The 44,736-nt window shown below is 35.7% G+C and carries 37 protein-coding genes; 7 read left to right on the top strand and 30 right to left on the bottom strand.

Annotation, left to right across the window (positions count from 1 at the left end; all coding sequences use genetic code 11):
• Positions 1–250: 250 nt before the first annotated feature.
• The 7 genes from QQZ16_RS12485 to gltB form a co-directional block, all read right to left on the bottom strand.
• Positions 251–994 (bottom strand): SDR family NAD(P)-dependent oxidoreductase, encoded by a 744-nt coding sequence (locus tag QQZ16_RS12485; RefSeq protein ID WP_235251595.1) that lies wholly within the window; start codon positions 992–994, stop codon positions 251–253.
• A 96-nt stretch (positions 995–1,090) separates the two neighbouring features.
• Positions 1,091–1,528 carry a peptidylprolyl isomerase gene (locus QQZ16_RS12480; RefSeq protein ID WP_031536519.1) on the bottom strand — a complete coding sequence of 146 codons (438 nt, stop codon included), beginning with the start codon at positions 1,526–1,528 and terminating at the stop codon, positions 1,091–1,093.
• A gap of 83 nt (positions 1,529–1,611) precedes the next feature.
• Entirely contained in the window at positions 1,612–2,274 is a 663-nt protein-coding gene (locus QQZ16_RS12475; RefSeq protein WP_419181465.1) for a peptidylprolyl isomerase, read from the bottom strand.
• 440 nt (positions 2,275–2,714) lie between these two features.
• Positions 2,715–4,898 (bottom strand): AAA domain-containing protein, encoded by a 2,184-nt coding sequence (locus QQZ16_RS12470; RefSeq protein WP_235251594.1) that lies wholly within the window; start codon positions 4,896–4,898, stop codon positions 2,715–2,717.
• A 95-nt stretch (positions 4,899–4,993) separates the two neighbouring features.
• A complete protein-coding gene (locus QQZ16_RS12465; protein WP_031536522.1) occupies positions 4,994–5,524 on the bottom strand; it encodes an HD domain-containing protein in 531 nt (176 codons plus the stop codon).
• Between the two features lie 584 nt (positions 5,525–6,108).
• Positions 6,109–7,602, bottom strand: coding sequence for a glutamate synthase small subunit (gltD, locus tag QQZ16_RS12460; RefSeq protein ID WP_031536523.1), 1,494 nt, complete (start codon positions 7,600–7,602; stop codon positions 6,109–6,111).
• Positions 7,603–7,617: 15 nt separating this feature from the next.
• A complete protein-coding gene (gene gltB / locus QQZ16_RS12455; protein ID WP_031536524.1) occupies positions 7,618–12,171 on the bottom strand; it encodes a glutamate synthase large subunit in 4,554 nt (1,517 codons plus the stop codon).
• A gap of 139 nt (positions 12,172–12,310) precedes the next feature.
• Here gltB and QQZ16_RS12450 point away from each other — a divergent pair, with 139 nt between their 5' ends.
• Positions 12,311–13,213: a LysR family transcriptional regulator gene (locus QQZ16_RS12450; RefSeq protein WP_031536525.1), complete on the top strand. Its 903-nt coding sequence runs from the start codon at positions 12,311–12,313 to the stop codon at positions 13,211–13,213.
• A gap of 63 nt (positions 13,214–13,276) precedes the next feature.
• Here the strand turns inward: QQZ16_RS12450 and pepF are convergent, their stop codons facing one another.
• On the bottom strand, positions 13,277–15,067 hold the full coding sequence (gene pepF / locus QQZ16_RS12445) for an oligoendopeptidase F (protein ID WP_235251593.1): 1,791 nt from the start codon (positions 15,065–15,067) through the stop codon (positions 13,277–13,279).
• Between the two features lie 561 nt (positions 15,068–15,628).
• Positions 15,629–15,829 carry an IDEAL domain-containing protein gene (locus tag QQZ16_RS12440; protein WP_031536527.1) on the bottom strand — a complete coding sequence of 67 codons (201 nt, stop codon included), beginning with the start codon at positions 15,827–15,829 and terminating at the stop codon, positions 15,629–15,631.
• A 174-nt stretch (positions 15,830–16,003) separates the two neighbouring features.
• Here QQZ16_RS12440 and QQZ16_RS12435 point away from each other — a divergent pair, with 174 nt between their 5' ends.
• On the top strand, positions 16,004–16,831 hold the full coding sequence (locus QQZ16_RS12435) for a Cof-type HAD-IIB family hydrolase (RefSeq protein WP_235251592.1): 828 nt from the start codon (positions 16,004–16,006) through the stop codon (positions 16,829–16,831).
• A gap of 115 nt (positions 16,832–16,946) precedes the next feature.
• Here QQZ16_RS12435 and QQZ16_RS12430 read toward each other — a convergent pair whose 3' ends face one another.
• From QQZ16_RS12430 to QQZ16_RS12420, 3 genes are all read right to left on the bottom strand, one after another.
• Entirely contained in the window at positions 16,947–17,186 is a 240-nt protein-coding gene (locus QQZ16_RS12430) for a hypothetical protein (protein ID WP_031536529.1), read from the bottom strand.
• Positions 17,187–17,218: 32 nt separating this feature from the next.
• Positions 17,219–18,292, bottom strand: a complete 1,074-nt coding sequence (locus QQZ16_RS12425) for a branched-chain amino acid aminotransferase (protein ID WP_235251591.1) — start codon at positions 18,290–18,292, stop codon at positions 17,219–17,221.
• A gap of 217 nt (positions 18,293–18,509) precedes the next feature.
• Positions 18,510–18,641 (bottom strand): hypothetical protein, encoded by a 132-nt coding sequence (locus QQZ16_RS12420; protein ID WP_268817856.1) that lies wholly within the window; start codon positions 18,639–18,641, stop codon positions 18,510–18,512.
• Between the two features lie 380 nt (positions 18,642–19,021).
• Between QQZ16_RS12420 and QQZ16_RS12415 the strand changes: the two genes are divergently transcribed.
• On the top strand, positions 19,022–20,152 hold the full coding sequence (locus tag QQZ16_RS12415; RefSeq protein ID WP_235251590.1) for a CAP domain-containing protein: 1,131 nt from the start codon (positions 19,022–19,024) through the stop codon (positions 20,150–20,152).
• A 402-nt stretch (positions 20,153–20,554) separates the two neighbouring features.
• Here QQZ16_RS12415 and QQZ16_RS12410 read toward each other — a convergent pair whose 3' ends face one another.
• The 11 genes from QQZ16_RS12410 to QQZ16_RS12360 form a co-directional block, all read right to left on the bottom strand.
• On the bottom strand, positions 20,555–21,466 hold the full coding sequence (locus QQZ16_RS12410) for an AEC family transporter (RefSeq protein WP_031536532.1): 912 nt from the start codon (positions 21,464–21,466) through the stop codon (positions 20,555–20,557).
• 159 nt (positions 21,467–21,625) lie between these two features.
• The gene (locus QQZ16_RS12405) at positions 21,626–22,888 is read right to left on the bottom strand and encodes an L-lactate MFS transporter (protein WP_031536534.1); all 1,263 of its coding nucleotides are present in this window, start codon (positions 22,886–22,888) and stop codon (positions 21,626–21,628) included.
• Between the two features lie 280 nt (positions 22,889–23,168).
• Entirely contained in the window at positions 23,169–24,350 is a 1,182-nt protein-coding gene (gene purT, locus QQZ16_RS12400) for a formate-dependent phosphoribosylglycinamide formyltransferase (protein WP_031536535.1), read from the bottom strand.
• A gap of 301 nt (positions 24,351–24,651) precedes the next feature.
• Entirely contained in the window at positions 24,652–25,986 is a 1,335-nt protein-coding gene (locus tag QQZ16_RS12395; protein WP_235251589.1) for an allantoinase, read from the bottom strand.
• Positions 25,987–25,992: 6 nt separating this feature from the next.
• Positions 25,993–26,334: a hydroxyisourate hydrolase gene (gene uraH / locus QQZ16_RS12390; RefSeq protein ID WP_031536537.1), complete on the bottom strand. Its 342-nt coding sequence runs from the start codon at positions 26,332–26,334 to the stop codon at positions 25,993–25,995.
• Positions 26,335–26,336: 2 nt separating this feature from the next.
• Complete coding sequence (uraD, locus tag QQZ16_RS12385; RefSeq protein ID WP_235251588.1) at positions 26,337–26,855, bottom strand: 2-oxo-4-hydroxy-4-carboxy-5-ureidoimidazoline decarboxylase; 519 nt, start codon at positions 26,853–26,855, stop codon at positions 26,337–26,339.
• Between the two features lie 27 nt (positions 26,856–26,882).
• On the bottom strand, positions 26,883–27,362 hold the full coding sequence (locus tag QQZ16_RS12380) for a (2Fe-2S)-binding protein (protein WP_235251587.1): 480 nt from the start codon (positions 27,360–27,362) through the stop codon (positions 26,883–26,885).
• 18 nt (positions 27,363–27,380) lie between these two features.
• Positions 27,381–29,651: a xanthine dehydrogenase subunit D gene (gene pucD, locus QQZ16_RS12375; RefSeq protein WP_235251586.1), complete on the bottom strand. Its 2,271-nt coding sequence runs from the start codon at positions 29,649–29,651 to the stop codon at positions 27,381–27,383.
• 4 nt (positions 29,652–29,655) lie between these two features.
• The gene (locus tag QQZ16_RS12370) at positions 29,656–30,525 is read right to left on the bottom strand and encodes an FAD binding domain-containing protein (RefSeq protein ID WP_235251585.1); all 870 of its coding nucleotides are present in this window, start codon (positions 30,523–30,525) and stop codon (positions 29,656–29,658) included.
• Entirely contained in the window at positions 30,479–31,138 is a 660-nt protein-coding gene (locus QQZ16_RS12365) for an NTP transferase domain-containing protein (protein WP_235251584.1), read from the bottom strand. Before QQZ16_RS12365 ends, QQZ16_RS12370 begins: the two co-directional genes overlap by 47 nt.
• Positions 31,135–32,133 carry an XdhC family protein gene (locus QQZ16_RS12360; protein ID WP_235251583.1) on the bottom strand — a complete coding sequence of 333 codons (999 nt, stop codon included), beginning with the start codon at positions 32,131–32,133 and terminating at the stop codon, positions 31,135–31,137. Before QQZ16_RS12360 ends, QQZ16_RS12365 begins: the two co-directional genes overlap by 4 nt.
• A 401-nt stretch (positions 32,134–32,534) precedes the next feature.
• Between QQZ16_RS12360 and QQZ16_RS12355 the strand changes: the two genes are divergently transcribed.
• The 3 genes from QQZ16_RS12355 (at position 32,535) to QQZ16_RS12345 (ending at position 35,244) form a co-directional block, all read left to right on the top strand.
• Positions 32,535–33,872, top strand: coding sequence for an ISLre2 family transposase (locus QQZ16_RS12355; protein ID WP_284561375.1), 1,338 nt, complete (start codon positions 32,535–32,537; stop codon positions 33,870–33,872).
• 239 nt (positions 33,873–34,111) lie between these two features.
• Positions 34,112–34,348, top strand: coding sequence for a helix-turn-helix transcriptional regulator (locus QQZ16_RS12350; RefSeq protein WP_031536547.1), 237 nt, complete (start codon positions 34,112–34,114; stop codon positions 34,346–34,348).
• Positions 34,349–34,500: 152 nt separating this feature from the next.
• A complete protein-coding gene (locus QQZ16_RS12345) occupies positions 34,501–35,244 on the top strand; it encodes a hypothetical protein (protein ID WP_031536548.1) in 744 nt (247 codons plus the stop codon).
• 282 nt (positions 35,245–35,526) lie between these two features.
• Here QQZ16_RS12345 and QQZ16_RS12340 read toward each other — a convergent pair whose 3' ends face one another.
• The 3 genes from QQZ16_RS12340 to QQZ16_RS12330 form a co-directional block, all read right to left on the bottom strand.
• Positions 35,527–36,291 (bottom strand): 3D domain-containing protein, encoded by a 765-nt coding sequence (locus QQZ16_RS12340; protein ID WP_235251582.1) that lies wholly within the window; start codon positions 36,289–36,291, stop codon positions 35,527–35,529.
• Positions 36,292–36,666: 375 nt separating this feature from the next.
• The gene (locus QQZ16_RS12335) at positions 36,667–38,799 is read right to left on the bottom strand and encodes a PAS domain S-box protein (RefSeq protein WP_231512527.1); all 2,133 of its coding nucleotides are present in this window, start codon (positions 38,797–38,799) and stop codon (positions 36,667–36,669) included.
• Positions 38,800–39,144: 345 nt separating this feature from the next.
• A complete protein-coding gene (locus tag QQZ16_RS12330; RefSeq protein ID WP_031536551.1) occupies positions 39,145–39,330 on the bottom strand; it encodes a cold-inducible protein YdjO-related protein in 186 nt (61 codons plus the stop codon).
• A 333-nt stretch (positions 39,331–39,663) separates the two neighbouring features.
• Here QQZ16_RS12330 and QQZ16_RS12325 point away from each other — a divergent pair, with 333 nt between their 5' ends.
• The gene (locus QQZ16_RS12325) at positions 39,664–40,842 is read left to right on the top strand and encodes an alanyl-tRNA editing protein (RefSeq protein ID WP_048717118.1); all 1,179 of its coding nucleotides are present in this window, start codon (positions 39,664–39,666) and stop codon (positions 40,840–40,842) included.
• Positions 40,843–40,890: 48 nt separating this feature from the next.
• Here QQZ16_RS12325 and recQ read toward each other — a convergent pair whose 3' ends face one another.
• The 4 genes from recQ to QQZ16_RS12305 all read right to left on the bottom strand — a co-directional run bounded on the left by recQ (position 40,891) and on the right by QQZ16_RS12305 (position 44,353).
• Positions 40,891–43,044, bottom strand: a complete 2,154-nt coding sequence (recQ, locus tag QQZ16_RS12320; protein ID WP_284561374.1) for a DNA helicase RecQ — start codon at positions 43,042–43,044, stop codon at positions 40,891–40,893.
• Positions 43,045–43,290: 246 nt separating this feature from the next.
• Positions 43,291–43,392, bottom strand: coding sequence for a YjcZ family sporulation protein (locus QQZ16_RS12315; protein WP_192840926.1), 102 nt, complete (start codon positions 43,390–43,392; stop codon positions 43,291–43,293).
• An 88-nt stretch (positions 43,393–43,480) separates the two neighbouring features.
• Entirely contained in the window at positions 43,481–43,588 is a 108-nt protein-coding gene (locus QQZ16_RS12310) for a YjcZ family sporulation protein (RefSeq protein WP_081836584.1), read from the bottom strand.
• A 480-nt stretch (positions 43,589–44,068) separates the two neighbouring features.
• Positions 44,069–44,353 carry a hypothetical protein gene (locus QQZ16_RS12305; RefSeq protein ID WP_031536554.1) on the bottom strand — a complete coding sequence of 95 codons (285 nt, stop codon included), beginning with the start codon at positions 44,351–44,353 and terminating at the stop codon, positions 44,069–44,071.
• Positions 44,354–44,736 lie beyond the last annotated feature (383 nt).

Here is a 44,736-nt window from a genome sequence, read left to right as displayed (position 1 = left end):
AAATCACTTTCTATTTCTTTTAATGTAGGTAGTTTTATGGTATTTTGTTTCATAGGGACTTTCTCCTTTTGTATGTTTTGTCCGCAAACACTACTATACAAAAAGAAAGTCCCTTTTTCTTTATTTTTGCTCATACTACCGCGCTTGCGTTTGGTTGGCGGTCTAACGACCACCAACCAAACCAGAGGGTAAATTATTTTCTACCCACAAACATTTTACTCATACTAGAAAAGCACTAAAAGAGAAATGTTTATTCTTCATAAATCATTTTTACTGTCATACCGCCATCTACCATTAAATTCGTACCAGTGATAAAGTCGTTTTGTGGGTTTGTTAAAAAGAGACAGGCTCTTGATATATCCTCTGGTTTCCCTACTCTTTTTGATAAATGTTGTTCATGATCGATTTCACCGAGATTATTATAGTCTTTTGTTTCAATCCAGCCTGGTGAAATGCTATTTACGGTTATATGTGCCTCTGCAAGACTATTCGCTAATGCATGAGTAATGGCCATAATGCCACCTTTGCTTGCACTATAGCTTTCTGTATTTGGCTCAGACATATAAGCTCTACTAGAAGACATATTAATAATGGAGCCACCGTTCTTTTGGTCACGCATGATTTTGGCCACTTCTCTTGAACAGAGAAATACGCTTCTAAGATTCGTATTTAGGACATCATCCCATTCCTCGATTGATAACTCGTAGAAGGATTTAAAAATCCCTTTTCCTACATTATTAATCAGAATATCAATTTTTCCAAATGTATTTTTAGTCATGTGAACCAAATGAATAATCTCCGCTTCGTTTCGGACATCTGTTTTAATAAATAATGCTTTCTCTTTTGCATCAAGCTGTTCAAGAAGTTGATTTCCTTGAGATTCATCTATATCTGCTAGAACAACATATGCCCCTTCTTGTATATAGGCTGTTGCAATCGCACTTCCGATTCCATTGCTAGCACCTGTAACAATCACAACTTTATCTTTAAACAAAAGTATCTACCTCCCTATATATAAATGAAAAGTATCTATATTAATAAAAAAACGATAAAAAAAGCAAGCTAATTTCTCAGCCTGCCTTTTTTGCTTTTATTGTTCAGTGATTTCTACTTTTTCCATTACATCGCCATTTTTCATCGCTTTAACTGTAGACATACCAGAAGTAACTTGTCCAAATACAGTGTGAACACCATTTAAATGTGGCTGAGGCTCGTGAACGATAAAGAATTGGCTGCCGCCTGTGTCACGACCTGCATGTGCCATAGAAAGTGAGCCTTCTACGTGTTTATGAGGATTTCCAACAGTTTCACATTTAATTGTGTAACCAGGACCACCTGTTCCATTACCGTTTGGATCTCCACCTTGGCTCACGAAACCAGGAATGACGCGGTGGAATGTTAGACCGTTATAGAACCCTTTATTAATAAGTTCTACAAAGTTAGCTACTGTTCCAGGAGCTTCATTTGGATATAATTCAAATTCGATGTTTTCGCCATTTTGCATTAATATGTATCCTTTTGTTGCCATGTTTACCATCTCCTTAATTCAAAATCAGCTTTTATCATATCATCTTTTGCTTAAGAAAGAAAATAAAACGTTTATTTCCTGATTCATTCTTTTACTTTTTCAGGTTCCTCGTAATCAATTCCTTTTGTATCAACTGTAACTTTTTTCATTTTTATCTCTTTTAGAGGTTTGTCCAGCTCATCTCTATCTGCTGCTACAATCTTATCAACTACATCCATTCCTTCTATTACCTTACCAAATGGTGCATATTGGCCATCCAAATGGGGGGCATCTGCTACCATAATAAAGAATTGGGAGCCTGCTGAGTCTGGCAGTTGTGATCTCGCCATACTAATGACGCCTCTTTCATGCTTTAAATCGTTCTCAAAGCCATTTTCTGAAAACTCTCCTTTAATGGAATAGCCAGGACCACCTGTTCCATTACCATTTGGGTCACCACCCTGAATCATAAAATCTGGAATTACGCGATGAAAAATTAGGCCATCATAAAAGCCTTTATTAATTAATGAAATAAAGTTATTCACTGTATTAGGTGCTTTATCTGGATACAGCTCCACTTCAATTTTAGAATCATCCTCCATCGTAATGGTTATAATTGGATAATCATCTGAAGATATAGTTTTACTTTTTGCTTTATTCTCTTCATTTTTTGGTGCGGTATCCTCCTGTGTTGCACATCCTGTCAGCAATAATAGCAAGGAAGCACAAAATACAATCATTATCGATCCAGTCCGTTTTGTTAGCACTATGAGACTCCTCCTTTACTCCGTTACTTTCCCATTTTAGCGAACTCTTTCTTTCTATACAATAAATAACCTATTTAGGAAAAAAAGGGGCTGGGACAAAACTAAATAACTAACTTTTAAAGACGAACAATCTCTAATTCTGCTCTTAAATAAAGCTACTTTCTCATGGATCTAAGTTTTTAAATATAGTCAAGTGTAAAACTAAGTCGTTCCATTGCGCTACGGACGCTCGCTTTCCGCGGGGAGGAAGCTGAGTCTCCTCGCATACGCTGCGGGGTCTCAGCCTTTCCTCTATTTCCCGCAGGAGTCGAGCGTCCTCCGCTCCATTACACTTCGTTTTTAAACCTTTTTCCAAAATAATAAACACAAATATTCATGCGATTAGCCGCGTAAAAATTCGTGTTTATTATTGGTTGAAATGCTTATGTCCCAGCCTCTTTTTACGCAAAATAATTTAAAAGATAAGATGCTAGATAGGGTGAATGGATGCGAATTGCTAAAGATGGTGGTTTACTGCCATTGACCAATTCTATCGGAAAGCCAAACCAAACAACTTTATGATCGATAATTACCACAGGAAAGGGAATTTCAGGTGTAGTAACGATTTTCGCTTTAGAAAAAATATGTTTCCATTCTTGATTTAAAGTTTCCTTCGAATGGGGAATAGATACGAATATCTCTTTTTGTGAACGAGTCAAATCTTTTGTTAATAAATCAATTCTTTGCCCATGTGTCCAATAAAGTTTGGGATTCTTTTGCTTAATCCATTCGCCAATATGTTGGTTAGTAACAACTTTATTAATTTGTTCTTGGTGATTGATAAGCTGACGAATCGTTTTGCGGTGATCAATCATTGTTTTGATAAAGCTTCTATTGGCAATATGAATAAATTTCCCTTTTGCTCTACTAATTGCCACATTGATAAGCCGTTCACTCTCTTTTCCAGTTAAAAGCATTCCAGGACGAGAAAAAGAAGGAGCTTCTACACTGTCAAATACAATAACATCTCTTTCACTCCCTTGAAAACGATGAACGGTAGCTACTATTAAACGCTTATCGGCCATTGCCTCTGGGAAAAATTCGAGTGCCATTGCTTCCATTATTTCAGCTTGTGCCCTGTAAGGTGTAACATAGCCAATACTTGCTTCTTTTTCCTTTAAAGACTCTTGGATTACTTGTAAGGCAAGTAAAAGATGTATATAATTTATTCGTGATTTAGAGGCTTTTTCAAAAGTTGCATAGGACCCAAAATGACTAGAGTCCAATAACACACTGGCATTATCCTTAAAGGGCGATTGAGCAGCAATTGGTTTTCTCTTTTTTTCGACGTTCTTATAATCTCCTACTAATGAATGATAGATATATTTATTTGTAAATTCAGAGATGGATGGATGCATTCTTCTTTGTTCATTTAACAATAGAAGCTGTGGATGCATGGAGGAAGTATGTACTGTATCAGCTACTCCCGTTGCATGGAAGATATCTTCCTTTAACCATCTGTTTACAATAGCATGGCGGCTTGAGGCAATGGGCGGTAATTGCTTGAAGTCACCGCATATAATGATTCTCTTTGCAAGAGATGCGGAAAATGCCACCTGTGGGATATATGCCATGCTTGCTTCATCCACGATAACTAAATCATACTCATCTTCATAAATAGCTGGGTCTGTCGCAGCCTTTGCTAAGGTGGTCCCGACTATTTTCGCTTTTTGTACAAACTGTACTTCTCTTTTGCGGATTTTTTCCATTACACTTGCCAGTTTCTCTTCCATTTCTAAGAGCTGGGAAGAATCTCTAATTGTAAATGCATTGGCAAGATCTGATTTAAGCTTTTGCTTTTCTTCGATAAACTGTTGCCTTTGTTTTGCTAGATCCATATCTTTTTTATCTAGCAAAGAGCTAGAAGTAATTTGCTCTTGTTCCAGATTGCCATTACTGCTATTTCCCCCGTATCGTAGGATATCTCCCAGTTTAAAACGGTCTTTTTCTTTAATGGTTGTGGTTATTTCTGTTAGTAGTACATCCACTGCTTGATTACTTTGCGCTAGAACAAGAATTCTTTTTCCTTTCCAATAACGTTGTAATGCTACTCTTGCTAGCGTATAGGTTTTCCCAGTTCCCGGTGGTCCCCATACAAAGGAGACAGGATTATATTTACACCTTAATGAAAGCTCATGGACATGATTTTTCAGCTCTTCTGTAGGATGCTTTGTTGCATCATTTGGACGCATCAATTTTACAATTCTGCTAAGCTTTCGTTTATTCTTTTTAATCGAATCAAAGCGAATTTGTAGCTGTTCTAGAAGCTCCCAAGGATCATGGGACAAATAGGCTTCAGCTATATACTCGCCAATCATCTTTTCCAAAATGACAAGAAGGCTCTTTCCATCTGCCGATAATACTCGCCCTTTTACTGCAAGAGATCCCCAGTGAAGGATTACATTTGAGCCAATAGGAACTTTTAAATTGCCGATACTTTCAAAATAATAAGTAAAATCATTCTCTGTATTTAATCGTATTCCATTATATAAAGCCACTTTAGATTGGCCGAATTTTTTTAAATGATTTATTTCTATTTGAAGTGCTTGCTGCCATTCTTTAATCGTCTTAATAATATTTGTCATTCCACTAATTCCTTTATAAAAAATCGATTGTATAATTATAACACTTATAAAAAAAGAAGGATAGAAAATGGAGTACTCCATTTCTATCCTTCTTTTTAGCAGTTATCCTTCTGTTTTTCTATATATGCATCTATTTTTGTATCTAATCGTTCTAAGCTTTTCAATGCTCTTTCCTTTGTTATCGTGCGATAGTGATGATGTCCTCCAGGCTCTTCATCCTTTTCATCTGCCAATTTTACGATTTTTTGTAAAGGAGAGAGTATGACGGAGCCTCCTGGAATAAAACTATCGGTATGAAAAAGGACAGCTAATGCGATTTCTTTCGCTTTTACAGGATTTTCACCTAAACGAATTAATAATTTATGCGCTCTTTCTGCTCCTTTAATTGGATGAATGTCATTTTGTCTATATAATTTATAATCCCATTTCCCATCTTTATACCAAGTGTAATGACCCATGTCATGTAAAAATCCGGCTTTAGCTGCATTATCGACATCGACATTTGATTCTTTTGCCATTTCAAAAGCATGATAAGCAACTGCCAGAGCATGAGCTAAACCTGAACGTGTAATATATTTTTGAGCAATATGGTGGTTATAAATATCGATAAGTTTAACATCTCTCATCTCCGACACTTCCTTTCTTTATTTGAACCCATAACTTAATATGTTTGTGCAGGTCTGTTGCTATTAATTAAACCTATTCTCCTTTTTCGCTACGATGACACATGGGCTAAAGCTATTACTTTTCCATCTAGCGTCCATTGTTTTGCATTTATAAAAAAACACCCAAAATGGGTTAATGTTTCATTCCTTCCTCGCACCTTTAAAAAAGTATTTTTCCTATTATATTATATTTTTAATAAAATGATAATAAAAAACACCTAAATAAGGATGAAAACTTGAAACCAAGTTTTAGTTATATTTGTTTTAATGATATTTTGTTTTTAAATTTTTATAATATTTTGAATGCGTAAAATTTAATGGGATATTCTCGTAAATTTACTAGCTGGGAAAGTTTTTTATAAAGGCTATTTTCCACTCAATTTATATATTTTGCTCAAAATAGTTCCATTTTAACAAGACTATAATTCAATCATTAAAAATTGCACGCCTAGCTAAGAAGAGAGATTATATGTATATTATTATCTTTTATTTCATTCATAGGATAAAAAAAAGATGTGATAGAGCTTTCTATCACATCTTTTTTCTTAAGCATTAACAGTTGGTAGAATCGAAGCACCCATCAAGTATTCATCTACTTTTCTAGCTGCTTCTCTTCCTTCATTAATCGCCCAAACAATTAAGCTTTGTCCTCTGCGGGCATCACCTGCTGCGAAAACACCTTCAAGATTTGTTTCAAAATCACCGTATGCTGCAGCAACTTTTCGATTCATTGTTTCAATACCAAAGTGCTTTAATACTGGCTGTTCAGGACCTTCAAAGCCAATTGCGATAAAAACTAACTGTGCTGGCCATACTTTTTCTGTTCCGGGAATTTCTTTGAAAATAAATGTCCCATCTTCTTGCTTTATTTTTTCCATTGATACAGTGTGTAATTCTTTTAATTTACCATTATCGTCTTTTACCATCTTCTTCGTCTGAATTCCATACTGTCTAGGATCTTCCCCAAACTTCTGTTCCGCTTCTTCGTATGCATATTCTAATGTAAAGACATTTGGTGCTGCTGGCCACATATTATCACTTGTGCGCATTAGCCCAAGCTTAGGATGTTTACCAAATTGGACGACGCTTTTACAGTTTTGGCGAAGAGCTGTTGCGACACAATCAGCTCCTGTATCTCCCCCACCAATAACAATGACATCCTTGCCTTCTGCATCAATAAAGTTTCTATCTCTCAAATTAGAATCTAGCAAACTTTTGGTTACACCTGATAAATAGTCCATTGCAAAGTGCACACCTTGTGCATCTCTACCTTCCATTACTAAATCTCTTTGCTTTTGAGCACCAGTACAAAGAATCACAGCATCATAGTTTTCTCTTAATTCTTTTGCAGTTATATCTTTTCCTACTTCTGTATTGGTAATAAAATCAATACCTTCTTGGGTAAGAAGCTTAATTCTACGCTCTACGTCTTTTTTCTCTATTTTCATATTTGGAATACCATACATTAATAACCCACCTGGTCTATCTGCTCTTTCATAAACGGTTACAGAATGGCCAGCTTGATTTAATTGATCTGCACTAGCAAGTCCTGCTGGACCAGACCCAATGATGGCTATCTTTTTTCCTGTTCTCTTTTGAGGAATTCGTGGTTGGATCCACCCGTTTGCAAACCCCTTATCGATAATAGTACGTTCGATATTCTTAATCGCAACAGCTGGATCAGAGATTGCAACTGTACAAGAACCTTCACATGGAGCTGGACATGCACTACCAGTGAATTCTGGAAAGTTATTTGTCTTTAATAATCTGTCTAATGCTTCTTTCCATCTCCCTTTATATACAAGGTCATTCCACTCAGGGATTAAGTTATGGATCGGGCAGCCAGATGTGCTTCCGGCAATTTCCATTCCAATATGGCAGAATGGTGTAGCACAATCCATACATCTTGCTCCTTGTCTTTCTAGTACCTCATCAGCGAAAGGAGCAGAATATTTTTTATAATCTTTTAGGCGGGAAAGCGGATTTCTCTCTTCCGCTTCCTCCCGTTTAAATTCCATGAAACCAGTTGCTTTACCCATTCTGTTCTCTCCTTTCTACTGCACTAATACGGTTATTTTATCTGATTGTTTTTTTTTGTCTTGTTTGGAATTATTCTCAAATGCTTCCATGGAAGCTGCTTCTTCTGATAATCCACTTTCTAGTCCTTTTTGGATGTTTGCAATCATTCGTTTATAGTCTTTCGGAATTACTTTAACAAACTGTTGTACATAATTTTCCCAATTAGCAAGTACTTGTTGACCTACTAAGCTATCTGTTTCTACCACATGTTTTTCAATTAGTCCTTGTATTCTCTCTATTTCTGCTCGATCTTCTAGTGCTTCAAAAATAATCATTTCTTTATTGCATAATGTTTTGAATTGGTCTGCGTCTTTCGATAATACATAGGCTATGCCACCAGACATACCAGCTGCAAAGTTTTTACCCACATCTCCTAAAATAACAACTTCTCCACCAGTCATATATTCTAAGCCATGGTCGCCAATGCCTTCTACGACAATATTTGCACCACTGTTACGTACGGCAAATCGCTCTCCTGCTTTTCCATTTATAAATGCTTCTCCACCTGTCGCACCGTAAAATGCTACATTGCCAATAATAACATTATCTTTTGCTGTATAAGAATTTATCGCTGATGCTTTAGCAACAATTCTCCCACCGGATAGCCCTTTTCCGATGTAGTCATTCGCATCTCCTGTTAAATAAAGACTCATACCTTTAGGGATAAACGCGCCGAAGCTTTGACCTGCTGATCCGGTGAAATGAAGATTAATTGTATTTTCTGGTAATCCAGATTCTCCGTAATGCCTTGAAATTTCGCTACCTACAATGGTACCTGTAACTCGATTTGTGTTTCGGATTGTATAATGTAAATCTAATGTTTCCTTGTTTTTTATCGCATTTTGAACTGCTGGTAGAATCTTCTGTATGTCTAAGCTTTCATCAATCTTGTGATTTTGCGGTGTTTGGAATGTTCTTGGACCATCCACTTTATATAATAGCTTAGATAAATCTAAGTCCTTCGCTTTCCAATGCGTTTTCGCTTCTTTGCTAACAGTTAGCACATCTGTTCTTCCGACCATTTCTTCTACTGTGCGGAATCCTAACTGTGCCATTAGCTCACGTACCTCTTCTGCAACAAAGCGCATAAAGTTTACGATATGATTAGGATCTCCAGCAAATTTATATCGCAATTCTGGATTTTGTGTTGCAATTCCAACTGGACAAGTATCTAAATGACATGCACGCATCATCACACAACCCATTACAATTAACGGAGCTGTTGCAAAACCAAATTCTTCTGCTCCCATCAAGGCTGCAAGAACAACATCTTTTCCTGTCATTAACTTCCCATCTGTTTCAAGGACGACTCGACTTCGTAAACCGTTCAACATTAATGTCTGATGGGCTTCTGCTAAACCAAGCTCCCATGGAAGACCAGTATGTTTAATACTTGTTTTAGGCGATGCTCCTGTTCCCCCATCATAACCACTCACTACTATAACATCGGCAGCACCTTTGGCAACACCTGCTGCAATAGTTCCAATTCCACCTTTTGAAACTAATTTAACGGAAATGCGTGCATCTCTATTCGCGTTTTTAAGATCATGGATAAGCTGTGCTAAATCTTCAATGGAATAGATATCATGGTGTGGTGGAGGAGAAATTAATCCTACACCTGGCGTTGAGCCACGTACTTCTGCAACCCATGGATATACTTTATTTCCAGGCAACTGTCCGCCTTCACCAGGCTTTGCACCTTGGGCCATTTTAATCTGCAATTCTTTCGCATTGATTAAATAATGACTTTTAACTCCGAATCGACCAGAGGCGATTTGTTTAATATTGCTTCTCCGATTATCGCCATTTTCATCCATTGTATAACGGGATGGATCTTCTCCACCTTCTCCACTATTGCTGCTTGCACCTAATCGGTTCATCGCGATTGCCAATGTTTCATGGGCTTCTTTACTTAGAGAACCAAATGACATAGCTCCTGTTTTAAATCTTTTAACAATGGAATCAACAGATTCCACTTCATTAATATCAATCGGCCGTCTTGATGGATCAAAAGCAAATAAATTACGCAAGAAACTCATGCTTTCCTCGTTAGCCGCTTCAGAAAATTGTTTAAATAATCCGTAGTCACCTTGTCGACATGCCCACTGTAACGTATGGATTGTTTTTGGATTAAAAGCATGGTGTTCCCCGCCTTTTCTCCATTGGAAATCACTTCCAGAATCTAATGTTTCATCGATTGATTCTTGATAGCCTAATAAATGCCTTTTTGTTGCTTCTTCCGCAATAATATCTAATCCGATACCACCTAGCTGAGAAACAGTGCCAGTAAAGTATTGATCAATTACTTCTTTGCCAATCCCGACTGCTTCAAAAATTTGTGCACCACGATAGCTTTGTACAGTAGAAATACCCATTTTAGACATTACTTTTACTACGCCTTCTGTAACTACTGTATTGTATCGCGCTACAATTTCTTCATAGGAAAGGGATAAGATGCCATCCTCTACTGCTTGATTATATGTCGCATATACCAAATATGGATTAATAGCATCCGCACCGAATCCAATTAGACTCGCAAAATGGTGTACTTCTCGAACTTCGCCAGACTCTACAATAATACTTGCCTTCGTACGAAGTCCTTTTTTAATTAAATCTTGATGCAAAGCACTAACAGCAAGTAGAACAGGAATAGCTTTTTCTTCTCTATTCATTGCACGATCAGATAAAATAAGCAATGATACACCTTGTGTGATAGCTTCTTCTGCCTTTTGCATAAGGTTGTTTAAACTTTCCTCTAAATTATCTGTAAATAAAGCATCTATTGTTCTAGCTGTAAACTCAAGTTTAGCATTGGTGCGTAATTGTTCAACATCGCCATTAGATAGAATCGGTGTTTTCAGTTGTATTCTATGACAATTGCTTTCATCTGGATGTAATAAATCACCTTCTGCACCTATCCAAGAAAGAGTCGAGGTTACTAGTTGTTCGCGAATTGCATCAATCGGCGGATTGGTTACTTGTGCAAATAATTGTTTAAAATAATTAAATAATGACTGTGGCTTATTAGATAATACAGCAAGCGGCGTGTCATTTCCCATTGATCCAATCGGGTCTTTACCTTCTAATACAACTGGAATCAGATTTTTTTGCACATCTTCATACGTGTAACCGAAAGCTTTTTGCCTTGCAAGTAAATCAGCAAATGTCTCCGCCTTTTCTTCTATGTTTTCCTCTAAGCGCACAACTTCCTCTAGCCACTCTGTATATGGATGCTCAGAAGCAATCGAGTTTTTAAGCTCTTCATCGGAAACAATGCGTCCTTCTTCTAAATCAATCAACAGCATTTTTCCAGGACTTAAGCGCTCTTTATAAAGAATATTTTCTTCTTCAACTGGAATAACGCCAACCTCTGAAGAGAAAATGATGTAATCATCTTTCGTGACATAATATCTTGCTGGGCGTAAGCCGTTACGATCAAGAATCGCGCCAATTTGTTTACCGTCTGTAAAAGTAATCGCCATTGGACCATCCCATGGTTCCATTAAGCTACTATGATATTCGTAAAAATCTCTTTTTTGTTTTGATAAATGCGGATTCTCGGTCCAAGGCTCTGGAATCATCATCATTGCCGCATGAGCCGGCGTGCGACCAGATAGAATAAAGAATTCTAATGCATTATCAAATACGGACGAGTCACTACCATTGGAATCTAAGATTGGTAACACTTTTTCTAAATCAGCTCCAAAAACCTCTGATGCAAATTGCTGCTCCCTTGCTTTCATCCAGTTAAAGTTGCCTCGTAATGTATTTATTTCTCCATTATGGATTAAATATCGATTTGGATGAGCTCTTTCCCAGCTAGGAAATGTATTTGTGCTGAAACGAGAATGTACAATTGCGAAAGCTGAAACAAATGCTGGGTCTTGCACATCTAAATAAAAGCTCTTCACTTGATCGGAAGTTAATAATCCTTTATAGACGATTGTGCTTGATGAGAGACTCGCAAAGTAAAATTCTTTTTCTTCCTCGCTTCCCCACTTTTCTGCTAGTTTTCTAATTATATATAATTTTCGTTCAAACGTTAACTTATCTTTATTTGATTGATTGGATTGAATGAATACTTGACGAATCACCGGACAACTTTCTTGTGCAACTTTTCCGATTTTTCTGAATTCGGTTGGGACAGTTCTCCAACCAAGAAGTACTTCTCCTATCTCTTCAATATATTCGTTAATCTTTGTTTCAATTTGATTTCGATTTGGGTCATCCTTTGAAAAAAAGACCATTCCAACTGCATATTTTCCACTCTCTGGTAGATTAATATCTGTTAATTCTTTTCGAAAGAAGGCATCTGGAATTTGTACCATTAATCCAGCACCGTCTCCTGTTAATGGATCACTACCTTGCCCACCACGGTGATCTAATTTACAAAGCATGCTTAATCCTTTTGTGACAATGTCGTGCGTCGCTTCCCCTTTTATATGAGCGTACAGTCCGATTCCACATGCATCATGTTCAAATTCCGGTCTATATAAGCCCTGCGCTTTTTCCATTTGGTTGTACGTCATTTCAACCACCCCTGTCAGATTTTCTAACAAATTTTTTTATTCAGATAATTCAATTATACTATACAAATTCATATGTACAATATATCATTTAGATAGAAACAATCTAAAAATGAGATAATTAAAAAGAAGGTCGATAAAAATGGAACTGAGACAACTAAAATATTTTATTGAAGTAGCGGAAAGGGAACATGTATCAGCCGCTGCGGAACATCTGCATGTTGCCCAATCTGCTGTTAGTCGTCAAATTGCTAACTTAGAAGATGAGTTAGGTGTGCAATTATTTGAGCGGGAGGGTAGAAACGTGAAACTGACTTCCATTGGAAAGATATTTCTAACCCATTCTCTTGCCATAGTCAAATCGGTTGACCGTGCCATTGAACAAGTAAATGCCTACTTGGATCCAGAAAGAGGCTCTATAAAAATTGGCTTTCCAACAAGTCTTGCAAGCCACTTACTACCAACGGTTATTTCTGCTTTCAAAGAAAAACATCCAAAAGTGAAATTCCAATTGCGGCAAGGATCCTATCATTTTTTAACAGAAGGGGTAAAAAATAGAGACTTAGATTTAGCCTTCTTGGGTCCAGTACCAACAGACGATTTTTTATTAACAGGAAACATATTGTTCACTGAAAAAATATTTGCTTTACTACCAAGTAATCATTTTTTAAGCGAAAGAAGATCCCTTCGCTTACGGGATTTACGCAATGATGAATTTGTTTTATTTCCGGAAGGCTATATTTTGCAAAAAATCGCTATTGACGCTTGCAAACAAGAAGGATTTTTACCGAATATAAATGCGGAAGGCGAAGATTTAGATGCGATTAAAGGATTGGTGTCTGCTGGTATGGGTGTAACACTACTGCCAGAAAGCACTTTTTATGATACTGTTCCAAAGTTTACGGTGAAAATACCAATTGAAGATCCGATAATTAATCGAACTGTCGGAATTATCGTTCCGAGCAATCGGGAATCTCCACCATCTGTCCAAACCTTTCGTCGATTTGTCATCGACTTTTTCACTATTTTAGAAAAATATCAATAATGGGATGGGATAAGGGTCTCAAACTTTTAGTTAAAGTTAGACCCTTACTTCCCTACCCATTATTTATTTTTCTAAAACTTCCTTCACTAAGGAATGGAAAATAGATAAAGCGTGATTGATAGGCTCTGGGGTTGTCAAATCGACACCAGCCTTTTTGAGAAGCTCGAGTGGATAGTCAGAACTTCCACTTTTTAAAAAGTCTAAGTAGTTTTCTACATCCCCTTTCTCTCCTACAATTAATTTATCAGCTATATTTATCGCTGATGCAAAACCAGTTGCATACTTATAAACATAAAAAGGACGATAAAAATGGGGAATTCTCGACCATCCATACTTCACTTGCTCATCAATGACTAAATCGCTGCCATTATATGCTTTAAATAATTCCTCATAAGTTGAATTGAAAAAATCCAATGAGAGAGGAAGCCCGTTTTCTGCTTGCTCATGCACTGTTTTTTCAAATTCGCTAAACATTACCTGTGTAAAGAAGGTACCTTTAAAACTATCAATAAAATGGTGCAGTAAATGCTCTCTTTTTAATGGATCCTGCTCTAATTTTAATAAATGTCTTATTAACAATACTTCATTCACAGTAGAAGCGACTTCCGCAACAAAAATGCTATAGCCTGCACTTATTTGTGGCTGATGTTTACTACTAAAATAGGAATGCATCCCATGTCCACATTCATGAGCTAATGTAAATAAGCTATCTAAATCGTCCCGATGGTTTAGCAGAATAAATGGATGTACACCATATAATCCTAAATTATAAGCACCTGAACGTTTCCCAGGTGTTTCCCGTACATCTAAGTAACGCTTTTCTTTAAAACTTTTTAGCACTGCGATATATTCTTCACCTAATGGTTTTAATGCATCCACCATTATTTGAAATGCGTCATCATAGCTAATCTCTTCTTTGGCTGCTTCTCCGACTAATGGAACACTTAAATCATAGGCATGCAGTTCTTTGAGCTGAAGTCGCTTTTTGCGAAACTTCATATAGTCATCCATATAAGGTAAGTTCTTTCTTGTAGTCTCAATTAAATTATTATACACTTCTACTGGGACTTGGTCTCCAAACAAACTTTTTTCTAAAGCAGAAGGATAATTTCTTAATTTTGCTGTTTTTACATTATTTTTCACTGCAGCACTAAAGGTTGTTGCAATCGTATTTTTCATGCCTATATATGGTTTATAATAGGCTAGGTATGCTTCTTTCCGTACATTTCGATCTTCACTTTCGATTCTTTTTGCATACATTCCCCTTGTTAGCTCAATTTTTTCTCCATCTTCATTTGTTACTTCTCCAAATGTAATATCTGCATTATTTATCATTCCGAATACATTGCTCGGTACACCTAATGCTTCTCCTAGTTCGGACAAAATCTCTTCTTTTTCTTTGCTTAATACATGCTTCTTATAGCGAAAAGACTCTAATAAGTCTTTTTCAAAATAAGCTAATCCTGTCTCAGCTTTTATGTAGGCTTTTAATTTGCTTTCTTCTAATGACAATAAAAAAGGCATAAAAAAGGAGGTAGCTCTACTATATTTCTGCCCTACATAGCGAGCTTTTTCAATTAGACTTTGGGCATGGGTATTACGCGTATCTAAGTCTAATAGAAGCATTCCATAAGCATATACTTTTCGATAGATAAAACTAGTTTCCTCTGATAAAGTAAGATATGCTAATAAGCTTGCCCCGTCTGAAATATTACTATTGAAAGTGGCAAGCTCATCGATTTTTTTCTCCAATAATTGAAGATCGTTTTCCCAATCTTCTTCTGTTTTATAAATATCCCTCAAATTCCATTTTTCCAAATCTGTAACTTCTTCCCTTGTTTTATATGTATTCATAAACTTCCTCCTATTCATTGGTTTTCTATATTTCACTTGTTATCATGAAATGAAAAGATATGTTTATGCTTAAATCATACCTAGCCATATCCTATTATGTAAAGTATAAACGCTTCTATCGAATTGTACGGGAGTTTTCCAAAATTATCATTATTGTTCCATAATACTTTTTTTCAATACTTGTAATAATTGGAGGTCGATTGAACGGAATTTGTCTAATAAATAACAAAGCTTTGAAGAGAATCCATAAGAAATAGCTTGCCAAACTTCTAGAAACTATGTTATATTAATCAAGCGATGAGCTATATTGAATAAGTCAATGAACATTATTGCGCTATGTGGAGCGTAGTTTATTGCCTCAATACGTAGGACACATTTGTAGTGTCCCTAACTGCCGATAAACTTTTGTTTATTGGCAGTTTTTATTTTTATATGTCCATACAAAAAGCTATCCTTTTTTTGCAGGGAAAAACCTCACTGATTTATCTGAGTGAAAATACAGTGAGGCATCCCATTTAGGATAGCTGTTATGTTTATTACAAATATAATTTATTACGATTATTATGCGGTTAATTCCTTTAACTCTTCTGTTAAACGATAAAATTGTTCCTTGTCACCAGCAATTAATGTTTTGTCAATTTGTTTTTTTAGCTCAGCTTTTCGAAAGTCGTAAAGGGCTTTTTCTAATACCATTTCAGCGAATAAAGAATCAACTACATTTCCTACAGACTGTTTTGGAGCATTTAATAAATACTTTTCCATTTGAATCAACCCCTTGTTCTTTTTTACATTATAGCAGTAATTTTCTGATAATTCAAATACTTTTTTCGAGGAAATTTATTCCTTTTAAAACTTTTATAAAAAAGTGGATTTATGTATAGGCTATTGTCTCTTTTTCATGTATTCTTGATAGAGGTTAGGAAAGGGGAGTTCAAAATGAGTTATAAAATGATCGTATTAGATATGGATGATACTTTATTAACAGATAACCATACTATCTCAGATGCAACAAAAAAAGCTTTAATGCTAGTACAAGAAAATGGCGTTAAGGTGGTCCTTGCATCTGGAAGACTAACATATGCTATCGAAGATGCTGCAGAAGAGTTGAGGCTTGCTGAATATGGGAGTTTTATTCTTTCTTTTAATGGTGCAAAAATAACAAATTGTAAAACGAAAGAAGAACTATTTAGTAGTACATTACCACCAGAAACCGTTCATGATCTTTATGATTTAAGCCAAAGGGAAAATGTGTGGATTCATACTTATATGGAGGATGAAATCATTACACAACAGAATAATCCATTCACTGAAATCGAAGCAGATATTACCGGCTTACCTATTAAGACAGTTTCCGATTTCAAACAAACTGTTTCCTCTCCTGTCGTAAAGGTATTAATGGTGAAAGAAGAAGAGCATCTTAAAGTAGTAGAAGCAAAGCTACAACAAGAGTTAGCAGAACATTTAAGTGTCATGCGCTCTAAACCATTTTTCCTTGAATTTACGGAATTAGGAGTTACTAAAGGGACAAGCCTCGCCATTCTCATTGAAAAACTGGGCATTACAAGAGAAGAAGTCATTGCTATTGGTGATAGTTATAATGATGTAGCGATGATTGAATTTGCTGGCCTTGGTGTTGCGATGGGAAATGCCCCTGATGATGTAAAGGCGCTTGCTAATTACGTGACAGATACTAATAATAACGATGGTGTTGCAAAAGTTATCCATACTTTTATTCTAGACCCTGTTACTACCAAGTTAGTGTAATTATATTGTTTGATATAATTTTATCTTTCAGTAAAAATAACAAAGGAGTATACCTAATCAGAATAGGTATACTCCTTTTAACATAGCAATTACTTATATCCACTAATTTCGTTACTCACTCTTCCTCGTCTGGATCATTAAAAACTTTTATCGTTTTAAAAGCCAAGTTCACTTTAAAATGAAGATTCCAATTACTACGAAGGACCTCTATCTCATGGTCTTGAACAGCAACACACAAAACAACATCTCCATCCCAATCCATTAATACATATTCATTTTGGTTTGAGAATAATTTATAGTCTTTATGTGCTATTAAATTCCAGCCAAAATTTAGCGTGTGGCTTTTATTAGACATTAAGATGCTCCTTTATTTTCCTTGTAAAGGAATTATTTCACTTCAACTGTCCAGCCGAATGGATCTTCTTGTCTTCCATTTTGGATATCTGTGATTGTCTTATATAAATTCGATGCCAATTCTCCTGTTTCTCCATTATTTATGATTATTTTTTCTTCGTTCCAGAAGAATTCACCAATTGGAGAGATAACAGCAGCTGTTCCTGTACCGAATGCTTCTTCTAATTGACCGTTTTTATGGGCTTCAAAAATTTCAGCAATCGAAATTTTTCTTTCTGTAATAGGAATATTCCAATGCTGAAGAAGCTCCATAATACTTCTTCTTGTTACCCCCTCTAAAATGCTTCCATTTAACTGAGGTGTGACTACTTCTCCGTTAATCTTGAAGAATACGTTCATTGCGCCAACTTCTTCAATATATTTCTTTTCTACTCCATCTAACCAAAGAACTTGAGAGTAGCCTTTTTCATTAGCAATTTGTTGTGCTTTTAAGCTTGCTGCATAGTTACCAGCTGTTTTTGCTGACCCAGTACCACCTGCAACTGCACGTACATATTCATTTTCAACGAAGATTTTTACTGGTTTAACGCCTTCTTTATAATACGAACCTACTGGTGATAAAATGATCATAAATTTATAGCTAACAGATGCTGCTACACCTAAATAAGGCTGAGTAGATATAACGAAAGGTCTTATGTATAAAGAGGTTCCTTCTCCATTTGGAATCCATTCTCTATCGATATTAATTAATTGTTTTAAAGCATTTAAGGCAAACTCTTCATCTATTTCAGGTATACAAAGTCTGTCATTTGATTTATTTAAACGCTCCATATTTTTTTCTGGTCTAAATAAAAGGACTTTGCCTTCTTTCGTTAAATAAGCTTTTAACCCCTCGAAAACTGCTTGTCCGTAGTGGAAAATAACAGAAGCAGGATCTAAAGTAATCGGTTGGTATGGAAGAATTTGTGCATCATGCCATCCTTTATCGACTGAATAATCCATCATAAACATATGGTCAGTAAACACTTTACCAAATACTAATGTTGCTGGATCCGGTTTTGGTTTCTTTTCTTTTGCTAATGTTACAGTGATTGTTTGTTCTGTCACGTTCCATTCTCCTTATCATAAATATTATTTCTATTTATTATAACGCAAAGTTTCTATAGAGAAAGTAATTTTGATAAAAAGTTAGAAATTATTTTGCGTAGCTAAGGAAATGATAAGTAACTTTTTTGAAAAAATTTCCACAAATCAATTTATAGCTGTATTAAAAAAGCCAATAAAAAAACAACCAAATCTACATTATGTAAATTTGGCTGCACTATTAATTCCAATGCTTTGTATCATCTAAAAGTTCATCAATTTCTATGTCGATTAAATTCCATGAGGATATTTCCTGCTCTAAATCAGTTGTGTTTGTTAAAATTTCGTCAATGTCGGTTCTAATTAAATGCATGATTGCCTCCTTTAAAACCGTCTTAATTCTGTCTAGAGATTACGCCTAATATAATTTCCAAGCTGGAAACGGTTATATTTATTATAGCATTTACCCCTGTTTACATATAATAAACCTGCTTTACAAATTGATTACACCTTATAGACAAAATGATGAAATTCTTTATTACAACGAGAAACTATAAGAACATGTTATAATAATCAATACTATCTATTACAATGGATATAATTTTAAGAGGAATTGAGCTATCTCTGTTTCTCTTTCAGTTAATTCGTTAGAAATTAGCTGTCTACCTTTAGTTTATCCATTTTCACTTGATTCATTCGTTATGCATGGTCTTCTCTTTGGTTATACTGGTTTGACAACTGGAGGTTATTCAAATGACAAAACTATTAAAATGGGTACTCACCCTTCTTATCATATATGCGGCATATAATTTCTTTATTAAAGAGAGGGAAGATACTGCGATAAATACGGTTTCTGAAGAAATAGAAAATAGTATTAATCAAGAATCTATTACTTCCTTTATTCAGACACTTACAAGAGAATTAAATGGCCTAAAGTCAATTTTTCAGGACGCACAGGACTTTCTCCCAGACTGGAATGTGAAGGAACATTCCGAAGATATTCCTAAACCTGAATTGGAAACACCAAAGGACTATCCATTCTCTATCTATAATATTTCCCTTGGAGATGAGCAACAAAAGGTTGAAAAGTCACTTGGCCATCCGCAACGAGTAACGGAAAATGAATACGGAATTTCTTGGTTTACTTATCATAACAATTATCATAACTTTGTAATGATAGGTTATGATGACAATAATAAAGTAGCGGCTCTATATACAAATCAGGATTTAATTGCTTCTAGTTACGGTATCAAAAAGGGAACGAAGAAAGAACAAGTGTTAGATACATTGGGTGAGCCTTTAACAGAGTTAAGAAAAGGACTGGTTTCTTATAAAATGGCTGAAGATCGTGATTATGAAATGTTTGCTCTCGAAGATTCCTATGTCACTGTTTTTTTTGATAAACATGAAAATAACACTGTTACCGCTCTTCAAATCATCAGCTCTTCCTTAGAAGATAATCGGAAAGATTTTTATGTGGATGGTACTGAGAATCTCAAAGAAGGCTTTGAATATCAATTATTTGATTTAACAAATGCAAGTAGAGTAAATAATAATTTAAATCCTTTAACATGGGATGAAGCAGTAAGAGAAACAGCCCGCAAACACAGTTTAGACATGGCAGAAAATAATTATTTCAGCCATACCAATCTTGAAGGCGAATCACCATTTGATCGGATGCTTAACGATGGAATACACTACAGTATGGCAGGCGAGAATTTAGCTTATGGCCAAAACAGCAGTGTTTTTGCACATGAAGGCTTAATGAATTCAATGGGGCATCGCGAAAATATCTTACAAAAGGATTTTGCATCCTTAGGCGTCGGAGTTGCCTTTAACAACGATGCTCAGCCATACTATACAGAGAATTTCCTTACAAAATGAGGATTGGACAAAAACTAAGTCGTATCATTGAGCTATAGACACTTAGCTTGCCTCTCCATCCACTTCGTTTTAAAAGCTATTTCCTAAAAATATTGATTTTCCTAGAAAAATCAATTAGTTGGAAAAAAGGAGCATCCTGAATTTGCATAAACTCCTGTAATGTCAGCAAGAGGCCCACGGAAAGCAAGTGTATTCAGGATGCTAGAATGATCAACAAACGTGCCTGAAACCGTCTTTTTTAACAATGATAAAAAATGCGAACAGCTATACTTTATTTAGTATAATCGTTCGCATTTATCACTTGCTAAATAATATGATTCCTACCTCATTTTGCGCAATTTTTCAGTTTCTGTTTTCTGTCTCAGGAAATTAATCAACTAGCTATTTACCATTTACCCTCTACTAAATAATTAAATTTCCAATCATCCATATTAAGAAAAAGCTAATCACAATGGATAAATTTGCAGCAGTGCCGACAAAGCGTTGGTTATATTTAAACTCTATGCTATATGGAAGCACACAAGATGCCATTGGTAAGATTAAACAGATTAATATTGTGTAGCGGAACATTTCTTCAGCTGGCCAAAGAAAAAAAGCGAGAAATCCTAATAAGAGACCGGTACCATACCTAATCCCAAGTACTCTTCCAATTCCTTTCCAATACTTCTTGTCAATCGAGAAATTCAAATAGATGCCAAGCAATAATAATGAAAGTGGCATATTTGCTTTCGAAATAGTACCCGTTACATCGATTATTTGATGAGGCAAGTGGATACCTGTAATATTAATGATGAAAATAAAAACATATGTCATCAATGGTATGGATTTTGAAAGCTGCCCTGCTACATGCTTTGCACTAAGTACTGTTCCTTCTTTCGAATAATAACTCCCAATTAAATAACTAATCCCAAAAGTAACGATAGCATTGCCAATATCAAACATGCCGAAATACTTGATTCCTTCCGTCCCCCAAATTCCTTGAACTAAAGGATATGCAAAAATGCCAATATTAAATCCAGGGATGAGCATTCCTAACATCCCTTTTTCCTTATTTTCTTCCTTTCGAAATAAAAAAAGTCCGAAAACACTAATGACTATTCCATAAAATAGGCCAAGGAAAACTAACAAAAGCAAGGAATTCTCAATAATAACATTATGTAAGGTAGAGATAATTAAACAAGGTAAAGTGATATTAAAGATAATCCGAGCTAATCCTTCTCCATCCTTTTCTTTAATAATATTTTTCTGTTTAAAGAAATAACCGATTGCGATGATAATAACCGAATACAAAAATTGGGTATTAAAATTTTCCATTCTCTAATTTCCCCTAACTATTAAGTTACAACTACTAATGAACCTACTATACTACTATTCGGATTGCTTTTAAAGGCTTAGTTTCGAAAAAAAGGATTGGATGCGTGACAAGACAAATAATCTTATCAAACGAATCTAATCCTTTTTAAATGGTTCTATTTAAAAGCTATTGCTTTCACTTACAGTATTATTTATTTCTTTCAATCTGCGAATATCAAGACGAATTAATAATGACACTGCCAGTGATACAATAAACATACAAGAAAATACAAGCAGTGTTCCTTGATAGCTACCTGTCGTATCACGAATCCATGATACGATGCTAGGACCAGCAACACCGGCAGCGGACCAAGCTGTAAGAATGTATCCGTGAATAGCGCCAAGTTGTTTTGTACCAAATAAGTCGCCAATATAGGCTGGTATAGAAGCAAATCCTCCACCGTAACAAGACATAATAATAAATATAATGATTGAAAAAGCAATGTAATGATGCAAATGAGGAAGAGCAAAGAATGCTACTACTTGTATTGCAAAAAATAATGTATATACATTTGGTCTTCCAATATAATCAGAAATAGCAGCCCAAGCAATTCTTCCTGCACCATTGAAAACGCCCATAATACCAACAAGTGTTGCAGCTCCAGCTACAGACATTCCTGCTAATTCTTGGCCCATTGGAGAGGCAACAGCGAGAATGGCAATCCCACATGTAATATTGATAAATAACATAATCCATAATGCCCAAAACCGTTTCGTTTTTACTGCTTCATTTGCTGTTAACTGTGACAAATCTTCTCTTACTTTCATGTGGCCAGCTTCCACAGATTGCTTAAACCCTTTTGGCATATATCCTTTTGGTGGTGCTTCTAAATATTGTGCGGAACAAAGAATAACAACAAAATATACTGCTGCAAGAATATAAAAGGTATTAGATATCCCAACCGAATTAATCAAATGATTCATTACCGGACTACTAATCATCGAAGCAAAGCCAAATCCCATTATCGCTAATCCTGTTGCTAAACCTCTACGATCCGGAAACCATTTAACCAATGTTGATACAGGAGTAATATAGCCAACACCTAAACCAATTCCGCCAAACATACCGTAAGTGATATAGAGTAATGGTAAAGATTCAATGCTTGTTGCAAATCCAGCACCAGCCATCCCTATCCCAAACATGAAGGCAGAAAGTCTGCCAGCAGCACGAGGACCATATTTTTCGACAAAGTGACCGAGAAAAGCTGCGGATAATCCTAAAAATAAGATAGCGATACTAAATGTCCATGAAATATTTGTTAAACTCCAGTTAAATTGAGCTTCAAGCGGCTTTGTAAAAACACTCCAAGCGTATACAGACCCGATTGAAATATGAATCCCAACTGCAGATAATGCAATTAACCAACGATTTTTTGTTTTCATATAAACCATACCCCTATTATATTATTTAGCGTTCTTAACTTTTAACAAAGCTGTTTTCCAAAAGATTGTTGTTTTTTTAATAGAAAATATGAATTAGTTGCCAAAATAGAGCAGCAAGAAATATACTTAGACTCCTGTGGGATTAGCGAGACAGTCCTAAGGCCCTGCAGGAGCGAAGCGACGAAGCGGCTAAAGCGCAAGGCCAACGGAATGTGAAGGGTATTCCGGCTGCGGGCGATAGCAACAAACTATGCGAAAACAGCCATTAACAATAATAGCTTTATTCACTATAAGAAATAGCAAGCGGTTCTGCCGCCTTTCTAACCCCATTTATCGCTAATTCAACCGTTTCATTTGTATGCAATACAACTGCCATTCTTCTTCCTTTTGTTGTTCTCGGCTTACCAAACACACGCACTTGGGTATTTTCGACCGACAATGCATCATTCAAACCAGTAATTAAGTAAGTTTCACTTTCTTTTGTTGCTTTTATAGTCTTGCTAGCACCAGCAGCATATAATTTCACACCAGTAATGGGATAACCAAGAATGGCTCTAACGTGCAAAGCAAATTCAGATAGGTCTTGGGTAATCATTGTAACCATCCCTGTATCATGAGGTCTTGGTGATACTTCACTGAAATATACGCCATTTGCTGTTAAAAATAATTCCACACCAAATAGTCCGTACCCTCCTAGACTATCTGTTATTTTCTTTGCTACCTCCTCTGCCTGTGCTAGTTGGTCAGCTGACATAAAATGAGGCTGCCATGATTCAATATAATCGCCATCCTTTTGTGTGTGACCAATCGGAGGGCAGTAGGTTGTGCCACTAACAGAACGGACTGTTAAAAGAGTTATCTCAGATTCAAAGGAAATAAATTCCTCTACAATGACACGAGTTTTCTTTCCTCTTCCGCCATCTACCGCTTCTTTCCAAGAGGATTCGATATCTTCCGCACTCTGGCAAATGCTTTGACCTTTGCCAGAGGAACTCATGACAGGCTTAATTACACATGGAAATCCAATCTTATGTACTGCTTCTTCCAGTTCTTTTATGTCATTTGCGAAGGCATATTTTGCTGTTGGTATTTTTAGTGTTTCGCTTGCCAATCTTCTAATCCCTTCACGATCCATCGTTAAATAAGTAGCGTTTGCGGTCGGAACTACCGTATAGCCCTCATTTTCTAAATCTAATAGAGTACTAGTCGCGATTGCCTCTATTTCAGGAACAATATAATCAGGCTTTTCTTTTTCGATAAGCCGTTTCAATTGGACACCATCTAGCATATCTACTGTATATGAACGATGTGCCACTTGGCTTGCTGGTGCGTTGTCATAGCGATCAACAGCGATTGTTTCCACTCCTAAGCGCTGTGCTTCAATAATGACCTCTTTCCCTAATTCCCCAGAACCTAATAACATGATTTTTCTTGCTTGTGAAGTATTTGGTGCTCCTACCACGATGCCAATCCCCCTAAACAAAATAATTATTCCTTTATTCTGCATAATAACGTAAAATCATCCACTATTCAAGGGTTTTTTTCTCTAATTCCGAACAATTTTAGTTGGGTTGTATAAATAATTCGTATTTTCAGCAAAAGTGGAATCGCTATATTTATGTAACTCATCCATTCTTTTTAGGACATACAAAAAAAGCATCGGAACATTTCCAATGCTTTTTTTAGGTTGCTTTTCTTTTCTATGAAAATAATTACTCTCTACCTACACTTATAAAGTTTAATTGATTAAGTAGCAAATGGATTTATGTGGTCATTTTATTGCTGTCAGAAAAACGAGAATAAACGAGTTCTCCCCTACTTATGGTCGCTTTTACTCTGCCTCTATATGTCTTTCCGATATAAGGGCTAATTTTATTTTTGTAATATAAATCTTCCTTTTTCAAGATAAACTTTTCATTTACATCCACTATTGCTATATCAGCATCATATCCTTTCAGAATGCTTCCTTTATTTGGATAGAGACCAAAGCGTCTTGCAGGATTAGTACTTGTAATTTTTGAAATCATTTCTAACGGAATTCCTCTTTGCCAATATCCTTCTTCTAGTAACACAGAAAGCGTTGTTTGACACCCTGAAATACCTCCCCATGCTTCGAGAAGATTTCCCATTTTCATAGAGGGCAAAGATGGGGAGTGATCAGAGCCAATTACATCAATCTCTCCCTTTCTTATAGCCTCCCAAAGATTATCTACTTCCTGCTTTGACCGTAATGGTGGTGCACATTTTGCAACTGCTCTTAGCTTCTCTAAGTCATCCATTGTTAAAGATAAGTAGTGTGGACAGGTTTCCACACTTATATCAAGCCCTCTTCGTTTTGCTGCTAAAATCGGCTCTAGAACATCTGCGCTGCTGATATGAACAATATGCAGCCTACATTTCGTTGCCTCTGCATAAGCAATGATACGTTGGACTGCTTCTATTTCTGAAAAAATCGGTCGAGCATTCGAAAAAGCTAATGCTATATGGTCACTTTCCCAATTAATCTCCTTTCCTAAAAACTCTGTAATCGTATCACTTTCCGCATGGACAGCTAAAATACTATGTAATTCTGCTATTTTTTTCATCGCCTGTAAAAGTGTGCGATCATCAGCACTTTGAAAGTCATCGATTCCGCTATTGGACATAAACGCTTTAAAGCCAATTACTCCACATTGCAATAGCTTTTCTAGTTCATCTAGATTACCAGGTACAACTCCGCCCCATAACCGATAATCAATCACTGATTTTTCTTTGGCCAACCCATTCTTTAGATGAAATGCTTGTTCTGATGTTGTTGGTGGATGACTGTTTAACGGCATATCAAAGAATAATGTTGCGCCGCCAGCAGCTAAGCTTTTACTACCGGTTTCCAATCCTTCCCACTCACTTCTTCCTGGCTCATTAAAATGCACATGTGAATCAATAATACCAGGAAACAAATATAAGCCTTCTGCATCAATGATTTGTTTTGCTTTAGTTTCCTTGATATGTAATCCTATATCTACTATTTTCCCATCTTTTATCAAGACGTCTGCTTTTGATAATTTCTCCTCATTAACAATGATTCCATTTTTAATTACTAAATCAAATTCACTCAAAATGCTTCAGCTCCCTCGATATGTCTGATATCCCCAACCAGATAATAATAAAGGAATATGATAATGCTTTTGTGTTTCGTCTGTATAAAAACGAATAGGGATTGTCGTTAAAAAGTTGTTTTTCACTTCTAATCTTTGAAAGTATTCTTTTACAAAAAATACTAATTCATATTCTCCGTTATCCACTTTCTCTAATAATATAGTATCTACTCTGCCATCCTCATTGGTTATTCCCTTTGAAATAAAACTTCTAGCTGAATCTGTTAATTTCCATAATTCTACTTTTATTGATGCTCCTGGTTTTCCTTGTGTTACATCCAATACATGAGTTGTGATTCCAGTTTTCATATTTATGCACCTTGTCCTTTTGTCTCTAGTTTCACGATATCATTTAATCGGAATTTCGAAATGGCAAATATTTGCGTTAAGGCTGTTTGAAATTCTTGCTCTTTTGAATGATTTAATCTGTCCTTCATCGCTTTATAGATGCTGTCCTTTGTATGTCCCTTTACTGCTAATATAAATGGAAAGCCAAATTTTTCGGAATATGCTTTATTTAATGCTGCAAATTCCTGATATTCTTTTTCTGAAAGTGCATCAAGTCCAGCTCCTTTTTGCTCTTTTACAGATGAATCCGTCATTTTCAGCTTTCCTCCTAAATCAGGATGTGCTCGAATTAAGTCCAATTGATCTCCAATAGGAGCCTCTGTTACTGCCTGTACCATCAATTGGTAGAGTACTTGTAGACTGGGAAAGGGGTGATAATCCCAAGTCTTATTGGCAATCCAAGGACTATGCTCAAATATCCAACCGATTTTTTCTATAAACTCTTGTCGATTCATTTCATTGATTTCTTCTATCGAATACATATCCTCATTCCTTCCGTTTAGGCTTGATTAATCTTTTTGTGTTAAAAGATCGACTGCTCGCAAAATCCCTTCATAGCCTGTGCACCGACATAGATTACCAGATAATGCTGTTAGCACTTCTTCTTTAGTTGGTTGTTCCTTGTCATCAAGCAAAGCTTTTAAAGCTATAACCATACCCGGGGTACAATATCCACATTGAAGTGCCCCTGCCTGCAAAAATGCCTCTTGAATTGGATGAAGTTTCTCTTCTGCTAAACTTTCAATCGTAAAAATCTCTGCATCCTCTATTTGATATGCCATGATTAAACAGGAGTTCACCAATTTTCCATTCATAATGACAGAACATGCTCCACATCTTCCTACCTCACAAGCTATTTTCGTTCCTGTCAGAGATAAAGAATCACGAACAATATCGACTAGACGAGACGTTGGAGAGAGTGATAGTTCTTGTTGTTTTCCGTTGACTTTAAAGCGTGTTACTCTTTCTATTACCTTTTTGCTTTCCATTACACTCCTCCTATTTCGTTAATATTCTATGTTAATCTCTTTCAAAATCATCTCTGATTGAACCGGCAGCTTATTCAGCCAAATTCCAGTAGCATCATGAATCGCGGAAACAATCGCTGGCGCAACTGCAACAGTACCAATTTCTCCTACTCCTCTTGGTCCATATATATCACCACTAACTAAGTCTTCCATTGCAAAAACATTGGTTTCTTTTGGAATATCTAATATAGTCGGAATCAAATAAGTATCAAGGTTTTCTGTCATATAGCGGCCATTTTCCATAACAGCGTCTTCCATAAGCGTAAAGCCTAATCCCATATTAGCACCGCCTTCAATCTGGCCTAAATAGCCCATCGGATTTACAACCGGGCCTGCTGAAATGACATGGTCCATTTTTACTACCTTTACTCTCCCTGTTAAAACTTCTACCTCAACTTCTACTGCTACACCTGCAAATGTATATAAAAAATGTCCTCCATCAATGGAATGGGGAGTAGTTGGAAAATGATAGCTAGTAGTAACAGATGGAAGCTCTTCAAGAGATGTTGCCAATTCTTTATAGGTCAATAACAGCTGGGCTTCCTTATTTTCTTCACTCAGCCAAATTCCTCTTTTGCCAAGGCTAAGATTCTTAATCGGTGCATTCGTTTGTTTTCCAGCAGCAGTAAGTATTTTTTCTATAAAAGGAGTTTTTAATTTATTTACACCTAGCCATACCATATTTGTCGCTCTAGATGCTGTCGATGATCCGGAATGAGGCACTTTTGCGGTATCTCCAATGATTATTTCTACATCATTTGTGTCACAGTTAAATGTTTCAGTCATGATCATATCAATTGTTGGAATTAATCCTTGCCCACATTCCTCAAAACCAAAGGAAACCTCTAATCTCCCCTCTTTATTTAGGGATATGCGAGCACCAGATGGGTCTGGTCTACCATAACCAAGTCCTCCCCCGTGCATTGTGATGCTATATCCCGTCCCTTTAAGCTTCCAGTCACTCAAAGATTGCCATTCTTCATTCTTTTGAAGAATGGGTGATTTGATGATTTCTGTAAGAACTGCATGTGCTCCGTCAGTAGGAACTATCGGCTGTTCAACAGGTCCAGGATCATCTGTTTGCCGCAAGTTTTTTATGCGCAATTCTGTTGAGGATATTCCGATTTTTTCTGCTAAGCGCTCTATCTGTGTTTCTAGGGCAAAGGTGATTTGATTTCCGCCAAATCCTCTAAATTCACCTGCCACACCGTTATTTGTATAAACAGAATAACCCTTTACATCTATATTCTCGATACGGTAGGGGCCAGCACTATGCTCTACAGCAAAATCAAGTACAGCAGGACCTAATGTAGCATAAGCACCTGTGTCCGCAATGATTTTCACCTGATGTGCAAGTAGTTTTCCTGCTTTATCCGTTCCTGTTTTCATCTGAATTTTCATTGGATGCCTTTTTAAGCCAGCTTTTATAGAAACTCTTCTAGATTGATGAATCTTTACTGGTCGCTTCGTTTTTAAGGATAAGATACTAATATACGGCTGAATGTTCAGTTCATCCTTGCCTCCAAATGACCCTCCAATCGGACTTGAAATGATGCGGATTTTTTCAGGTTCCATCCCTAGAATTCTAGAAAGCTGTAATTGATCTTTAAAACCATGCTGCGTTGGAGCATATACAGTTATTCCGCCATCGTCATCTGGAACTGCTACCCCTCCTTCTGTTTCCATATATGCATGCATTTGCCTTGGTGTATGATATGTTTCTTCTATAAGGAATTCACACTCATTAAATATGTCCTCTATTGTCGTTTCTCCCTTTCTAAAAGCAGCCTTGTGAAGGAGATTACCATCTTTATGTAACTTTATAGAAGATTCCGTCAAAGCAATTTCTGGATCTGTAACAGGTTGTAACGGACTATACTTAACTTTAATTAAGGAGATTGCCTTTTCTGCAATTTCTTTTGTTTCGGCGGCCACTGCTGCAATAGCATCACCCACATACCTCACTCTGTCCTCACATAAGACTGGTTGATCTTGTATGACAATTCCGAAGCCATTTAAGCCTGGGACATCCTTATGTGTAATTACAGCTGCAACACCAGGAAGTAATTCAGCTTCTCCTGTATCAATCGATACAATTTTCGCATGTGGATGTTCACTTCTTAGCACTGTGCCATATAGCATTTGCGGAAAACTCATATCTGTTAGATACTTAAGTTCCCCAGTTACTTTAGGTGCACCATCTCGGCGAATTTTCCATCTTGCGCCTGCGCTAGTTATATCAAGAACCATAAAATTACTCCTTTCTTTGCTTTTTAACAAAATCTTTTATAGTTGCAAGAAATAGGTTTGCTGCAACTTTTTTACGATAGTCTGCTGTTACAAAGGGATCGGTATAGGATGAAAAATCATCTTGAATCTTTTTATATAAACATGACCAATCAATCTCTTTCATTCCTTTATTAAGCTCTTCTTCTGCTAAAGTAAGTCGACAAGGGAGATGTGCTCCTCCGCCTATTGATAGCTTTGCTGCTTTAATGTTGGATTCTTCATACTCTAGATATCCTGCAACAGAAATAATAGCTGCAGTAAAGGTTTCTCGTCTGCCAATTTTTTTAAAGAAGGAGTAATTTTGTGCATTAATGATTGGAATAAAAATATTTGTTAATAATTCAGATGATGGAGGAGTTGGTTTTGCGAGCCATTTTCTTAAAGAAATCATCTTTTCCTGTTCGCCATTGTAAAAGGATAATTTTGCCTCTAAAACCAATAAAACCGGTATCGTATCACCAATTTTGCTACAAATATTGCCACCGATTGTTCCTCTGTTACGCACTGCAGGAGCGGCTATCTTTTCACAAGCTTCTGCAAGGATAGAAGCATTTTTTCGAACAAATGAGTTATTCAAGCAGTCAGAGATGGTCATAGCTGCACCAATTCTCATGTATAACTGTCCATCCAAACGGACTTCTTCTATTCCTTTTAATTCTGGCAATTTCTCTGTGCTTATTAGATGTTTTGGTTTTTCTACACCAGCTTCCCAATTAATTTGGAGAATAGTTCCACCAGAAATAATCGTATTATGTTGGACAATTAAATTCTGAATGTCAGATAAATTGTTAGGTATCTCGACTGAAGTTGGATACTTTTCGGCAGATATTTTCATCTTGTTCCCTCCTTGCTAGCACTTTTTCATAATCGCTTTTTGTATCTATATCGATAAAATATATTTCTTCTGAAAATTCAATCTTTTTCCCTTGCAGTGCTCCATTGTTTAATAGTTTTCTAGCTCCCCAATCTCCTTTTAATGGTTTTATTTTTTCATATACATTTGGATGGAATAAAATTGGAGGCATTATTACTCCATTATACATGCTTGCCACATATTCTTCTGGTGGTTTTAAATTGATTTTTACTAGTTTGCTTAACATATTTGCTGTCACAAACGGCTGATCTGCTAAGCATACCAGGATTTTATCAGACTTTCTTTCTACTGCAGCCTCAAATCCAGCCTTTAAAGAATAAGATTGCCCTAGATCAGCCTCTTTGCACCTAATAATTTCCCCTTTTTTTCCGAATAGTTGATTTTTATTTTCTAGTGATATCCAATCTAAAGTGTCATCTGGTTGAACAATGACTAAGGAATAATCAATAAAAGAAGCGGCTAATAATTCGGATAAAGCTGCATTACCAATCGTATTCTGCCCGAGGGTTAGCGATAATTTATGTTCTCCCATCCTACTGCTCTTACCAGCAGCCAAATAGATCGCTGTAATCATTGCTTAACCATCGCTTCAGACTTTTTCGTATTTTTCAGCTGAATTAATTCTGCTACAATACTAATCGCAATTTCTTCCGGACTTTCTGAATGTATAGCCAAACCAACTGGATAACGAATCCAGTCTTTATCCTTTTTTCCAGCTAATAATCTTTCCGACCTTTTTTTGGATCCAAGGAGGCCTAAGTACTTTGTCTTTCTAGCTTGGAAGTAATCGACTATTTCTTGATCCTTCATAAAGCTATGCGTCATTGTAAGAACATAATCATTTTCTGTGGGGTTTATTGCTTCCATTACTTCCGTTGGCGAGCCAATAATATATTCTTTGGCATATGGAATATTCTCTTTCTTACAATAGCTTTGTCGCCAATCTGCTAAAATGACATAAAATCCTGCTTTACTAGCAAAATGCACAACGGGCTTTGCATCTGGTCCCGCTCCATATAGGATTAATTTTGGCTGAGGCTCGAATGATTGAGTGAATGAAATCATGTCACTGTCACTAGGAGAGCATATGAATTCTGAGATAAAGGATGTTCCATTTGGATACTCCTTTTTTGCTTCAACACTTATCTTATTTTCCATCTGTTTATTTAATTGATTAAATTTTTTAATAAGTTCTACATTTTTGCCATTATTTAAATGGTGCTGTATTTTTTGAAAAATTTGTCTTGTTTCCATAGTAACCGGCTCTACCATAATATAAATTTTCCCATCACAGCCGACACCTTGCCCCCAAGATAAATCATCTTCAGAGCGTAAATCGTATTCCATCAGAAATGGTTCAGCATATTTTTGCAAGTCAATCCTAGCAAGTAAATCCTCCTCAACACATCCACCGCTAAGCAAGCCTTTCTCCATGCCTTTATCCGAAATAAACATCATTGTGCCTTCTTTACGATAGGCTGAACCTTCTACCTTTACGATTGTAGCCAAATACCCTTGATTCTTCTTATTACTGACAGAATCAATAACAGAATAATGATCGGAAGACATCGACATTCCTCCAATAGTAAGTTTTTTTATCTCGGTGTTACTTTTTATCACATATCATGTTATTACATCATATTAATTGCTATATTTTTATATGTCATTGGATTAATTATATAATAAAAACAAATAAATTTAGTCGATTTAAACAAATTTTCTAAATTATTCGTTATTTATATATTTTTATCCCTCCTTTTTCATAAACAATCTATTTTACTAGCTGTATGAGTAAAATGTTTGTGGGAGAATAAATATCCTTTTTGTCTAGTTGGGGGACTCGTCCCCCAACTAGACAAAAAGGCCACCAAGCGAGAGCGCGGTAGCTGGAAAAAATTAAGCATTAAAAAAGAGAGCTTCCTTTTGTAAAGTAGAATTTGACTAGAAAACTACGAAAAGGAGAGGCTCTCATGAATCAATGTAACACAAAAATGCCATCATTAAAAGAATTGGAAAAAACTTTATTTCGAACACTCCAAATGACGTTTCAAGAAATCCTTGTTCAAACGTTAGAAAATTGGGATCAAGAGATTGCCCAGCAACGAGACAAAAGAAGATTTGCTTTACGTGATAAACGAGAAATACGAGTAGATACAGCGTTTGGAGCTGTGGAGCTGAAGCGTAATTATTATTTCGATCGTGTGACCAAAAAATATATTTGTCTATTAGATCACTATTTACAGTTTCAGGGGAATAAGGGATTTAGTCCACTACTAGAAGAATGGGGGTTAGAACTAGCGACGAATGGCTCCTCCTATCGAAAGGCGGTGGAAACGTTCGAACAATTTTTAGGCTATTCGGCGATGAGCCATGAAGCATTACGGCAACATCTTCTTCAAACAAACGTACTTCCCGCTAAGGAAAAACGCCCTTTTCAAAAGGTATTGTTCGTCGAAGTAGATGGATTATATGTGAAGAGCCAAGAAAAGAAAAAGCGTGGATGGGAGTTGAAATTCGCCGCTGTACATGAGGGATGGAAAGAAAACGGAAAGCGAGTCAGACTCCGAAATAAAAGGCATTTTCTCTATGAAGGAAAAGAACCCTTTTGGGAAGCCTTTGAAACGTTCTTACAGAATAATTATGCGTATGATCCTACCCAAACCTTGCTTATTATTAATGGCGATGGAGCAGGCTGGATAACGGCATGTCGGGAGTATTTTCGGGAACGCGCCTTTTTCACCATGGATCGGTTTCATGTCGCTCGTTCGATGAAGCAACTAATGAAGAGCCATCCTCGATACCGCTACATGAAAAGAGCGTTAAAAAACTACCAGGTAGAAACATTACTTCTAGAGTTGAATAGCGCAGTAGGAACAATGGATACACCAGAAGAAGAAGAAAAACTAGAGCATTTCCTCGGCTTTTTAACGCATCATCAGGAAACCATAAAAGATTACCGTAGTTGGTTACAGGAGAAAGGCGTGGACACGACAGCGTATCGTCCAATGGGAAGTGCAGAGGCGATGATGAATCAATTAGCCAAACGATTAAAAAATGGAAGAGCATGGAGCAAAAAAGGGGTCATGAGCATGGCGCGCTTGTGGATTGGATTGAAGGATGACCTATCCATCCAAACGATATATGGAAAATGGGAAAAGACCACGGAAAAATCAAAGAAAGAGCATCGACCGAAAAGAAAAATACCCACAAAATTAGTAACAGAAACCGTGCGTCAGAACATGCCATACTTAAATCAAGCGATTGGAAAACCCATTCACTTTGCCTTAAAGGGATTAAAAGGTTTTTAAAAAAAGAAAAAAACGAAATTTTGATGAAAGAAAATGTTTAGAAAGCGGATACAAAATTAAAAGTTTTATTTTATAAAAAGGGAGCTAAAAAAACTCCCACAAAAACTTGACTCAATCTTACTAGCTTAATATATTTACATTTTCTTCATTATCATCTATAATGCACGTATCTTGCATTAATATATTCTTCTTTTCGTCTTTCTTATTTATACTTTTTATTTAATTAAATGAGGTGGACTATGAATAAAGAAATCATTAAATTTATCAGAAAAAATTATGAAATGACCCAAAGAGACTTTGCCCGCGTTTTAAATTGTAGTTTCGCATTAATTGCCTTGGTGGAAGTCGGAAAACGAAGAGTTAGTAAAGATTTAGAAAATAAGATTAGGCAAACGTTTAATATTGACGATCAAGATATCGCCTCCATTACATCAATATTAACGGAAATAAGTAAAGGGCTCCCTCCTTTTATGTAATGATAGTAGAAGAAAATAGAAAGTATTTACAGATCCAAAACGTTTATTCCAAGTAGATGTTTTCTATTTTCTTCTATGTTTAAAACTAATTTTAGTCTGCACCCTTTTTCCTTCATCTAAATAGGATAAAGAAGGATGAAAGGAGGAGTAAAATGCCCATAAATGACCAAATCCCCCCGAACTCAAAGGTCTATCTTCCAAAACTTCCTGCAGAATCTTTAAATAATCAATCACATTTTCAACAAAATTATTTACAAGATTACTTATTAACTCAAAAACTTCAAAATGAATATTTAGCCACTTTAGTAACGAAATTTCAGGAAGAGTCTCTGGAAAAGCAGGAAAAGCATTTTAAGCAAATCAATGCAATTGATTCCAAATTGCAGTTAAATGATTCGGTAACTAAGGACCTATTAACAAAACTTGCTGTATTAGATGAGGATACAGCAAAAATTGAAGAGCAATTAGCTTCCCTTGTAACACTATCCAAAGAACAAAAAGAAATAATAAACGAAGAATCACTTCGCAACACTGCTTTATTTGACCAGTTAACATTTCAGGAACAAGACATTTCCTTAATTGCTAAGAAAATGGATGAATTTAATGATCTTGCTACTGATATGAAAACGAAATTGGATGAAACAGAGTCGAGCTATCATAACATATCGGAAAAGCTGGATATCCAAGAAATCTTTCACAAAACGATTATTGAAAACATCGAAGAAACAAATGGTAATGTAAATAGGCTGAGTCGACAAATAGAACATATGAAGGAAATTCTGTTTGAAAGGGTTCATTTTTTAGCCGAAAAAATTGAAAACAATGTGAAAAGCATTGCACAACCAATCCAACGCTTCTTTCTTCATTCAGAAAAGGATGAAACAATGAATAAATAAATACTATAAAGTTGTGTTTTCGTATTCAGACGACTTAATGAGCGTTTAAGGATGAGGCAAAAAAATTGTTAGCTATTGATGGTTGTCTTAGCCACCAAATAAACTAGTCCTCATTTCATTTGATGGTTTATATTTTTTAAGCGCCCACTATCTAGTGATGACTACGGCTAATAACAACTGAAAACAGTCATTAATAAGCTAATTAAAAAGCCAAACAATCACACGAAAGGATGATTGTTTGGCTTTTTTCTTTTGGCTGAATTAGTTATGCCCAGCATATTTTTAGTCAAGAATTTTTACAGATACTTGTTTTCTTCCCCAATTTAATGCTTCAGATGTGGTTGCGACATGGACATCGATTTTATTTCCTTTTATCGCACCGCCAGTATCACCAGCGATTGCTGTACCATACCCTTCAACATATACTTTAGAACCAAGTGGGATTACGTTAGGGTCAACGGATATAACCTTTTTATTGGGATTATCTTTTAAATTTATACCTGTAGCTGTTATACCAGAACAACCATTACAATCTGCTGTATAAGCGGTAGCAGTTACAGTAATTTCTTTTGAGCTTGCATCAGTATTTGTTGTTTCTGTCTTTTCAGCCTTTACCGTATTTACCGTATTCTTTGTCTTTACTGTATTGTTTACAGTTTGGGCAGCTGTTTTTGTTTCACTTTCCTTTGAAACTTTACTTTTTGAAACAATCAATACGTCACCTTTATGTATTGTATCGCTTTTAAGTTTATTCCAGCTCTTAATTTGTTCAACGGTTGTATTATATTTTTGAGAAATCTTCCAAAGATTATCTCCTGCTTTAACTTTATAATTCTTCACTTTTTGAAGTATTAATGTTTCGTTGACTTTGATGAGATCACTTTTTAAGTTATTCCATTTTTTTATATCTGTAACACTAACATTCTTCTTTTGTGAAATGGACCAAAGGGTATCTCCTTTTTCTACTTTGATTTCTTCCGCACCAACAAACGGAGCAGCTGTTGTCAGTAATGATGCACAAGTTACAATAGAAAAAATCTTTTTCATTTTTATACCTCCTCGAAAAAGCTCTAGTTGAGCTAACGGTATAATCTTAACATGAAAAAGCTCAAAAAAAAGAACAGGGAGTTGTTAATTCGATTACTTATATGACAATCAATTAACAATCACAATACGAATCGTCAGAATAATGAATTAATTAACCTCTGTTTGAATATAATATAATTTTTAATATTTTGTCTCTCACGGCTAACTGCCTATTATCGTAGTATGCATTGTCCCCTTCTAGCCACTTTTTCCTTTTTACCCACTGTTTATTTGCTTATTTACCTTGCTATTCTGTCCCAAATAGTTCCGAATGGTTTAACTTACAAAGAGCAGGTGATGGAAGACTATCCCTGCTCATGGATGTTTCGCATAATCTTAGTCTACTGCTGGTAAAGTGATATGGAAGCTTGTCCCTTTTCCTAGTTCGCTTTCTATATATACTTTGCCATTTAAATTTTCAATGATTTTAAAGCTTACCATTAAGCCTAGCCCGTTTCCGTCCTTTTTTGTCGTGAAAAATGGCTCGCCCAATTTCTTTAATTGTTCTTTTGACATACCAATCCCGCTATCTTTAATGACAATGCTAATGCTGTCATTCTCTTTTTTCACGATTATTTCGATGAAACCACCATTTGGCATTGCTTCTACAGCGTTTTTAATAAAATTCAAGAATACTTGCTTTAATTTATTCTCATCACATTCTACGAAAAAATTTGGATTTTCATAGGAGCGATGTAATTGAATTTTATTTTTCCGAAGCTGGTAATCTAAAATGGAAACGACATTATCCATGATTGGGAGTAATGGCTTCTTTTCTAATACAGAAACTGTCGGCTTCGATAAAAGCATAAATTCTTCTACTATTGAGTTTACCCTTTCGATCTCCTCTAAAATAATATCAAAGTATTCCTGTCTATCCTTTGCGGTTTCATCCATGCTTAGAAATTCAGCATACCCTTTAATAGATGTTAGTGGATTTCGAATTTCATGTGCAACGCCAGCAGCTAACTGCCCTACAGCTGCTAATTTATCTTGTCGATGAAGAATATCTTCCGTTCTCTTCTTTTCTGTTATATCATTTCTTATCGCTAAATATTGGTAAGGTTTATTGTTTTTATCTAAATAAGGGACAATGGTAGTATCTACCCAGTAATAAGAACCATCTTTTCTTTTATTTCTAATTTCCCCTTTCCAGATATCCCCTTTCCCAATTGTTTGCCAAACATTTCGGAAAAACTCTTTAGAATGGTACCCTGAATTTACGATACGGTGTGTTTTTCCAATTAGTTCCTCTCTGCTATAGCCAGATATCTCACAGAATTTTGAGTTGACATTTGTAATAATCCCTCGTTTGTCTGTAAATGCAATAATACTCGATTGCTCTAATGCATAAGTAATATCACTCACTTCACGGACAGACTCTTCCAATTGGTGCTGAACCTTTTTTTGCTCTGTTATGTCCCTACGAATGGCAACATATTGATAAGGAGTACCTTCTTTATTTAAAAACGGAACAATCACCGTATCCACCCAGTAATGAGTACCGTCCTTTGCTTTATTAAGCAGTTCTCCTTTCCAGATTTGTCCTTGCTTGATCGTATTCCATAATTCACGGAAGAATTCAGGTGAATGATGACCCGAATTAACCATGCGATGATTTTGACCAAGCAATTCTTCACGACTATATTTCGACACTTCTATAAATTTATCGTTTACATATGTAATAATGCCGTTATTATCAGTAAATGCCACAATCGCCGATTCATCCAGGGCATGCTGCATATCTCGCACATTAATCGCCCCAACATCTGTACGCTCACCAATCAATGTACTTGTTCCAATAAGTCCGCCTAAAACTAGCACAGAGATAAATAATGCAATGTAAATGATAAAACTGCTTTCATAGGAATCCTTTGCAATGGCAACTTCTGGTGCGCTAATATTAGTTAACAGGATAAAATGGCTGATTAAACAAACACCTGTCATTAATAAGCTACATAATGGTCGTATCCACTTTTTTAAGTAAACAGAAAGCTGTACTGGGTAAAAAGAAAGCCAAATGGAGATAAAAAAGCCAACATACAATAAAATAAAACTTACTAATAATTGTGGAAGTTGATAATACACTTTACTGCCAATGGAATAAAAACCAATAATAGAAACCGATAATATAGATAAGCTAAAAAAGAATGCAGATACATAAATTCTTCTTTTCTTTTTCTCCTTATCTAATAACGCATAAAACGCCATCCCGCTAAAACAAATACCGACTACCATCGATAAGATAGTAATAGGAATATTATAGTTGGCAGTGGCATATACGTTCTTAATCATCATGTCAATAAAACTTAATATCCAAAATCCAAACCCAATCGTAAACGTGCTTGCTAAAAATAAAAATCTACTATTTTTCTCCCCATTTTTCACTAGTTGAAATAAGTCAAAGGAAGAATAGCATGCCATATAGACGATTAGGATACTAATAAAAATCAATATGGAGTTATACAACAAAAAATCCTCCTAATCTATACCAAAAAATAATACACCCCTAAAGTAGGATAATAGGCTACTTCAGGATTGCATTCTATTTGATTGTAAATCAAATAAAACAGATAAGAAAGTACTTTTCTACAAATCATTCACAATTTAGTCACAATAATGACTATATGGTATTCTTTTAATATTATACTAGGATTATTGGATGGTCAGATTATTAATAGAGGGAGCAATAATTAGCTTCTATCAAATCTATTTATTATTATCTTTGAATAGAAATATGGGGGTTTAACAAACTGCAATCAGTGGGGAATTACCAGCACTGATTGCAAGTTACAACAATCGATAGTTTAGAGATTAATTACTGATTTGAGGAAGCTCTCTCATTTCCACCGATGTTTGATCTCCGCACAATGGACAAAGAAGATCATCTGTAGCAAAATCCTTTCTCATCCAGCCATTGCATGAATTACATGCATATACTTCCATACTCATCAAGACTTCTTCTGGTTTTTCTTCTGCACCTTTCCGATTAAAAAACATGTGAGTGCCCCCTTTTTTCTTTATTATTGCCACTACTTCCATTATTTATGTATTAATAGATATTTTTGTCGTTTAAACAGCACTAATTGATGCTTTCATTTATTGTATAACATGTTCCGAGCATAACGCTTTGAAACTATTTATCAAAATACGGAATGGAAATGTAATTTTCAAGTGGCAAATATGCTTGCTTATTTGCCAAGCTCCCCCATATTCCTTATTCACAAATAAAATATTGCTTTAACTTAACTAGACACAAATTTCTATCAACTCTATTTTTAAAGCTAACAACTATGATAAAATAAGGGAAAACGATGATAAAAGGAGTCGCAGATGTCAGTAAAGTTGTATTATTCCATGCCCTATGAAACAAAATGGTCAACCCAAATAGAAGAAGTAATTGAAACAGAAAATAAATTTTTTGTGATTTTAAAAGAAACTGCTTTTTATCCAGAAGGAGGTGGCCAGCCAGCAGACACTGGTACAATAGATGGCATTGATGTGTTAGATGTTCAGATTAAAAACGAGCAAATTTATCACCTCGTTGAAAGAAAACCAGTAAATACGCATGTAGAATGTGAATTAAATTGGAATAGAAGATTTGACCATATGCAACAGCATACGGCACAGCATCTTTTATCCGCTGTACTAGAAGAACAATACAATATTCCGACAGTTAGCTTTCATTTAGGGAAGGATTATACGACGATTGATGTCGATACACCTGAATTAAATACAGAGCAAATAGATAAGATTGAGCATATTTGTAATACATATATCATGAAAAATCTAGAAATCAAAACATATTTTACTACACATGAAGATGTGAATAAATTCCCTTTAAGAAAGCTTCCAAAAGTAACAGGGGCTATAAGAATCGTTGAAATAGCTAGAATTGATTTTTCTGCCTGTGCTGGGACACATGTACAAAGAACAGGTGAATTAAGCAACTTTAAAATAGTGAAGACAGAAAAACATCGGGGTCAGACGAGAGTGTTCTTCCTAAGTGGATGGAGAGCCATTGATGACTATCAAACTTCCCATTCGATATTAGATGATTTAAGCAACCATTTTAAAACGAATAAGCAGCAACTTCAAGATCGTATCAGTAAGCTAGAATTAGAGAAAAAAGCTGTCAATCGAGAATTAGAAACACTTAAAGCAGAAAATAATGCATTTCATGCAGAACAAATTCTTGCAGAACATAACGAAAAAGTTATCTCCCTTAAGTTTGAAGAGAAAACAATGAAGGACTTATCAACACTAGCTAAATATATATTACAAAAATCTAGTCTTGTCATTCTTTTCAGCTCAGAAATTGACAAAAAACTTCTACTACAGCATAATGGGGAGTTTCCCTTTCATTGCGGGAAGCTTCTTCGGGAAACTATCCAAGAATTCGAAGGCAAAGGTGGCGGAAACGAAATCTTAGCACAAGCTACTTTCCCTTCCGTTCAGCAATTACAAGCCTGTTTAAAAAAATTAAATGTAACCTTATTAAACACCTTATAAATAAAAAAGTCGATGACAATTAGTGAATTTGTCATCGACTTTTTTCAATTAATGTAAAATCTGTTGCTTGCGACTTTCAAGCATGATGGCCACTTTAATCATAAAATAGCTAATCTCTTCTGGTAGTTCTTCTTTAATCGGTTTTAGTTTTTCCGTCCCAACTTTCCGCATAACATCAACAATCTTCATTTGATCTTCTGGCTTAAGAAAATGAGTCCAATCAACCTCCAACTCTTCTTCCCCACATCGAAGTAAATGATTTTCTACTGTTTGCATATTTAAATCTCTTTCTTTTGCAATTTCCTTTAATGATAATCCACTATTCCATAATTCTAGGGTTACTAAGTGGGAATTTCCCACGCTTTTTTTGGTTTGTTTTTCCCTTTTTCCTAACAATGATTGATCGCTTTTTACTGCAGTAGTAAAATCAGGATGATCGTTTTTAAACTTTTTGATATGTTCTATCATCATATCTCCATATTTTTGCAGTTTATGATCGCCAATTCCTTTTATTTCACTAAACTCCTCCTGTGTTACAGGCATTGTCATTGATATATTCCTTAACGTTTGGTCAGAAAAAACAACAAAAGGAGGAACGTTTTCTGCTTCAGCAAGCTGTTTTCTTATACCTCTAAGATACTCAAACAATGCGTTATTTTCAGATACTTTCACTGTGACGACTTGTTCTTTTCTTTCGACTGTTAATCTACCTAAAAGTACCTCTTTTCCCTTTTTGGAAACCTTTAATATTGGCATTGCACCTGAACTTACATCAATATATTGTTCAGAAATTAAGAATTCAATAAAATCACTGATTTCCTTTGCGGATTGTTCCTTCATCAGTCCGTACGTTTTTATACGATCTAAATGAAAATCCATTAATTTCTTATTTTTAGAACCAGTCAATACTTGGGCAATCATTGTCTTTCCAAATCGCTCTCCCATTCTAATCATGCAAGACAGCACCTTTTGGGTATCGACTGTTACGTCAATAACATTTCGTTCATCCGTACAGTTAGAACATTGCCCACACTTTTCCGTATGCTCTTCCCCAAAATAATGTAAAATATATTCTTGCAAGCAATCTTCGGTATGACAAAAATTAATTATAGATTGTAGTTTATCGATGTCTTGCTTTTGTTTATCCGCATCATGTATCGTTTGATCAATCAAGAATCTTTGGATGCGAATATCTTGTGCAGAATATAATAATATGCACTTACTCGGCAATCCGTCACGCCCCGCTCTTCCTGCCTCTTGATAATATCCCTCCATGTTTTTGGGAAGCTGATAATGAATAACATATCTTATATTACTTTTATCAATGCCCATCCCAAAGGCATTTGTCGCAATCATAATCGATACATCATCTTTTATAAATGCTTGCTGCTCCGTTTCCCTTTGTAAATCACTCATCCCTCCATGATATTTCGAAACAGAATATCCCTTTTTCAATAAACGGTCATAGAGCTTTTCTACCTCTTGTCTTGTTGAAGCATAGATAATGCCAGACTCCTCTCTATTTTTCTTTAGGAAGGATTCAAGAAATTTCCCTTTGTCTTGGCCTTTTATAATCGAAAAGGACAAGTTATCACGGGCAAAGCATGTCTTAACAGTATTTTCCCATGGTATATTTAATAATTGGCATATATCTTCATGAACTTTAGGAGTTGCTGTAGCTGTTAGCGCTGCTACAAGTGGCATTTCAGATAATTTATTGATCATGTGTCCAATTTTTGCATAGCTTGGTCGAAAATCATGGCCCCATTGTGAAATACAGTGCGCTTCATCCACTGCAATAAATGAAATGGTAACTTCTTTTAATATATCCATAAAATAATCTGCTTCTAGTCGTTCTGGTGCAATATATAGTAATTTATAATGTCCATTTTTTATATTATAAACTCTTTCCTGCACTTCTTCATTATGTAACGTACTATTGATGAAAGTAGCGGGAATACCAACTTCCGTTAGTGCATCTACCTGATCTTTCATTAAAGAAATCAATGGCGATATAACAACCGTTAATCCTGGGAAAAGCATTGCAGGTATTTGATAACATATGGATTTACCTCCACCAGTTGGCATTATCCCTACAACGTTCTCCTTATTTAATAAAAGCTGAATAATTTCATCCTGTCCTTTTCTAAAATCATCATATCCAAAGTATTCTTTTAGAATACTACGGGCTTTATTCATCATCATATAAAACTCCCCACTTTTTCCGAACATTTCTTTAAAACATTGTATCATTAATCGAACTAATTTTGAATGAATCAATTGGGATTATGGGCTTGTCCAGCATTACTTACAAAGACATGTATCTTTATAAATTGGAGGTTTTTTGTTAATAGGCAGCCTGAGAGTATCTTACATGCTCAAACTCAGACTGCCATGTATCCAATTATTTTGCTTCTAAAATCTTAAGAAAGCTACTATTTTCCTTTCTTATAGCCAAGCTGCTCCAACGATGATTAATAGAATGAATAAGACAACGATTAATACAAATCCATTACCAAAACCACCACAAGATGCTACTGGAGCTGCCATAGGTGCAGCATACCCACATCCACAAGAATTATAATCATAACCACCAAAACCGTAACTCATTTATAAAACACTCCTTTTTCTATCTTTCTTAGTATCCAAAACCAACGTAACTAGAACCTACAATTATTAATAAAATGAATAGCACTACTAGTAGAGCAAATCCTCCACCAAAACCAGCTACTGGGCCACCACTCATTTATTCCACCTCCCTCATACACATAAGCATCATATGAGTCTAGAGATTGTCCTGTTTGGGCGCTAGCAAAAAAAATATAATATACTTGTTTATTATGTAGGAAGAGGCTGGGACAAAACTAAATAACCAATCTTTAAAGACGAACAATCTCTAATTTAGCCCTTAAATAAAGCTACTTCTCATGATGGTTATCTAAGTTTTTAAATATAGTTAAGTGTAAAAACTAAGTCGTTCCATTGCGCTACAGACGCTCGCTTTCCGCGGGGAGGAAGCTAAGCCTCCTCGCATGCGCTGCGGGGTCTCAGCCTTTCCTCTATTTCCCGCAGGAGTCGAGCGTCCTCCGCTCCATTTCACTTCGTTTTTAAACTTTTTTCCAAACTGAAAAACACGAACTTTTATGTATATTAACTATACAAAAGTTCGTGTTTATTATTAGTTGAAATGCTTTTGTCACAGCCTCTTTCTGCTTGTTTAATTTGATTAAAAGAAAGGAATAAAAGCCAGTGCAGCGATTAATCCTAAAGAAACTCCTACAGCTGCTGCTCCCCAGCCCCAGCCCCAACCCCAGCCAGGTCTATAACCACGTCTATACCCATATCCAAATCCACCATAATTTCTTCTGTTTCCTCCAATTGGTCTAATATAGACTTTATTTGGTGTAACTCTTTCAATTACTCCAGTATGAATCTCTCCACTATGAGTACGGATACGAACACATCTTCCTACACCTCTAGAACATTGATGATAAAAATTATTACCAGACATCTATCACACCTCCAACGTTAATCTCTAATATCCTATGTACAAGTCTAAAAAAAGTATGGACAACTATCTTGTAGAAGGTGCGGATATTTCAGCAAAATCTTTAATAAACATATTAAATGAAAATATTCTACTTATTAATTGCATATTTGTTACTAAAAAAGGTTATGTATGAAAAGAAAAGCTTACATATTCCAAAAAAAAACGCAAATAATTTAAAAATAATTTCTTAAGTAGCAGAATGAAAAATAAGTAAAGTAAAAAGTCCTGCGGTAATATGTCAAGTACCAAAATCTAAGGAATTGGAAATTGTAAGCCAACCAATACCTAAAAAAGACAATACTTAAGAAACCCAGTAAGATATTAAACCATTTACTGGAAAATAT

Origin of the sequence: Bacillus sp. T2.9-1 (assembly GCF_950097965.1) — a bacterium.
Taxonomy (GTDB): Bacteria; Bacillota; Bacilli; order Bacillales; family Cytobacillaceae; genus Niallia; species Niallia hominis.
This window is presented reverse-complemented; position numbering and strand designations above follow the sequence as displayed.

What these genes read in the sequence shown, in the direction of transcription:
- pepF (WP_235251593.1), bottom strand. Translation starts at nt 15,067, where the DNA reads ATGAATACATATAAAACAAGGGAAGAAGTTACAGATTTGGAAAAATGG.
- QQZ16_RS12310 (WP_081836584.1), bottom strand. Translation starts at nt 43,588, where the DNA reads ATGAGTGGTGGCCCAGTAGCTGGTTTTGGTGGAGGATTTGCTCTACTA.
- QQZ16_RS12380 (WP_235251587.1), bottom strand. Translation starts at nt 27,362, where the DNA reads ATGGAAAGCAAAAAGGTAATAGAAAGAGTAACACGCTTTAAAGTCAAC.
- QQZ16_RS12345 (WP_031536548.1), top strand. Translation starts at nt 34,501, where the DNA reads ATGCCCATAAATGACCAAATCCCCCCGAACTCAAAGGTCTATCTTCCA.
- QQZ16_RS12360 (WP_235251583.1), bottom strand. Translation starts at nt 32,133, where the DNA reads ATGTCTTCCGATCATTATTCTGTTATTGATTCTGTCAGTAATAAGAAG.
- QQZ16_RS12365 (WP_235251584.1), bottom strand. Translation starts at nt 31,138, where the DNA reads ATGATTACAGCGATCTATTTGGCTGCTGGTAAGAGCAGTAGGATGGGA.
- gltB (WP_031536524.1), bottom strand. Translation starts at nt 12,171, where the DNA reads ATGACGTACAACCAAATGGAAAAAGCGCAGGGCTTATATAGACCGGAA.
- QQZ16_RS12430 (WP_031536529.1), bottom strand. Translation starts at nt 17,186, where the DNA reads ATGTCTAATAAAAGCCACACGCTAAATTTTGGCTGGAATTTAATAGCA.
- QQZ16_RS12435 (WP_235251592.1), top strand. Translation starts at nt 16,004, where the DNA reads ATGAGTTATAAAATGATCGTATTAGATATGGATGATACTTTATTAACA.
- QQZ16_RS12340 (WP_235251582.1), bottom strand. Translation starts at nt 36,291, where the DNA reads ATGAAAAAGATTTTTTCTATTGTAACTTGTGCATCATTACTGACAACA.
- QQZ16_RS12315 (WP_192840926.1), bottom strand. Translation starts at nt 43,392, where the DNA reads ATGGCAGCTCCAGTAGCATCTTGTGGTGGTTTTGGTAATGGATTTGTA.
- uraH (WP_031536537.1), bottom strand. Translation starts at nt 26,334, where the DNA reads ATGAAAACTGGAATCACAACTCATGTATTGGATGTAACACAAGGAAAA.
- QQZ16_RS12470 (WP_235251594.1), bottom strand. Translation starts at nt 4,898, where the DNA reads ATGACAAATATTATTAAGACGATTAAAGAATGGCAGCAAGCACTTCAA.
- QQZ16_RS12330 (WP_031536551.1), bottom strand. Translation starts at nt 39,330, where the DNA reads ATGTTTTTTAATCGGAAAGGTGCAGAAGAAAAACCAGAAGAAGTCTTG.
- QQZ16_RS12415 (WP_235251590.1), top strand. Translation starts at nt 19,022, where the DNA reads ATGACAAAACTATTAAAATGGGTACTCACCCTTCTTATCATATATGCG.
- recQ (WP_284561374.1), bottom strand. Translation starts at nt 43,044, where the DNA reads ATGATGAATAAAGCCCGTAGTATTCTAAAAGAATACTTTGGATATGAT.
- QQZ16_RS12355 (WP_284561375.1), top strand. Translation starts at nt 32,535, where the DNA reads ATGAATCAATGTAACACAAAAATGCCATCATTAAAAGAATTGGAAAAA.
- uraD (WP_235251588.1), bottom strand. Translation starts at nt 26,855, where the DNA reads ATGTATTCGATAGAAGAAATCAATGAAATGAATCGACAAGAGTTTATA.
- QQZ16_RS12410 (WP_031536532.1), bottom strand. Translation starts at nt 21,466, where the DNA reads ATGGAAAATTTTAATACCCAATTTTTGTATTCGGTTATTATCATCGCA.
- QQZ16_RS12465 (WP_031536522.1), bottom strand. Translation starts at nt 5,524, where the DNA reads ATGAGAGATGTTAAACTTATCGATATTTATAACCACCATATTGCTCAA.
- pucD (WP_235251586.1), bottom strand. Translation starts at nt 29,651, where the DNA reads ATGGTTCTTGATATAACTAGCGCAGGCGCAAGATGGAAAATTCGCCGA.
- QQZ16_RS12370 (WP_235251585.1), bottom strand. Translation starts at nt 30,525, where the DNA reads ATGAAAATATCTGCCGAAAAGTATCCAACTTCAGTCGAGATACCTAAC.
- QQZ16_RS12480 (WP_031536519.1), bottom strand. Translation starts at nt 1,528, where the DNA reads ATGGCAACAAAAGGATACATATTAATGCAAAATGGCGAAAACATCGAA.
- QQZ16_RS12450 (WP_031536525.1), top strand. Translation starts at nt 12,311, where the DNA reads ATGGAACTGAGACAACTAAAATATTTTATTGAAGTAGCGGAAAGGGAA.
- QQZ16_RS12305 (WP_031536554.1), bottom strand. Translation starts at nt 44,353, where the DNA reads ATGTCTGGTAATAATTTTTATCATCAATGTTCTAGAGGTGTAGGAAGA.
- QQZ16_RS12420 (WP_268817856.1), bottom strand. Translation starts at nt 18,641, where the DNA reads ATGCATTTAATTAGAACCGACATTGACGAAATTTTAACAAACACAACT.
- QQZ16_RS12325 (WP_048717118.1), top strand. Translation starts at nt 39,664, where the DNA reads ATGTCAGTAAAGTTGTATTATTCCATGCCCTATGAAACAAAATGGTCA.
- QQZ16_RS12440 (WP_031536527.1), bottom strand. Translation starts at nt 15,829, where the DNA reads ATGGAAAAGTATTTATTAAATGCTCCAAAACAGTCTGTAGGAAATGTA.
- gltD (WP_031536523.1), bottom strand. Translation starts at nt 7,602, where the DNA reads ATGGGTAAAGCAACTGGTTTCATGGAATTTAAACGGGAGGAAGCGGAA.
- QQZ16_RS12350 (WP_031536547.1), top strand. Translation starts at nt 34,112, where the DNA reads ATGAATAAAGAAATCATTAAATTTATCAGAAAAAATTATGAAATGACC.
- QQZ16_RS12405 (WP_031536534.1), bottom strand. Translation starts at nt 22,888, where the DNA reads ATGAAAACAAAAAATCGTTGGTTAATTGCATTATCTGCAGTTGGGATT.